The organism is Amycolatopsis sp. NPDC000009 (genome assembly GCF_055563465.1).
Map to the genome: position 1 here is coordinate 123,899 of NZ_JBVHDI010000005.1, position 57,671 is coordinate 181,569.

Below are 57,671 nucleotides of genomic sequence, written 5' to 3' on the forward strand. Positions count from 1 at the left end.
CGATAAGAGGGTCGTTGAGAGGTAAGGAAAGTGGCGTGTTGCGAAAGCCACTTTCGCAACGTTGAAGGTTGCGAAAGTGGCTTTCGCAACGCCTCCAGTGCCGCCACCAGGCAGGCGGGCATCGCGGCGCTTAAGGCAGCGCGCGCCTCAGCAGCTCCGCCAGGTGCAGCGCCCGCCGCCCGTCGAGCTGCTCGATCTGCGTCCGGCAGCTGAAGCCGTCCGCGACCACTTCGGTGCCCTCGGCCGCGGCACGGATCGCGGGCAGCATGCGGTCCTCGGCGCAGGCGACGGAAACGTCGTAGTGCCCGCGTTCGAAGCCGAAGTTGCCCGCCAGTCCACAGCAACCGGAGTCCATTGTGGAATTGTGGACACCCGCGGCGCGCATCGCGGCCTCGTCGGCGTCGAAGCCGAGCACCGCGTGTTGGTGACAGTGCACCTGGCTGAGCGCTTCGACGTCCAGTGACCGGAATTCGAGCGGCGAGTCCTCGACGAGTTCGGCGAAGGTCCTGGTCCGTTCGGCGAGCAGTTCCGCGACCGGGTCGCCGGGCAGGAGCGCCGGGAGGTCGCCGCGGAACAGCGCCGTGCAGCTCGGCTCCAGACCGGCCACCAGGTAGCCGGATCGCAGATACGGTTCGAGCACGGAAAGCGTGCGGCGCAACACGTTCTTCGCCACATCCAGCTGCCCGGTGGACACCCACGTCAGTCCGCAGCAGACGCCGCGATCGGGCAGGACGACGTCGTAACCGGCGGCGGTGAGCACCTCGGCCGCGGCGTCGAGGACGTCCGGCGTGAGGTAGTTGTTGAAGGAGTCGGGCCACAGCACCACGGGCCTGGAGCCGGTCGCCCAGCGCTTGAGATCGGCGCGACGCCGCGTGAACGGCACCGCGGCGAACGTCGGCAGGTCCCGCTCCGGCGCGATCCCGCCGAGCTTCTTCAGCAGTCCGGAGAACCGGCGAGACATCGTGTTCGCCAGCCGGGGCGCCAGCGACGCCGCGCGTAGCCACACCGGCAGCCAGCCCATCGAGTAGTGCGACGCCGGGCGCAGTCGTCCCTTGTGGTGCTGGTGCAGGAATTCCGCCTTGTACGTCGCCATGTCGACGTCGACCGGGCAATCGGACAGGCACCCCTTGCACGACAAGCAGAGGTCCAGCGCCTCGGCGACTTCTTCCGAGCGCCAGCCGTCGGTGATCAGTTCGCCGTTCACCATTTCGGCGAGCAGATGCGCGCGTCCCCGCGTCGAGTGCTTCTCCTCGCGTGTGGCGCGGTAGCTCGGGCACATCACGCCGGCGCCGGTGGTGTTGCGGCACTTCCCGACGCCGACGCAGCGCCGCATCGCCTGCCCGAAGCTCCCCCTGTCCTCCGGGTACGCGAGCGCGGTGACGTCTTCGAGGTCCAGCGGCGCGCGCCGGACGCGGAGATCGGCGTCGACGGGCCTGGGGTTCACCAGAATGCCCGGGTTCATCATGCCCGACGGATCGAAGATCTCCTTGAACCGCGCGAAAAGCGCGAGGATTTCGGGGCTGTACATCCGGGTCAGCAGTTCCGAGCGCGCCTGCCCGTCGCCGTGTTCCCCGGACAGCGAGCCGCCGTGCGCGGCGACCAGGTCCGCCGCCTCTTCGAGGAACGAGCGGAATCCGGCGATCCCTTGCGGTGACAGGAGGTCGAAGTCCAACCGCAGGTGCAGGCAGCCCTCGCCGTAGTGGCCGTAGACGACGCTCTTGCGCCCGTGCGCCCGCATGAGCTGCTTGAACTCCCGCAAGTAGGCACCTAAGCGCTCGGGCGGGACGGCCGCGTCCTCCCAGCCCGGCCAAGCCTCCTCGCCCCCGGCCAGCCGGGTCGCGAGACCGGCGCCCTCCTCCCGGATCCGCCACAGCCGCTTCTGCGCGGCCGTGTCGTCCAGCAGCGCGGATCCGGTCAGCGCGCCGCGGAGCCCGTCGATCAGCCCGCGCGCCTTGTCCGGATCGGCCATCTCGACGAACAACCACGCGCCGCCCGGCGGAAGCCCGTCGGCGCGGCCTGGCTCGAGGAGGGCGACGAGGTCCGCGTCGACGCCCTCGACGGTCAGCGGCGACCACGGCAGGATCTCCGGGACCGCGTCGGCCGCGGCGATGTCGGATTCGAAGCCGAGCACCGCGAGCACCTTGCGTCGTGGCACCTCGGCGAGGGACACCGTCGCCTCCAGCACGGTGACGCAGGTGCCCTCGCTACCGACCAGCGCCTTGGCGACGTCGAAACCGTTCTCCGGCAACAGGTGCTCCAGCCCGTAGCCGGACACCCGCCTGCTGAACGAGGACAGCTCCGTCCGCAGCAGCGCCAGATTGTCGTGGACGAGCGCGCGCAGTTCCGTGAAGACCCGGCCTTCGGTCCCGGGCCTGGCCGCCCGCGCGTCCACTTCGGACGGCGAGGTCGGCCCGACGGTGAGCCGGGTACCGTCGTAGAGCAGCACGTCCAGCTCCCGGACGACGTCGACCGTGCGGCCCCAGGCCACCGAATGCGATCCGCAGGCGTTGTTGCCGATCATCCCGCCGATCGTGCAGCGCGAATGCGTCGACGGGTCGGGGCCGAACCGCAGCCCGTGCGGCGCGGCGAGCCGTTGGAGGTCGTCGAGGACGGTTCCCGGGGCGACCCTCGCCGTGCGCGTCTCCGGATCGAGGCCGAGGACGCCGCCGAAGTGGCGCGACGTGTCGATCACGACGCCCGGCCCGCACGAGTTGCCCGCGACGCTGGTCCCGCCGCCGCGGGCGATCACCGGCAGCCCGGCCTCCCGGCAGGCGGCGACGGCCGCGATCACCTCGTCGACGTCCCGCGGCAGCACCACACCCTTCGGCACGTGCCGGTAGTTGGAGGCGTCGGTCGTGTACAGCGCCAGTGTCGCGGCGTCGGCCAGGATCTCCACGGGGTCCATTCAAGACAACCGCGGGCGAGAACGCATCGGCGAACCTCTCCGGACGGGTGTGTCGGAAACCACGTCCGATATGCGATCGTGAGCGCGTGACGGCGAGACGGCACGCCGCGGAAGACCTCGCCGCCGAGCACAGCGCGGTGCTCGGCGGGCTTCTTCGCGAGCGCGAAGAGCTGCTCGCCACCCTCGACCGGGTCGCGGCGCTCAACGGCACCGCGCGCCTGATCCGCGAGTCCATCGGCACGCATTCCGGCTTCGTCGCCGAGCTGACCGGGCCGGAACAGGCGGTGATCCGCTGGATGTCGGGCACCCGCACGGACGCGCTGCAGGACCTCGCCGTGCCCATCGGCCAGGGCATCGGCGGGCGGGTGCTCGCGCTGGGCAAGCCGGTGAGGGTCAACGACTACGTCAACTCGCCGAGCATCACCCACCAGTTCGACGCGCAGGTGCGCGGCGAGGGCCTCGCCGCGATGATCGCCGTCCCGATCGTCAGCGGGACGGAGACCGTCGCCATCGCGTACGCCGCCATGCGCGAGCGCCGCGACTTCGGCGACGACGCGGTCCAGTCCCTCGAAGACATCGCCACCGAGGCCGGGCGGGCGCTGAAACTGGCGTCGGTCGCCGAGTCCGACCGCGAGACCGCGCTGTCCGCCGAGCGGCTCCGGATGCAGAGCGCGCTGCACGATTCGGTCGGCGCGCTGCTGTTCTCCATCGGCGTCCAGGTCCGGAACCTGCACGAGGACATCAGCGACAACCCCGCGCTCGAATCACGGCTGCGGCGGCTGGAGGGCGACGTGTCGGCCGCGTCGAGGGCGCTGCGCGAGTCGTTGCTGGCGTTGTCGGAGTCGAGCCCGGAGCGCGCGCTGCCGGTGGAGCTGGCCGAGCACTGCCGCTCGTTCCAGGCCCGCTGCGGCGTCCCGGCGCGTTTCGTCCAGCTCGCGCCGGTGCCGCGGCTCGACGCCGAACGCACCGGCGTGCTGGTGGCGGCCGTGCGGGAAGGCCTGCTCAACGTGGAGAAACACGCGGACGCGCTGTCCGTCGTGGTCAGCCTGCTGCCCAGCGACGACGGCGTGCAGGTGGTCGTCGCCGACGACGGGACCGGGCATCGTTCCGGGGACGAAGAACCCGAGCCGGGGACCGGGATGGGGCTGCGCGCGCTGGCCGAACGCGCCGCGCGGCTCGGCGGCCGGGTCAGCCTGGTCCGCGACGAGGACGACGGGTGCACGCTGCGCGCATGGGTGCCGGAACCGTGCCGTCGCCGGTGACGGTGCTCGTCGTGGACGACCATCCGGTGGTCCGCGACGGGGTGAGCCTGCTGCTGCGCTACGACCCGGCGATGACCGTGGTCGGTTCGGCCGAGACCGGCCGGGCCGCGATCCGGCGGGCGGGCGAGCTGAAACCGGCGCTGATCCTGCTGGACCTGCGGCTGCCGGACATGCTCGCGCCCGAGGTCATCGCCGAACTCCGGCGTGCGCACCCGGCCGGGCGGATCGTGGTGTTCACCGCGCACGGCGACCATCAGGGGGTTCGGGCCGCGCTGGACTCCGGGGCGCACGGCTGCCTGCTCAAGGACGTCGCCGGGACCGATCTCGTGGCGGCGCTGCGGCAGGTGCTCAAGGGCGAACGCGTCGTCGATCCGCGCATCTTCCCCGACGACGGCCAGCGGTCCGACGCGCTGGCCCGCAGCGGCCTGACGCGGCGCGAGTACGAGGTTCTACGACTGGCGGCGCAGGGGCAGACGAATCCGGAGATCGCGGAATCGACCGGCCTGGCGCGGAACACGGTGAAGACCTACTTGCAGTCCGCGCTGCACAAACTCGGCGCCCGGAACCGCGTCGAGGCCATCGGCAAGGCCTCCGAAGCCGGCCTCCTCTGACGCGTTTCGTCCTCTGGATGCGGTAGTTCGACGCCGAACTACCGCATCCAGAGGACGAAATGCGCTGTGTCCGTTTTGTAGCCGTGTGGGTCTCCAGGTGGGGGTAACGCGGCGGAGGGTGCCCACGCAGGATGACCGCCACCGATCGTGACTCGTGTCACACGGATGGAGGAGGCGGCTTGCTGAGTGTTCGTGATCTCCAGGTGCGGTACGGCCGATCGGTGGCCGCGCTGCACGGGGTCGACCTCGACGTTTCACCTGATGGAGTACTGGCCGTCCTCGGCAGCAACGGGGCCGGGAAGTCGACCCTGCTGCGTACGGTCTCCGGCACGCTGCGTATGCACCGCGGCTCGGTTTCCGCCGGGGAGGTGCGCTACGACGGCAAACCACTGACCAAACTGGACCCGGCCCGCATCGTCGGTCTCGGCGTGGTCGGCGTCCCCGAGGGCCGCCAGGTCTTCGCGCGGATGACGGTCGAGGAGAACCTGCGCGCCGGCGGGATCGGCGCCCGCTCCCCCGGGCAGCGCGCCGCCGCTCGCAAACGCGTCGACGAACTCTTCCCCGTCCTGGCCGAGCGGGCCAAACAGCGCGCTGGCCTGCTCTCCGGCGGCGAGCAGCAGATGCTCGCGATCGGCCGCGCGCTGATGTCCGGCCCGCGGCTCCTACTGCTCGACGAGCCCTCGCTCGGTCTCGCGCCGAAGATCGTCGAGCGGATCGGCGACATCATCCGCGAGATCCACGAACAGGGCACCGCCGTGGTGCTGGTCGAGCAGAACGCCGTGATGGCGTTGCGCGTCGCCGATCACGCGATCGTCCTGGAGGTGGGCCGGGTCGCGCTCGCCGGGACGACGGCCGAACTCGCGGCGAGCGAAGAGGTCCAGCGGCTCTACCTCGGCGGCCACGCCGAATCGCAAGCCACCGCCGAGGCCGAAGCCGCCGACGCCCGCAAGCAGCTCGCGGGCCGCAGCCTGTCGAGGTGGGCCGGATGACGCCTCCCGAACTGCACGTCGAGAACGTGACCCTGCGCTTCGGCGGGATCAGGGCGCTCGACGACGTCTCCTTCACCGTCGGCTCCGGTTCGCTGCACGCGCTCATCGGGCCGAACGGCGCCGGGAAGTCCAGCTGTTTCAACGTGATCAGCGGGTTGTACCGGGCGAACACCGGGCGCGTCCGGCTCGGCGACGCCGTCCTTTCCGGACTCCCGCCGCACCGGCTGGCGCGCCTCGGCGTCGGCCGGTCGTTCCAGAACGCCGCCCTCTCCCCCGGCTCGACCGTGCTCGACAACGTCATGCTCGGACGGCACGCGCTGACCAAGGGCGGCTTCCTCGCCTGCGGGCTCCGGTTGCCGTGGACGGTTCGCGCCGAACGACGGCATTCCGCGCGGGTGCGGGAGATCTGCGATTTCCTCGGCATCGGCGCGCTGGTGGATCTCCCGGTCGGCGCGCTGCCCTACGGCGCCGTGAAACGGGTCGACCTCGCCCGCGCGCTCGCCGTCGAACCGGTCCTCCTGCTGCTCGACGAACCCGCGGCGGGCATGAACGCGACCGAGACCGCCGAACTGGCCGGGACGATCCGCGACGTCCGCGACGAACTCGGCATCTCGATTCTCCTGGTGGAACACGACATGGGGCTGGTGATGGGCATCGCGGACCGGGTCACCGTGCTGGACTTCGGCAAGCGTATCGCCGACGGAACACCGGCCGACGTCCAGTCGGATCCGGACGTGATCAGGGCATATCTCGGCACGGAGGCCACGGCGTGAACACTTTCCTGCAACTCGTGGTCAACGGACTCGGCAAGGGCGCGGTGTTCGCGTTGCTGGCGCTGGGTTTCGTGATCATCTTCAAGGCCACGGAAGTGGTCAACTTCGCACACGGCTCGCTGGTGCTCTTCGGCGGCTACCTGGTCGTCGTGACCCGCGAATCGCTCGGCTGGGCGGGCGCCTCGCTGGTCGGCATCGTCTCGGCCGGTCTGCTCGCGCTCCTGCTGGAACGGTTCCTGCTGTCCCGCTCTCGCCACGCGGACGCGAACAGCCTGGCGTTGCTGACGATCGGCGTCGACGTGATCATCACCGAAGAGATCGTGCGGCGCCTCGGTGTCACGCTGCCGTTCCTCGGCGACGCCTGGGACGCGCAACCGTTCCAGATCGGCGGGATCACCCTGTTCCGCACGCATCTGGTGGCGCTGGTCGTCGCCGCGGTGCTGATCACCGCGTTCACGGTGGCGTTCAAGTATTCGAATTGGGGCGTCGCGATGCGGGCCCAGGCGGAGAACCGCGAAGCCGCCGCGCTGATGGGAATCCGCAGTTCCCGGGTGACGGCGACCGCGTGGGTGGTCGCCGGCGTGCTCGCCGGGGTCGCGGTGCTCTTCATCGCCACGCAGGACTTCTCCGGCGCGGGACTGTCCCGCGGCACGCACTCCATCGCGCTCGCGGCGTTCCCCGCGGCCATCCTCGGCGGGCTGGACTCGACGGCGGGCGCGGTGGTGGGCGGCCTGGTCGTGGGGCTGGTCGAGGCGCTTTCGGCGCAGTACGTGTCGTTCGACTTCTCCAAGAGCGCGGTCTTCCTGGTGATGCTCGTGGTCCTGGTGGTGCGGCCGTCGGGGTTGTTCGGGACAAGGGAGAGCACACGTGTCTGACACCGCCGTGAAAGCCCCTCCCGCCGCCCCGACGGCACCGCCCCCGAAACGCGATCGGGGACGCCTCCTCAAAGCGCTGGCCTGGGTCGCGCTGCTGGTGGTCCTGCTCGCGATCCCGTTGTACCTCGACGCCGCCTGGCTGAAGGCCGGGCAGTACATGATGATCGGCGGGGTCGGCGCCATCGGCCTGACCATGCTGGTCGGGCAGGCCGGGCAGTTGTCCCTGGCGCACGCGTTCTTCCTCCTGGCCGGCGCGACCGGGTACACCGTCCTTTCCGGACCGGTCGACGACGAGCGCGTGTTCGGGCTCGGCCTCGATCCCGGCCTTTCGCTGGTCGGCGCGGTCGTCATCGCCGCACTGCTGGGGCTGGCGTTCGCGCCGGTTTCCGGACGGCTGCGCGGGATCTACCTCGGTGTCGCGTCGCTTTCGCTGGTGTTCCTCGGGCTCTACTTGGGACAGTCGGCCGAGACCCTGACCGGCGGGACGTCGACCGGCCGCAGCCCCGAACCGTTCTCGCTGTTCGGTTTCCCGTTCACCAACGGCGGCCCCGAAATCGTGCTGATGGGCGTGCCGATCCGGCAGGCGGAGCGGCTCTGGTACCTGTTCCTGCTGCTGACCGTGCTCGCGTTCGTGATCGCCAAGGCGGCCGTGCGCAGCCGGGTCGGCCGGTCGTGGCGAGCGGTGCGGGACAACGAGGCCGCCGCGTCCGTGATGGGCGTCAGCGTCACACGCGCCAAGGCCGGCGCGTTCGCCGTCTCGTCGGCGTACGCGGGGCTCGCGGGCGCGATGACCGTGCTGTGGTTCGACATCCTCAAACCCGACGAGAGCGAATTCGGCACGTACGGCATCAACATCTCCATCGCCTTCCTGGCGATGGTCATCATCGGGGGACTCGGCTCGGTGCCCGGCGCGCTGGTGGGCGCGCTGATCGTCAACGGGCTGCCGCAAGTGCTTTCGCTGTACTCCGCCGATCTCGGCTGGTTCTCCGGAACCGGCGACGGCGCACTGACCCCGATCCTGGTCAGCTCGTTCGTCTACGGCGCCGCGATCATCCTCGTGGTGCTCTTCGAACCGGGCGGGCTCGCCGCGATCGGCCGCCGGATCACGTCAGCAAGGAAACCTCATCTCCCGGAGGAGCAAGACAAATGAAGCGCACATATCCGGCCGTCGCGCTGGCGGCGGTCCTCGCCCTCTCGGCGTGCAGCACGAAGGCGGGCGACTCGGGGTCCTCGGGGGCGGACGGTTCGGGCGTCAAAACCGACAAAGGAGTGACGGCGTCTGAGATCACCCTCGGCGTGATGACCGACAAGACCGGGGTGTTCAAGAACCTCGGGCTCGGCATCACGCAGGGGAACGAGTTGTGGGCCAAGGACTTCAACGCCGCGGGCGGGGCCTGCGGCCGCCAGGTCAAACTTGAGACCGTCGACCACGGCTACAAGGCGGACACGGCGAAGACGCTGTATCCGCAGATCGAGCCGAAGGTCCTCGGCTTCGTGCAGTTGCTCGGCTCGCCCGTGGTGGCCGCGCTGAAGCAGAACATCGCTTCGGACAAGACCGTCGCCGCGCCCGCGTCGTGGTCTTCGGAACTGCTCGACAACCAGTACGTGATGATCGTCGGGACGACGTACGACCTGGAGATCATCGACGGGCTGTCGTACTTCCAGGAACAGGGCCTGGTGAAGGACGGCGACACGATCGGGCACGTCTACATCGACGGCGAGTACGGCAAGAACGGCCTGCGCGGCTCGCAGTTCTACGCGAAGAAGCACAATCTGACGGTCAAGGAGGTCAAGGTGACCTCCACGGACAACGACCTCACCAACATCGTCACCGGGCTCAAGGGCGACGGCGTCAAGGCCATCGTCCTGACCACCACGCCTGCCCAGACCGGTTCCGCGCTGGCGGCGAACAAGGCCCTCGGGCTGAACGTCCCGGTACTCGGCAACAACCCCGTGTTCGATCCGGTGCTGCTGAAGAGCCCGGCGGCGAACGCGCTGGACAAGCTGACGATCGTCGCCAGCAGCGTGCCGTTCTCCGCAGACATCCCCAAGGCCAAGGACGTCGCGACGAAGTACAAGGCGGCGTACAAGGAGACCCCGAACGGCGGGATCCCGTACGGCTACGCGGTCGGCGAGGTCTGGGGCACGGTGCTCAAGAAGGCCTGCGAGAACAAGGACCTCACCCGGGACGGCATCGCCGCGGCGCTGAAGCAGACGACGTCGGCGAGCACGGGTGACCTGGTGGCGGCGCTGGACTTCTCGAAGGCGGGCACCCCGGCGACACGTCAGGTGTACGCGGCGACACCGGACGCGTCGGCCGAGGGTGGGGTCCGCTACGTCAAGCCGCTGTTCGAGGCTCCCGAGGCGAAGGAGTACGTGGCTCCGCACCAGAAGTGAGCCTCGCTTCGGCGAGCGCGTCCGCTTCGGCCAACGGTGTGGTGCCGTTGGCCGAAGCGGCGTCGAGAATCCTTCGCGTGGTCTCCTCCAGGGCTTCGACGCGGGCGATGGCCTGTTCGTGCGTGAGGTTCTGGGCTTCCCTGCCGAGCGTGTAGACCACTCCCCCGGCGCTCGCGACGAAATCGGGGATCCACAGGACTCCCTTCGCGGCGAGATCGGCTGCCACTGTGTCGTCGGTGAGCTGGTTATTGGCAGGGCCGACGACCAGCGGAGCGTTGACCTCGGTTCCCTTGTCGAACACGCCACCGACCGCGGCCGGGATCAGGACATCGGCCTCGACGCCGACCACTTCCTCCGGCCGGACCAGGGGCAGGCCTTGGTCGCGGGCCGCGGCGAGGCGTCGTTCGTCCACATCGGACACCACGACCTCGGCACCCCGCCCGGAGAGGTCCGCGGCGAGGTGGGCGCCGACCGAGCCGTATCCGCTGACGACCACTTTGCGGCCCGCCATCTCGGCGTCACCGAAGACGGCCCGCGCGCCTGCTCGCAGGGCGGCGAGCACGCCGACGGCGGTCGGGCCGCTCGACGAACCGGTGCCGCCGTGCTCCTCGGGCAGGCAGAAGACGTGCCGGGTCCGCTCGCGCAGTACGAGCATGTCGTCCGGACCGGTTCCGACGTCGGGGCCAGCCACATACGCGCCGTCGAGTGACGCGATGAGGTCGGCGTGGTCGAGCAGGATGTCGCGCCGCTGCCCGACGGTCGGCACGGTGTCGAGCGCGACGACGCTCTTGCCGCCGCCGAAATCCAGGCCCGCGGCCGCGCATTTGCGCGTCATGGCCGCGGACAATCGCAGCACGTCGTCGATCGCGTCGTGGAGACGTGGATAGACCTTGAACCGGCAGCCGCCGACGGCCGGGCCGAGCACGCTCGAATGCACGGCCACCATCGTCGTCACCCCGGACCGGCGCCCCCTCCGGACGATCAACTCCTGTACGGACATCTCGCTTCCTCCTGCGCATTTAGTCGGCTGATTGCGCCGAAGTTAGGCTGATGCGCAAGGTCATAGGTGCGCTGCCGAACGATATTCGGCATAGCCGGCGAAGGAGTGGGCGTGGACGAACTTGATTCGGCGATCATCCGGGAACTCCAGGCGGATGCGCGGCAGTCGAACCGCGACATCGCCCGCAAGGTCGGCGTCGCGCCGTCGACCTGCCTGGAACGGACACGGCTGCTGCGGGAGCGCGGCGTCATCCGCGGGTACCACGCCGACATCGACCTGCGCAGCCTCAACCGCGGCGTCCAGGCGATGGTCTCGGCGCAGGTGCGGCCGTTGAGCCGGGAGGTGATCGACTCGTTCCAGCGTTCGGTCGCGGAATTGCCGGAGGTCCTTTCGGTCTTCGTCACCGCCGGCAGCGACGATTTCCTGATCCACGTCGCCGCGCAGGACGTCGATCAGCTCCACGCATTCCTGGTGGATCGATTGGCGAAGCGCAAGGAGATCATCGGCTTCCGCAGTTCGATCATTTTCCGGCATCTGCGCAAGACCGAACTGGAACCGCTTCCGCCACGAATACCGGGTGAGACCCCTTAGTGGACGACTCGCCGCCCTTCAGTCCGCCCGAAATCCCGGATTTCGCATCCAAGGAGACGGAAACTGTCGGGGGTATGGGTTTGACTGTTCAGTGCGGGACGGAAAGGAGGCACGCCATGGACCTTCGGACGGACCTGAACCATCGTGAGCGGGCCACCCTGAGAGCCGTGGCCGAGGGCCACGCCGAGATCAGCTGCAGCCGTGAACCGGACCTCTTCGTCGACGGCCTCGCCTGCTGCGACCAGCACACCGCGCATCGCCTCGCCCATCTCGGCCTGGTGGCGCCCGCCAGGGGCGGCCGGTGGGGCGAGCGCGTTCCCGCCCTGCTCACCGAGGCCGGGGCGGCGGCGCTGAACGACCTCGCGGGCCCCGGGGCGGCCGCGTAATCCGGTTGCCAGGGCGGCTCGCCGGCGCCACGCTTTGCCGATGCGTGTCTTTCTGGAGACCGAGCGGCTCGTGCTGCGACAGTTCACCGGCGCCGACGCCGACCATCTGTTCGCGCTCTACGACGACCCCGAAGTCATGCGTTACCTCAATGGGGGCGAACCCGCCGACCGGGCGGAGATCGAAGAACACGACCTTCCCGCCTTTCTCGGTTACTACGAGCGTTTCCCCGGTTACGGATTCTGGGCGGCGATCGAGAAATCGAGCGGGGATTTCCTGGGTTGGTTCCATTTCCGCCCGTTGCGCGGTCACCACACCGATGATCCCGAACTGGGTTACCGGTTGAACCGGTCGTCCTGGGGCAAGGGGTACGCGACCGAGGGTTCGGTGGCGATCCTGGAGAAGGGGTTCACCGAATTCGGGGCCCGGCGGATCTGGGCGGCGACCATGGCGGTGAACCTGGGGTCCCGGCGCGTGATGGAGAAGATCGGGATGCGGCACGTCCGAACCTTTCACGAGCACTTCGACAACCCGATCCCCGGCACGGAGGAGGGCGAGGTCGAGTACGCGATCACCCTGGAGGAGTGGCGGACCCGCGTTGGGCTCGTGAGTGGCAAGGACGGTTAGAACCGTCCTTACCACTCACGAGGCGGGCAGCCAGGTTTCGCCGATTTCCTCGGCGAGCGCCTCCCCGCCGGTGAGGTCGGCGAGCCAGGCGTGGAACGCGGGGCCCTGGTCGGGCGCGAGCCCGACGTCGAAGTGCGCGACGTCTTCGAAGCGGGCCGCGTGCAGGAGGTACGGCGACGAGCGGATGTCGTTCTCCAGCCGTCCGGCCCGGTCGTAGTCGACGACGACCTCCACCAGCCGCAGCCGCCGGTACTCCCGGACACCGAGGACGTCGACGGCCTCCGAGACGGCCTGCCCGTACGCGCGGATCAGGCCGCCGGCCCCGAGCAGGACCCCGCCGAAGTAGCGGGTCACCACCGCGACCGTGTCGGTCAGCTCCCGGCGGCGGAGCACCTCGAGCATCGGGGTGCCCGCCGTGCCCGCGGGCTCACCGTCGTCGCTGGAACGTTGAGTGCGCCCGTCGGCGCCCAACACGAACGCGTGACAGTGGTGCCGGGCCGCCGGATCGGCCTTCTTCCTGGCGGCGATCACCTCACGGGCGGCCTCTTCCGAGGTGACCGGCGCGAGCGCGCACAGGAAGCGCGACCGCCGGATTTCGATCTCGTGGACCCCGGTGCCCGCCACGGTGAGATAACGATCCGCCATCGGCCAAGCCTCTCAAACCGGACGGGACGCTCTGCCGTTCGGGCGATTCGGCGGTCACCCCCGGTCACCGCAACACCGGGGAAACCCACTCTTTCGCGCGACCCAGGTCACACTTTCAGACTAGGTGAGCGATCGTTTACGCAGGTCAGCGAGCCGATGCCCCACTCAGTGGACGTCGCATTCCAGCCAGTGGGCAGATGATGTTTGAAGTCAACGCCCGCGTGGCATTTCCCACCCCGACCAAGCGACGTATGTCGATAACAGCGATTTCACACTATCGTCATAAGACCGGCGAACCCGGGAGTAACACGTGTACCCGTCAGCCGCCCACCACAGTGGCCAGACGGCACCCACGTGCACAGCAGTACCGATATGCGCATCGGCCGCCCAGTGCAGTGCGGCTTTACGAGGCCTGCCCCCGTTTCCGCGGGCGGGATCGTTCCCTCTCGACTGACCATCGCGGTCCCGGACCACTCCGTTAACTGGTTCACGCACGAACCACCCGAACGGAGTGGTACCGGTCGCGCCGACGCCTTGGGAGGCGGCCAGCCGTGACCCACCATGCCAGCTACAAGGGCAGCAAGGCCCCCGAAGGCCTGTACGACCCGGAGTTCGAGCACGACGCCTGCGGTGTCGCGTTCGTCGCCGATCTCTCCGGTAAACGCGATCACGGCATCGTCGCCAAAGCGCTGATCGCGCTGCGGAACCTGGAACATCGCGGGGCCCGCGGCGCCGACCCGGAGACCGGCGACGGCGCCGGGATCCTCATCCAGGTCCCCGACGAGTTCTATCGCGAGGTCGTCGGCTTCGACCTTCCCGAGCCCGGCGCGTACGCCGTCGGCACGGCTTTCCTTCCGCAGGACGAAAACGCCCGCGGCCGGGCGATGACGACCATCGAGCGCGTCGCCGCCGAAGAGGGCATGCGCGTGCTCGGCTGGCGTGACCTCCCGGTCCACACCGAACACGTCGGCACCGGCGCGGCCGAGACCATGCCCTACTTCAGCCAGTTGTTCCTTGCGGGCAACGACCCGCTGGAGGGGCTCGCGCTGGAGCGCGCCGCCTTCGTCGTGCGCAAACGCGCCGAGCACGAGCTCGTCGAGGACGACGTGTACTTCCCCAGCCTGTCCTCGCGCACCATCGTCTACAAAGGAATGCTCACCGAGCCGCAGGTCGAGAAGTTCTTCGCCGACCTCACCGACGAGCGCGTCACCAGCGCCATCGGCCTGGTGCACTCCCGCTTCTCCACCAACACCTTCCCGTCGTGGCCGCTGGCGCACCCGTACCGGTACGTCGCCCACAACGGCGAGATCAACACCCTGCGCGGCAACCGGAACTGGATGGACGCACGTGAGGCGCTGCTCGAATCCGACCTGATCCCCGGTGACCTCAAGCGGATCTACCCGATCATCACCCGCGGCGCGAGCGACTCGGCCTCCTTCGATGAGGTGCTGGAGCTGCTCCACCTCGGCGGACGGCCGCTGCCGCACGCGGTGCTGATGATGATCCCGGAGGCATGGGAGAACCATCAGGAGATGGACCCCGCGCGCCGCGCGTTCTACGAGTTCCACTCGACGCTGATGGAACCGTGGGACGGCCCCGCGCTGGTCTCCTTCACCGACGGCACCCAGATCGGCGCGGTGCTCGACCGCAACGGCCTGCGCCCTGCCCGGTACTGGGTCACCGAAGACGGCCTCGTCGTCCTCGCCAGCGAGGTCGGCGTGCTGGAGCTGGAGCAGTCCACGATTGTCCGGAAAGGACGGTTGGAGCCGGGCCGCATGTTCCTCGTGGACACGGCCGCCGGCCGGATCGTCGAGGACGAGGAGATCAAGGACCGCCTCGCCACCGAGCATCCGTACGACGAATGGGTCGAGGACGGGCTGCTTCCGCTCGACGGGCTTCCCGAGCGGGAGCGTGAGATCCCGCCGCACGCCGCGCTCGTGCGCCGCCAGCAGGCTTTCGGCTACACCGAAGAGGAACTCGACGTCCTGCTCCAGCCGATGGCCCGCACCGGCGCGGAGCCGATCGGCTCGATGGGCAACGACTCCCCCATCGCGTCGCTGTCCAGTCGCCCGCGGCTGATCTTCGACTACTTCATCCAGCTCTTCGCCCAGGTGACCAACCCGCCGCTGGACGCGATCCGCGAGGAACTGGTCACCTCGCTGGGCACCCAGCTGGGCGCGGAGCCGAACCTCCTGCAGGCCGACGCCAAGTCGTGCCGCCGGATCGTGCTGCCGTTCCCGGTGCTGGACAACGACGAGTTCGCGAAGCTGGTGCACGTCAACGACGACGGCGACCTGCCCGAGTTCCAGGCGGTCACCGTGCACGGCACCTACGACGTCCACGGTGGCGGCGAGGCGCTCGTACGACGGCTCGACGAGATCCGGGCCGAGGTGTCCGCGGCCATCGCCGAGGGCGCGCGGCTGATCGTGCTGTCCGACCGCGGGATCGACGAAGACCACGCGGGCATCCCGTCGCTGTTGCTCACCGGCGCGGTGCACCACCACCTGGTGCGCGAGAAGACCCGCACGCAGGTCGGCCTCATCGTCGAGGCCGGCGACGCGCGCGAGGTCCACCACATCGCGCTGCTGATCGGCTACGGCGTCGCGGCGGTGAACCCGTACCTGGCGATGGCGACCGTCGAGGAGATGGCCGACCAGGGCCTGATCCCCGGCGTCACCGCGAAGCAGGCGACCGCGAACCTGATCAAGGCGCTGGGCAAGGGCGTCCGCAAGACGATGTCGAAGATGGGAGTGTCCACAGTGGCCTCCTACACCGGCGCGCAGATCTTCGAGGCGGTCGGGCTCGGCGACGAGGTCATCCAGAACTGCTTCACCGGCACCACTTCCCGGCTCGGCGGCGTCGGCTTCGACACGCTCGCGCTGGAAGTCGCCGAGCGGCACCGCCGGGCGTTCCCGCACGACGGGTTCCGCGCGAACCACCGCGAGCTGGAGACCGGTTCGGACTACCAGTGGCGCCGCGAGGGCGAACCGCATCTGTTCAACCCGCAGACGGTGTTCAAGCTGCAGCACTCCACCCGTGCCGGGAAGTACGAGGTCTTCAAGGAGTACACGAAGGCCGTCGACGACCAGGCGCAGAAGCTGTACACGCTGCGCGGGCTGTTCGACTTCAAGATCGGGCAGCGGCCTGCCGTGCCGATCGAGGAGGTCGAGCCGGTCTCCGAGATCGTCAAGCGGTTCGCCACCGGCGCGATCTCCTACGGCTCGATTTCGGCGGAGATGCACGAAACCCTGGCCATCGCGATGAACCGGCTCGGCGGCAAGTCGAACACCGGTGAGGGCGGCGAGGATCCGGAGCGGCTCTACGACCCCGAGCGCCGCAGCGCGGTGAAGCAGGTCGCGAGCGGCCGGTTCGGCGTCACGAGCGAGTACCTGGTCAACGCCGACGACATCCAGATCAAGATGGCGCAGGGCGCGAAGCCCGGCGAGGGCGGCCAGCTGCCCGGCGCGAAGGTGTACCCGTGGATCGCGAAGACGCGGCACTCCACGGCGGGTGTCGGGCTGATCTCGCCGCCGCCGCACCACGACATCTACTCGATCGAGGATCTCGCCCAGCTGATCCACGACCTGAAGAACGCCAACCCGGCCGCGCGTATCCACGTGAAGCTCGTGTCCGAGGTCGGCGTCGGCACGGTCGCGGCCGGTGTCTCCAAGGCGCACGCGGACGTCGTCCTCATCTCCGGGCACGACGGCGGCACGGGCGCTTCGCCGCTGTCGTCGATCAAGCACGCGGGCGGCCCCTGGGAACTCGGGCTCGCCGAGACGCAGCAGACGCTGCTGGCCAACCGGCTGCGGGACCGCATCGTCGTGCAGACCGACGGCCAGCTCAAGACCGGCCGCGACGTCGTCATCGCCGCGCTCCTCGGTGCCGAGGAGTTCGGTTTCGCGACCGCGCCGCTGGTGGTGTCCGGCTGCGTCATGATGCGGGTGTGTCACCTCGACACCTGCCCGGTCGGCGTCGCGACGCAGAACCCCAAGCTGCGTGAGAAGTTCAGCGGCAAGGCGGAGTACGTGGTGAACTTTTTCGAGTTCATCGCCCAGGAGGTCCGGGAGTACCTGGCGGAACTGGGTTTCCGGTCCATCGCCGAGGCCGTCGGCCACGCGGAGATGCTCGACAAGCGCAAGGCGATCGACCACTGGAAGGCCGCCGGGCTCGACCTGTCGCCGATCTTCCACGTGCCCGACTCGGCCCCGGCCGGCCTGCGGCACCAGCAGACGGTGCAGGACCACGGGCTGGAGAAGGCGCTCGACAACACGCTGATCCAGCTCGCCGAGGGCGCACTGTCGTCCGGGGACAAGGTGCGGCTGGAGCTGCCGGTCCGCAACGTGAACCGGACCGTCGGCACCATGCTCGGCCACGAACTCACCAAGCGGTGGGGCGGCGAAGGCCTGCCGGACAACACGATCGACGTCACCTTCACCGGGACCGCCGGTCAGTCGTTCGGCGCGTTCGTGCCCAAGGGCATCACGCTGCGGCTCTACGGCGACGGCAACGACTACGTCGGCAAGGGCCTCTCCGGTGGACGGCTCGTCGTGCGGCCGCCGAAGGTGGCGCGGTACAACGCCGAAGAGCACATCATCGCGGGCAACGTGATCGGCTACGGCGCGACCAGCGGCGAGATCTTCATCCGCGGCAAGGTCGGCGAGCGGTTCTGCGTGCGCAACTCGGGCGCGCTGGCCGTCGTCGAAGGCGTCGGCGACCACGGCTGCGAGTACATGACCGGTGGCCGTGTCGTCGTGCTCGGCGGCGTGGGCCGTAACTTCGCGGCCGGTATGTCGGGCGGCGTCGCCTACGTGCTGGACCTGCCAGGGCACCGGATCAACCCGGAGATGGTCGACGTCGACCCGTTGGATTCGTCCGACGTGGACTTCCTGCGTGAGGCGCTCGAAAAGCATTACGACGAAACGGAATCCGCGGTCGCGCGGGTGCTGCTCGCCGACTGGGACGCCGCCGTCGACCGGTTCGGCAAGGTCATGCCGAAGGACTACAAGCGCGTGCTCGCGGCTCAGGCTGAGGCCGAGCGGGACGGGCGTGACGTGAACGAGGCGATCATGGAGGCCGCACATGGCTGACCCCAAGGGCTTTCTGACCACCACTCGCGAGACGCCCAAGAGCCGTCCCGTCGACCTGCGCCTGATGGACTGGCGCGAGGTGTACGAGGACTTCGCGACGTCGAAGCTGCAGAAGCAGGCCGGGCGCTGCATGGACTGCGGTATCCCGTTCTGTCACCAGGGCTGCCCGCTCGGGAACCTCATCCCCGAGTGGAACACGCTGACCTGGCGTGACGATTGGCGCGACGCGGCCGAGCGGCTGCACGCGACCAACAATTTCCCGGAGTTCACCGGGACCCTCTGCCCGGCGCCGTGCGAGACGGCGTGTGTGCTCGGGATCAACGACGATCCCGTCACCATCAAGCGGGTCGAGATCTCGATCATCGACCGGGCCTTCGAAGAAGGCTGGGTCACGCCGGAAACGCCGGTCGTCAAGACCGGCAAGAAGGTGGCGGTGGTCGGATCCGGCCCGTCGGGACTCGCCGCGGCGCAGCAGCTCACGCGCGCGGGCCACAGCGTCGTGGTCTTCGAGCGGGCCGACAAGATCGGCGGGCTGCTGCGCTACGGCATCCCCGAATTCAAGATGGAGAAGCACCGTCTCGACCGCCGTCTGGACCAGATGCGGGCCGAGGGCACGGAATTCCGGACTTCGGTGAACGTCGGCGTCGACCTCACCGTCGAGGAGCTTCAGTCGTCCTACGACGCCGTGGTCCTCGCCGGTGGCGCGACGGCGTGGCGCGACCTGCCGATCCCCGGCCGCGAGCACGACGGTATCCATCAGGCGATGGAGTTCCTGCCGCACGCCAACCGGGTCGCCGCCGGCGAGCTGGACGTCTCGCCGATCAGCGCCGAGGGCCTCGACGTCGTGGTCATCGGCGGTGGCGACACCGGCGCGGACTGCGTCGGGACCTCGCACCGGCAGGGCGCGAAGTCGGTGACGCAGCTGGAGATCATGCCGAAGCCGCCGCTTTCGCGGTCGGACGCGCACCCGTGGCCGACGTACCCGATGATCTACCGCGTCTCGTCCGCGCACGAAGAGGGTGGCGAGCGGCTGTACTCGGTCAACACCCAGGAGTTCGTCGCGGACGCCGATGGGCGTGTGCGCGCGCTGAAACTGGTCGAGGTGCGCAACGAGGGCGGCAAGTTCGTCCCCGTTCCCGGAACGGAACGCGAACTGCCCGCGCAGCTGGTGCTGCTCGCGATGGGCTTCGTCGGCCCGGAGCGGGAGGGCCTGCTGGAGTCGCTCGACGTCGAACTGGACCAGCGCGGCAACGTCGCCCGCGACAAGTCCTTCAAGACCAGCGTCGACAACGTGTTCGTGGCGGGCGACATGGGCCGCGGCCAGTCGCTCATCGTGTGGGCGATCGCCGAAGGCCGCTCGGCCGCGGCCGGGGTGGACGCGTTCCTCACCGGGCGGGACGTGCTGCCCGCCCCGATCGCGCCGACCGACCGGCCCCTCACCTAGGCGTCTTGAGCGCGTGAAGGCCCCCTTCCCTCGGCTGAGCCGAGGGAAGGGGGCCTTCACGCGCGTTTGCCCTCCGCACGTATCGGAAGGCATGTCCCCAATGTGGCATTGGGGACACCGAGCCTCGGGAGCCCTGCCACCACCCCACCCCGCCCTTGCTCGCTCGTCCGCCTCGCCGCTCTCCCTGTCGCATTTAAGTCCTCTGGATGCGGTAGTTGCGCGTGCAACCACCGCAAGCAGAGGACTAAACGCGGGGCGTAACCGGAGCGCTGGTCCTTTCGAGTGAAAGAACCGCCGGAAGAGTGTACTTGCGGGTGATGACGGCGAGCTTTCGGTATCGGTTGTATCAAGGAGTAAGACCTGTGCGGCGGCGGGGGCCGTCGGACAGGGTTCCCAAGGAGGGGGTTCCTTGATATGTCCGTCGATCTGACCATGCCCTTGGAATGGAAGACCGCGACCGGCGACGCCGCGAAGATGCTCGAAGAACTACAGCCGAACATCCTCAAAGCACACGCTCGCGACCATTTTTCCGCACTGTTCCTCCGTTTTTCGGAGGCCCCGGGAGCGATGAAGTTCCTCGCGTCGCTCGTCCCGCTGATGAAGTCCGCGAAGACCCACCTGACCGAGGTCGAGCGCTTCAAAACCGAAGGGGTGAAGGGGACGCCCTACGTCGGCACCGGGCTCACCGCCGCGGGCTACCGGTTCCTGGAAATCGAGGTGCCACAAGACGAATCGTTCCGTCTCGGCATGGGCGCGCAGGAGACCCGCGAGAAGCTGAACGACCCGCCGCGCTCCACGTTCGACAGTGGATACCACGACGAGATCCACGCGGTGGTCATCGTCGGCGACGCCGAGGACGCTCCGATGACCGCACGCCGTAACGAGGTTCTGGCGCTGATTCCGTCGACGGTTTCCGTCGTCGCCGAGGAAACCGGATTCGGCCGGGTGAACGCCAACGGAGACGGGATCGAGCATTTCGGCTATGTCGACGGCCGGAGCCAGCCGCTCTTCCTGGTCGAGGACGTCGACGCGGAAAAGACGGAATCGGACGGCATCAACGTCTGGGATCCGGCCGCTCCGCTGAACCAGGTGCTCGTCCCTGATCACGCCGCCCCCGATCCCGGGGTACATTTCGGCAGCTACTTCGTTTTCCGCAAATTGGAACAGAACGTCCGGCGATTCAAGCAGTCGGAGGAGGCGCTGGCGGATCAATTGGGGCTCGTCGGCGAAGACCGGGAACGGGCGGGCGCGATGATCGTCGGCCGTTTCGAGGACGGCACCCCGCTGACCGCGCAACGGGAAGAGGGCGCGGAAAGTCCGGTACCGAACAACTTCGACTACGGAAATGACGCCGCCGGCGCCAAATGTCCTTTCCAGGCCCACATCCGGAAGACGAACCCGCGCGGCAGCGGAGGCGCGGAACCGCCGCCGCAGGAACGTCTGCATCTGATGGCGCGGCGGGGCGTGCCCTACGGCGAACGAGCCGACGACCCGAACGCCGACCTGCCGCCGTCGGCCCGGCCCAGCGGCGGCGTCGGACTGCTGTTCATGGCGTTCAATTCGGTGCTGGGCAACCAGTTCGAGTTCACCCAGGCGACCTGGTCGAACAACCCCGGGTTCCCGTTCCCGCCCGTGGGGGTCAAGCCGCCGGGCCTCGACCCGATCATCGGCCAGGGTCCGCGGCCGGAATCCGTCTACACCACGGAATGGGCGGGCTCGCGCACGGTGACCGCGGATCCGATCCCGCAGGCGGTGACGCTGAAGGGCGGGGACTACTTCTTCATGCCGTCGCTCGCCTTCCTGCGCGGGCTCGGCGGAAAGGGCTGATCGAACGGCGAATATCCGCTGAACGTCACCGGAACGGGGGTAAATCCGATATCGATCCGGAGTCGGCGGAGATAGCCTGCGAAACGGGCCGGTCCTGGGCGTGCCGGCCACCGGGCGGACGCCGGTCACACTGGGGGTGGCCGGCGCCCGCCCAATTCCCTTTCTCCCCGGCGTCCCGAACCCGCCCCTTTCGCGACGCGTAGTACTTTGTCCGGTGCGATAAGCGACATCGGGCTTCGGGGAGGGAGCTGGGGATGAATCGGCATGAACGACTCACGGCCTTATTGGACATGGTGGGGGAGCGGGAAAAAGTCGACGTCGAGGTTTCGGCAGGCGAACTCGGTGTCTCCCCCGCGACGATCCGCCGGGACCTCGATCATTTAGCGGGCCGCAATCTCGTGGTCCGCACCCGCGGCGGCGCCGTCGCGAGCAACGTCGCCTACGACCTTCCGTTGCGGCACAAGGCGGCGCGCAACGCGCCCGAACAGCAACGGATTTCGGCCGCCGCGGCCAGAATGGTCGACCCCGGCATGGTGGTCGGCCTCAACGGCGGCACCATGAGCACCGAAGTGGGCCGCGCGCTCGCGACCCGGCCGGACATGGGCGAGCCGACCGGCGGGCCGTCGCTCACCGTGGTGACGAACGCGCTCAACATCGCCCACGAACTCGCCGTGCGGCCCAATATCAAGATCGTGGTGACCGGCGGGGTCGCGCGGCAGCAGTCGTTCGACCTGTCCGGGCCGCTGTCACAGCTGTTCCTCGACCAGATCTCGCTGGATCTGGTGTTCCTGGGGGTGGACGCCTTCGACCCGGTGCACGGCGCGCAGGCGCATCACGAGGGCGACGCGAGCACGAACCGGCTGATGGCGGCCCGCGCCCGGCAGGTCGTCGTACTCGCCGACAGCGGGAAACTCGGCGGCCACGCCTTCGCGAAGATCTGCGCGACCACCGACGTCGACGTCCTCGTCACCGATGGCCGCGCGGATCCGGAGCGGGTGCACGCCTTCGAGGAGGAAGGCGTGCGGGTGGTCACCGCGTGAGGCGGTCCAGCGCCAGTAGCGCCGCGCCGAGCCTGCCGGCCTCGTCGCCGAGCTGCGCGATCCGCAGTTCGGGCATCCGCTGGAATTGCAGGTTCGCCGCCAGCCACCCCCGCACGGGTTCGAGGACGTAGTCGCCCGCGGTGAACAGACCGCCGCCGAGGACGACGACTTCGGGTGCCAGCAACGTGACCAGGGTCTTGATGCCGTGGCCGAGCCCTTCGAGCGCGTCGTTGACCACGGAGATCGCGGCCTCGTCACCCTGCCGGGCGGCGTCGACCACCTGCTCGGCGCCGTCCGCGGGCCTGCCGGTGTGCTCGCTGTAGCGGCGGGCGATGGCCGACGCGGAGGAGATCGCCTCGAGGCACCCGGTCGCGCCGCAACCGCACGGCAGCCGGTGGCCGACGTCGATATGCCCGATTTCACCGCCTTGGCCCCCCGCGGCGTACAGCTTCCCGTCGAGCTGGAGCGCGGCCGCGATCCCGGTGCCGACGGGGATGAAGGCGGCGTCGGCGCAGCCCTTGCCCGCGCCGACGCGGAACTCCGCGAGCCCACCCGCGCGGACGTCGTGCCCGAACGCGAACGGCAACCCGAGCCTGCTGTCGAGCATTTCGCCGAACGGCACGTTCCGGAAGTCGAGATTCGCCGAGAACCGGGCCACTCGCCCGACCTCGTCGACGATGCCGGGGATGACCACCCCGACGGCGTCCGGCGTCCCGGTCCCCGCCTGCTTGCCCAGCGTTTCCACGATCCGCGCGACCTGGTCCGCGAGCGCCTCGCCGTCCGCTCCGCGCGCCGTCGGCTCGCGCAGGCTGGCGAGGTCTTTCAGGTCCGCGTCGTACAGGGCCGCCTTGATGGACGTGCCGCCGACATCGAGTGCCGCCACCGCAGGTGTCATACCCACGATTGTCACATTGACCGGACACTTCGTGGCGACCTACGCTCGACCGGCCAGACGACGGCACCCGGAACGCGGTGAGAATCCGCGCGGTCGCGCCACTGTGACCCCGAGCCATCGGGGAAGCCAGACCCGGAGCCGTCGTGACAACCCCTGAAGAGGCCGCGCTAGCCCGAGGAGGTCCACCGCCATGTCCGAAGCGGTAGCCGCAGTACCCGTCCCCGTCCGGATCCCCGTCCGCGAGATCCTGCCCTGGGCGGTGCTCGTCATCCTCCTTTCGCTGATCACGCTGTACTTCGTCAGCGCCGAGCAGGGTGCGGTTTCGGTGTTCGCGAACTCGTACGTCCACGAGTTCGTCCACGACGGCCGGCACCTGCTGGCCTTCCCGTGCCACTAGGCGGCACGCGCCCCATGATGAGGACCTTGCTGGTCCGCGGCATGCTCGCGGGCCTGGTCGCCGGTGTCCTGGCGACCCTTTTCGCGTACTTCTTCGGCGAGCCTTCGGTCGATGCCGCCATCGGTCTCGAAGGCTCCGCCGCTCATTCGCACAGCGCTCCGGGAGCCCACGAACACGCTCCTGAGGAGGAAGAGCTCGTCACACGCGGCGTGCAGAGCACCGTGGGCCTGCTGACCGGCGTCGGCCTGTACGGGGTCGCCGTCGGCGGGCTGTTCTCGCTCGCGTTCGCCTTCGTCTACGGGCGCCTCGGCACCCTGCGGCCGCGGGTGACCGCCGCGCTGCTCGCCGGTGGCGCCTTCGTGGTCGTGTTCCTGGTGCCGTTCCTGAAGTACCCGGGGAATCCGCCCGCGGTCGGCCAAGCGGGCACGATCGGGAGCCGGACTTCGCTGTACTTCGGGTTCGTCGCGCTTTCGATGCTGGTCGGCATCCTCGCGGCGGCGTTCGGCCGGAAGCTGGCCGACAAGCTCGGCGCCTGGCGCGGCGGCCTGATCGCCGCGGCCGGGTACGTCGTGCTGATCGGGGTGGCGGCGGCGCTGCTGCCGACGATCGACGAAGTCCCCGACGGGTTCCCGGGTTCCACGCTGTGGTCCTTCCGGCTCGCCTCGGTCGGCACGCAGGTGGTGCTCTGGACCGCGCTCGGCCTGGCCTTCGGCGCTCTGGCCGAAAAGGCACTGGGGCGTAAAGACACCGTGCGGGTCAGCTAGGCATTTAGTCCTCTGGATGCGGTAGTTGCGTGCGCAAGGACCGCATCCAGAGGACTAAATGCGTCAGGGGACGCCAGGCGGCACGAAAGGCAGAGAGCCGTCGGGACCGTCCTCGATCAGGCGCAGGAGCCGGGCGGTGTCGACGTGCTCCTCGACGGCGTCGGCGAGCCGATCCAGCATGCTCTCCCGCAGCGCGCCGAACCCGGGCGCTCCGGCGGTGGGTGACCAGTCCGCCACCTCGCCCAGCCAGGCACGGCGGAACCCGTCGTTCTCGAACGCCCCGTGCCACATCGTGCCCCATACCGCGCCCCGCCGGTATCCGTCCAAAAAGGACTCGGCGGGGCCGGTGGCGGTCACGGTGCCGTGGTGGATTTCGTATGCCTCCACCGGTTGCCCCCGCCACTCACCCGATGGCCGGGCCAGCACCTTGCCGGGGCCGAACGACACCCGGGTCGGCAGCAGGCCGAGGCCGGGGACCGTTCCCGCGCCGGATTCGACGTCGTCCTCGATCTCGGCGGCCAGCATCTGATAACCGCCGCAGATCCCCAGCACCGGACGCCCCGCCCCGGCCCGCGCGAGTACGGCGTCCGCCAGGCCGCGCTCACGCAGCCAAGCCAGGTCGTCCACGGTCGCGCGGGAACCCGGCAGGATCACCACGTCGGCGGAAAGGACCGTGTCCGGATCGGCGGTCAGCGCGACCGAGACCCCGGGCTCGGCGGCGAGCGCGTCGACGTCGGTCGCGTTGGAGGCACGCGGAAAACGCACGACGGCGACCCGGAGCGACCCGCCGGAAGCGCCCCAGCCCGCGGCGGCGAGCGCGTCCTCCGAGTCGATCCACACCTGGTCGAGCCAGGGCAGCACGCCGAAGACCTCGCGGCCGGTGAGCTTCTCCAACGTCTCCAGCCCCGGCCGCAGCAGACCCACGTCACCGCGGAACTTGTTGACCAGCCAGCCCGAAACCAGCGCCTGGTCTTCGGCGGACAGCAGGGCGAGGGTGCCGAACATCGCGGCCATGACGCCGCCGCGGTCGATGTCGCCGACGACGACCACGGGCAGGCCGAAGCGCCGCGCCAGCCCCATGTTGACGTAGTCGCCTTCGCGCAGGTTGATCTCGGCCGGGCTGCCCGCGCCCTCGCACAGCACGACGTCGAAGCGTCGTCGCAACGACGAGAACGTGTCGAAGGCGATCTCGGCGAGCCCGGCCCTGCCCGTGGCGTACTCCCCCGCTTCCAGCGTGCCGAACGGTTTCCCGAGTGCGACGACGTGACTGCGGCGATCGCTGCCGGGTTTCAGCAGTACCGGGTTCATCGCGGCTTCGGGTTCGGCCCGGGCCGCCCGCGCCTGGAGCCATTGCGCGCGGCCGATCTCGGCGCCGTCCGCACAAACCATCGAGTTGTTCGACATGTTCTGGGACTTGAACGGCGCGACCCGCACGCCCCGGCGCGCGAGCCAGCGGCACAGCGCGGCGGTGACCAGGCTCTTGCCCGCGTCCGACGTCGTCCCCGCGACGAGCAGCCCGCTCACCGCGTGACCGCCACCGCGACGGCGAGCGCGGCGAGCCCGACCGCCCTCGACAGCCGGACCGCGCGGCGCACGTCCACCGGTTCCGGCTCGCGGCCGTCACCGAGGACGCCGCGGCGTTCGGCGCGTCCGCCGTAACTGTTCGTCCCGCCCAGCTTGATCCCGAGCGCGCCGGCGAAAGCGGCCTCGACCTGGCCCGCGTTGGGGCTCGGGTGGTGCTTCCCGTCGCGGCGCCAGATCCGGAACGCGGGTTTGGCGAAGCCGCCGGCCAGTGGTGCCGACGCCACCGTGAGCGCCGCGCCGACCCGGGACGGCACCAGATTCGCCAGGTCGTCGGTCCGCGCCGACGCCCAGCCGAAGTTGGCGTACTTCGGGGACCGGTAGCCCACCATCGCGTCGAGCGTGTTGAGCGCGCGGTAACCGAGCAGGCCGGGGATCCCGGCGACCGCGCCCCACAGCAGCGGCGCGACGACCGCGTCCGAGGTGTTCTCGGCGATGGACTCGGTGGTCGCCCGCGCGAGTTGTTCGGTGTCGAGCCCGGTGGCGTCGCGGGCGCACAGATGCGAGAGCCGCCGCCGCGCGGCGGGCAGATCGCCGTCGTCGAGCAACCGGGCCATGCGGGTGCCCTCGGCCGCGAGCCCCTTGCCGCCCAGAACCACCCAGGTGGAGGCCGCGGTGAGCGCGAACCGCGCGAACGGGCGCTTGCGGCTCCAGAACTGGGCCGCGACCCCCAATCCGGTGACGGTGCCCGCGCAGACCGCGGTGTACGCCGCGCCCCGCACCTTCGAATCGGCGTAAACCCGCTGTTCGAGGGCTTGCGCGGCCCGGCCGAAGCCCGCGACCGGGTGCCTCCGGCGTGGATCTCCGAACACGGCGTCGACGACGTAACCGGTCACGAGTCCGGCTGCGGTGGCGGCTTGTCGGAGTGGCACGTGGCGAACGGTAGCGCGTGCACGAGAATGCGGGGTATGACCAAGCTGACGCATCGCCTCGCGAAGGTCCTGGAGACCCTCGCGCGCGCACTTCGCCGCTACTCGCGCGACGACGGCAAGGTGCTGATACTGGGCGGCGTCCGCTCTGGGAAGTCACACCACGCCGAGCGGCTCGCGTCCCGCCACCCGCACCTGACCTACGTCGCGCCCGGGCTGCCGCCGAGCGCCGAAGACCCCGAATGGGCCGCCCGGGTGGCCGCGCACCGCGCACGGCGGCCGGCCAACTGGAAGACGGTGGAGACCACCGACCTGGCCACGGTGCTGCGCACGGCGACGCATCCGCTGCTCATCGACTGCCTCGGCACGTGGATCAGCCGGGTGCTCGACGAGGTCGGCGCCTGGGAGCAGCGCAAGGGCTGGGAGCGGCGGCTCGACGACCGGCTGGAGGATTTCCTGGCGGCGTGGGCGCAGGCGGACGTGCCGGTGATCGCGGTCAGCAACGAGGTCGGCAGCGGTGTGGTGCCCGCGACGGTGTCCGGACGCGTGTTCCGTGATGTGCTGGGCGCGCTGAACAACCGGGTGTCCGCCGTGTCCGACCGGACCGTGCTGGTCGTCGCCGGACGGATGCTCGACCTGCCCTGAGGAGTCCCCATGCGTATCGCCACCCCGGACGCCGCCGCCGAAGCCGCCGCGCGCGCCAGACTGGACGGACTGGTCAAACCGCTGGGTTCCCTCGGGCGGCTCGAAGATCTGGCCGCGTGGCTCAGCGCCGCGCACGGCGTCGTCCCGCCGCGGCCGCTCGACGACGTCCGTGTGGTCGTCTTCGCCGGGGACCACGGGGTTTCCGGGATGTCGGCGTATCCGCGCGAGGTCACCGCGGCGATGGTGCGGGTGTTCCTGGCCGGGAAGAGCGGTGTCAGCGTGCTGGCCGGGCTGGCCGGGGCGAAGGTGCGGGTGTGCGACATCGCGGTGGACTGGGACGGCGCGGACGTGCCGGCCGAGGTCACCGCGCACAAGGTCCGGCGGGGTTCCGGTGCGATCGACGTCGAGGACGCGCTCGCCGAGGGCGAGGCGCGGACGGCGTTCGAGCACGGGCTGGCGATCGCGGACGAGGAGATCGACGGCGGCGCGGATCTGCTCATCCCCGGCGACATGGGGATCGGCAACACGACGATCTGCGCGGCCGTGGTCGCCTCGGTACTCGGTCTTTTCCCGGAAGACGTCGTCGGTACGGGCACCGGGATCGACGCGGACGGGCGCGCGCGGAAGCTCGCGGTCGTCGAGGCCGCGTTGATCAGGGCCGGTGCGGTGAAAGACCCCTTCACCCTGCTGACCGCGCTCGGCAGTGCTTGTCTCGCCGCGACGGCGGGCTTTCTCGTACAGGCGGCGGTTCGCGGGGTGCCGGTGCTGCTCGACGGCGTCTTCTCCGGGGCCGCGGCGCTCGTCGCACGTGAGATCGCGCCGGGGGCCGAGCGGTGGTGGCTGGCCGGGCATCGGTCGACCGAGCCGTCGCAGGCGTTCGCGTTGAAGGCGCTCGGGCTGGAGCCGATCCTCGACCTCGGGCTGCGGCTCGGCGAGGGCAGCGGCGCCGTGCAGGCGGTGCCGACGCTGCGGGCGGCGCGGGCGATCCTCGCGGACATGGGCCTGCTGGCGGATCTGGCTTGATCGCCGACGCGCTGAAGATGGCCGTCGGCACCTTGACCACCGTCCGGGTGCCGGCGCCGGGGCTGATCGACCGGCGGGTGGCGGGCGGCGCGATGGTGCTCGGCCCGCTGGCCGTCGTGCCTCTCGCGGCCGTCGCCTCGGTGATCGTCTTCCTGGGTGAGTCGATCGGCCTGCCCGCGTTCGCGTCGGCGGCGCTCGCGCTGGGCGCGGTGGCGCTGGGCAGCCGCGGGCTCCATCTGGACGGGCTCGCCGACACGGCCGACGGGCTCGGTGCTTCGTACGACCGCGCGAAGGCGCTGGAGGTCATGCGGCGCGGGGATTCGGGGCCGACCGGAATCGCGACCCTGGTGCTGACGCTGCTGGTGCAGGTCGGCGCGCTGGCCGGGGCGATCGCGGCCGGGCACGGGGTCGCGGCGGCCGCCGTCGCGGTCGTCGCCGGCCGCGGGGTGCTCTCGCTGTGCTGCGCGCGCGGCGTCCCCTCGGCCCGGCCGGAAGGGCTGGGCGCGACCGTCGCCGGTTCGGTGCCGGTGTGGGCGGCGGTGGTCGTGTTCGCCGTGCTCGCGGGCGCGGCGGCGCTGGCACTCCCGTGGTGGCAAGGGCTCGCCGCCGTGGCGCTGGGATATCTGGCCGCGGCGGCGTTGCTGGCGCGGTGTGTTCAGCGGCTGGGCGGGGTCACCGGAGACGTGCTCGGGGGTTGCGTCGAGGTCGCCGTCGCGGGGATCTTGCTGGCCTTGTCGTTCTGAGCCTTGGGTGACTGAAGGGGACTTTCCCCTCGTCTCAGGCGGTGACCGAAGAGGGGTCCGCAGGGCTGATCACGACCCAAACCATCCACAAAGGACACCAGAGCTCAATCGCTGCCCGATTTGGGCGCTTTGAGCGCGGGTCGTGAGTGGCAATGATCGTTCTAACCGTCTTTACCACTCACGACCCCACGCGGAACTGCGCGTAAAGGCGTAAATCGGGCGTCCGATCGACGCGCGCCGGGTCGGACTTACCCGCCCTAATCGCCCTTGTCACTCACGAGCTTCTCGTCGATCTCAGGCAGCCAGAAGCACAGCTCGAACGTCTTCATCGCGGCCCACAGCCCGAGCTTCCGCCCCTGCGACACCAACGTGAGCGACGCGAACAACAGCAGTACCGCGATCACGGCGGCGGCGAACGGGTGCTTGCCGGCGAAGATCTCGACGATCGCGGCGACCGCGCCGAACAGCAACGGCGGCGCGCAGTTGCGCACCATGAGCCCGGACGCGCGCAGCCGCGTGACGTCGGCCGCGACCTCCTTGTCGTGCAGTTGCAACGCGCACAGCAGGAGATGGGTGTTCTCCTTGAGGAACGCGCGGTCCCTGGCCGCGGGCATCCGGCGGACGAACTCCTCGGAGGCGTTCCTGCTCCGCCGTCGCGGCAAGATCCGCTCCATCGCTTCGCCGAGCGGGTAGGCCAAATAGCCCAGCAGGAAGCTCAGCACCACGATCACGACGACCAGCACCACAGTGGGCACGCCGCCGATGCTCGCCGCGGTCAGGATGTGGAGTTTCGCCCCGAGGTAGCCGAAGAACGCGACGTACAGCGCGCCGGGGATGGTGTAGGCGAAGAGATCGAAGACGCCGATCACGAAGTTCACTCGCCCATCCAACCACTTCGGGTGCCCGGATGGCGGCGAGTGGCGATTCCGGCCCGCCGGCAGGGTTCGCCGCCGGACCGAAAGCGCGACTCGCGTGCTTGGAGCCGTAACTCGCGTGCTTGGAAGCCGAACTCACGAGTTACGGCTCTGAGCACGTGAGTGCGGTGTCGTCACGGTCGAACCAGCCAGCGCCGCCAGGAACCCGTCCACCGTCTCCCGGTCCCGCACCGCGATCCGCAGGTACCGCGCGTCCAGCCCCGGGAAGGTGTCGCCACGCCGGACGGCGAACCCGCGCTCCCGCAACCGTTCCCGGACGTGGTCGGCGCCCGGCAGCCGGACGAGCACGAACGGTCCCCGAGGCTCGCCGAGCACCTCGACGCCCAGCGCGGTCAGGCCCGAAACCAGGTACTCCCGGTCCGCTTCCGCCGCCACGGCCAGCTTTTCGGCTTCCTCCAGCGCGGCCGGACGGCAGCACGCCACCACGGCGACGGCGGCGAGGGACGACACCGACCACGGCGGCTGCACCGCGCGCAGACTGTCCACAACGGACTCGTCCGCCAGCACGTACCCCGCGCGCAGGCCGGCGATCCCCCAGGTCTTCGTCAGGCTGCGAAGAACGACGAAACCCGGTTGTCCCGCAACGCTTTCGGTCTCGCCGGGGACGGCGTCGAGGAATGCCTCGTCGACGACGACCAGCCGGCCGGGGCGCCCCAGCGCGAGCAGGTCCGCGGCCGGGTGCAGTACGGAAGTCGGGTTCGTGGGGTTCCCGACGAAGACCAGATCGGCTTCTTCCGGGACGCCGGCCAGACGGAAACCATCGTCGGGCGACAACACCACCCGGTGCACGGGATGACCGGCCGCGCGCAGAGCGGCCTCCGGTTCGGTGAACTGCGGATGCACGACGACGGCGTGAGCTGGCCGCAAAGCCGTGGCCAGCAACGTGAAGGCCTCGGCCGCGCCGGAGGTCACCAAGACTTGGGACTCGGGCAGCGAATGCCGGGCAGCGACCGCGCCCGTGGCGGCGGTGACGTCCGGATAGGCGGCCAGCTCGTCCAGGGCCGCCGCCAGTTCGGCACGCAGCCAGGCGGGTGGCGCCGGGAGGCGGACGTTGACCGCCAGATCGACGAGTCCTTCACCGACCTCGCGATCGCCGTGATGCCAGAGGTCGTAGTCAGCCATGGGCGTGCACCGCGGCGGCGAACCGTTCGGCGAGTTCGGGGTAGCCCGCCCAATGGACGTGCAGATACGACGCGTGCAGGGACGCCGACGCGAAACCGTCGGGGGTGCGATCCCAGCCCCAGGCCGGGGTCGGGCCGCTGCCGGGTTCGATGATCGTGCGGTGGAATTCGTGCCCGGTGACGCGTTGCCCTGCGACGGCGAGCACGCTGTCCGCGGGCGCGAAAGCCTTGCGGTAGCCGAGTTTCCCGCGTTTGGTCATGGTGGCCGACGCTTCGAGGACGCCGGTCATCGGCGTCCCGTCGATGTCCTGGCACAGGTACAGCAGCCCGGCGCATTCCGCCACGACGGGCATACCGTCGCCGACGGCCCGCGCGACCGCGGTCCGCAGCGGGGCGTTCGCCGACAGTTCTTCGGCGTGCACTTCGGGGAAACCGCCGCCGAAGTACAGCCCGGCGCAGCCTTCGGGAAGTTCCTTGTCCTGCAACGGATCCACATCGACGACGTCGACACCGGCGGCGGCGAGCAGTTCGACGGCCTCGGTGTAGCGGAAGGTGAACGCGGGGCCCGCCGCCGCGGCGACCACCGTACGGCGGCCGTCATGGGCGAACGGAGGCCGCCAAGGCTCCCCCGAAAGCCGCGAAGCCGACCGCGCGACCTGCACGATCGCGCCGAGGTCCACGCCCTCGCTGATCCACGCGGCCAGCTCCGGCAGCAGCCGCGCCGACTCGCTCGCCCGTTCCGCCGCCGGGACCAGGCCGAGGTGACGGCTGGGCGCGTGGATCTCTTCGTTGCGGTACAACGTTCCCAGCAGCGGGACGCCGGTCGCTTCCAGCGCGGTGACGATCTCGTCGGCGTGCCGCTGCGAGCCCAGCTTGTTCAGGATGACCCCGGCCAGCCGGACGCGCGTGTCGTACTGCGCGAACCCGAGGACCGTCGCGGCGACACTGCGCGACGCCGCCGACGCGTCCACGACGAGCACCACCGGCGCGTCCAGCAGCCGGGCCACATGCGCCGTCGACGCGTACCCCTCGGTGCCGAGCGCCCCGTCGAACAGGCCCATCACGCCTTCGATGACCGCGATGTCGGCACCGGCGGAACCGTGCCGCAGCAACGGGATCAGCCGATCCTCACCCTGGAGGAACGGGTCGAGGTTGCGCGGCGGCCGTCCGGTGGCCAGCGCGTGGTAGCTCGGGTCGATGAAGTCGGGGCCCACCTTGTGCCCGGAGACCTCGAGACCCCGCGCCCGCAACGCCGCCATCAGGCCCGCGGCGATCGTGGTCTTGCCGTGCCCGGAGCCGGGCGCGGCGATGACCACGCGGTTCACCATTCGATGCCTCGCTGGCCCTTTTGCCCGGCGTCCATCGGATGCTTGACCTTCGTCATCTCGGTGACCAGGTCCGCCGCCTCGATCAGCTCCGGCGGCGCGTACCGGCCGGTGATCACCACGTGCTGGTGGCCGGGGCGCTCCGTCAGCGTCGAGACGACGTCGTCCACTTCGAGCCAGCCCCATTTGAGCAGGTAACTGAACTCGTCGAGGACGTAGAAGTCGTGGGTCTCGGCGGCGAGACGGCGTTTGATCTCGGCCCAGCCCTCACGGGCGTTCTCCGCGTGGTCCTCCTCGGAACCGGACTTCCGCGCCCAGCTCCAGCCTTCGCCCATCTTGTGCCACTCGACCGCGCCGCCCTGGCCGGTGTCGTCGTGCAGCTGGCCCAGCGCGCGGAACGCGGCTTCCTCGCCGACGCGCCACTTCGCCGACTTGACGAACTGGAACACGCCGATCGACCAGCCCTGGTTCCACGCGCGCAGCGCCATCCCGAACGCTGCAGTGGACTTGCCCTTCATCTCGCCGGTGTGCACGGCGAGCAGCGGGCGATTGCGCCGCTGACGCGTGGTGAGCCCGTCGTTCGGCACGGTTTCCGGCTTGCCCTGTGGCATTACGCCGCCCTTCCCGAAATCCGTGTGCGCACGGCACCGGCCAACGTGTCCGCGGCGACCTCGGCGACCGGAACGTGTTCCGCGCCAAGGTGTTCCGCCAGTTCGGCGGCGAGCCCGAGCCGCATTTTCCCGCTCTCGCAGTCCATCACGACCGAGGTCACGTTCCCGGCCAGTAACCCGGCAGCCTGCCGCGCGCGCTGGACGGCGTCGGCGCCGCTGGTCGCGCGGCCGTCGGTGACGACGACGAGCAGCGGACGCCGCAACGGATCACGGACCGCTTCGATGCGCAGAACCCTTGCCGCTTCGAGAAGTCCTTCGGCCAGCGGCGTGCGGCCACCGGTGGCGAGACCGTCCAGACGGGACGCCGCGGCGTCGACACTGATCGTGGGCGGGAGCGCGAGTTCGGCGCCGGAAGCGCGGAAGGTCACCAGGCCCACCTTGTCGCGGCGCTGGTACGCGTCGAGCAGCAGCGACAGCACGGCCGTCTTGACCTCGCGCATCCGCTGCCGCGCGCCCATCGAGCCGGACGCGTCGACGCAGAACAGCACCAGGTTGCCTTCGCGGCCTTCCCGCCGCGCGAACCGCAGATCCTGGGGCCGCACCACGAGTCCGGCGCCGCTGCGGCCGCGGGACCGCTGATGCGGCGCGGCCGCGCGCACGGTCGCGAGCAGATGCGGATGCCCGTCCTTGGTCCCGGCGGGCTGGACGCCGATGGTCCGCCCGTTGTCGGTGATCGCCCGCGACCGCCGCCCGGCGGCACCCTCACCGGTGCCCTTCACCTCGAAACGCCTGGCACGAAAGGCTTCCCCGGCACCGACCGGCTTCTGGTCGCCGCCGCTCCGGCCGCCACCCGACGGCTCCTGGCTTCCGCCCTCCGACGGCGGAGCCTCACCGCCTTCAGGAGGGGCACCGGAACCGGGACCGTCGTCGTCGGGACCGGGGCCTTCGGGCTCGGCGTCCTGGAGCGCCTGTTCCAGCTGCTCCTCGGAGATCCCGGGCGCGTCGAAAGGATTGCGGCGACGGCGGTGCGGCAGCGCGAGCCGGGCCGCGACCCGGACGTCGTCGGTGGTCACCTCGGTGCGCCCGGCCCAGGCGGCGTGCGCGACCGCGGTCCGCGCGGTGACGATGTCCGCGCGCATCCCGTCGACCTCGAAGGACGCGCAGACCTCGGCGATCTGCCGCAGCGCGTCGTCGGGGAGTTTGACCGACGGCAGAAGTCGTTGTGCCGCCTCGATGTCCGCGGCGAGTTCGGCGTCAGCCGCGGCGTACTGGCCGGCGAAACCGTCGGGATCCGCCTCGTAGGCGAGCCGCCGCCGGACGACCTCGACGCGCAGTTCGGGATCCCGACTGGACGCGACCTCCACGGTGAGCCCGAACCGGTCCAGCAGCTGCGGCCGCAGTTCGCCTTCCTCGGGGTTCATCGTGCCGATGAGGACGAACCGGGCCGCGTGCGACACCGAGACACCCTCGCGCTCGACGGTCGCACGGCCCATGGCGGCGGCGTCGAGCAGCGTGTCGACCAGGTGGTCGTGCAGGAGGTTGACCTCGTCCACGTACAGCAGCCCGCGATGCGCGGCCGCGAGCAGACCGGGCTGGAAGTCGGTGACCCCATCGGCGAGCGCGCGCTCCAGGTTCAGCGAACCGATCACGCGGTCTTCGGCCGCGCCGACCGGCAGCTCCACGAGCCGCGCGGGACGGCGGTGCGCGGGCGAGCCTTCGGCGTGCGGACCATCGGGGCAGGCCGGATCGGGCTCGACGGGGTCGCAGGAGAACCGGCACGCGTCCACCACGTCGACGCCGGGCAGCAGACCGGCCAGCGCGCGCACCATCGTCGACTTCGCCGTGCCCTTCTCCCCGCGCACCAGCACTCCGCCGACGGCGGGCGAGATCGAGGAAAGCACCAGCGCCAGGCGCAGATCCGGCATCCCCACAACGGCGGTGAACGGGTACGGCTTCACAGCTCTCCTGTCGTCGACGACCTCTGGCCGATCATCGCATAGGAATTCCGTCATCTAACGTGACCGAGGTGCGCGAAAAATCACCCCTGACGGTCGTCGGGATCGGAGCCGACGGCTGGCCCGGCCTGTCCGAGCGGGCCAAGGAAGCACTGCTCGGCGCCGACGTGGTCGTGGGCTCGCCGCGGCAGCTCGCGTACCTGCCCGCCGGGATGAAATCCGAGCCTTGGCCCAGTCCGCTCCTGCCGGGACTGGACGACTTCCTCGCCGAGCGCGAGGGCCGCGTCTGCGTGCTGGCCAGCGGCGATCCTCTGTTGTCCGGCATCGGCACGACCCTGATCCAGCGCGGCTACGACGTCGAGGTCCTCCCCGCGCTCTCCTCGGTCACGCTCGCCAGCGCGAAGCTCGGCTGGCCGGCGGAGGAGACCGAAGTGGTCACCGTCGTCGGCCGCGCGATCGGCAGGGTGAACCGCGTACTCACCCCCGGCCGGAAGATCCTCGTCCTCGGCGCGAACGCCGAAGACCTGCTCGACCTGCTCAAAGCCCGCGGTTACGGCAAGAGCCGCGTCACCGCGCTGTCCGATCTCGGCGGCCCCGACGAACGGGTCGGCCCGGGCACGTTGACCGTGTTCGCCATCGAGGCCGACGGGCCGGCGCTGCCGCTGACCGGTCTCCCGGACGACGCCTTCGAGCACGACGGCCAGCTCACCAAACGCGACCTTCGCGCGTCCGCGCTGGCCAGGCTCGCGCCGATGCCCGGTGAACTGCTGTGGGACGTCGGCGCGGGCGCGGGCAGCGTCGGGATCGAGTGGTCCCGGGCGCATCCGCTGAACCGGGCGATCGCGATCGAGCGTTCACCGGAGCGAGCCGCCAGGATCACCCGGAACGCGTACGCGCTCGGCGTCCCGGAACTCGACGTGGTGATCGGCGCGGCGCCGGACGCCCTCGAAGGACTGACCAAGCCGCAAGCGATCTTCCTCGGCGGCGGGCTGACCGTGCCCGGTGTGCTCGACGCCTGCCTGGCGACCGGCGCGCGGATCGTCGCGCACGGCGTGACCCTCGAATCCGAACAGGCCCTGGCCCGCGCGTACGGCGAACACGGCGGGGAACTGATCCGCGTCGCCGTCGAACAGGCCGCGCCGCTGGGCGGATTCACCGGCTGGACCCCGGCGCGAGCCGTCACCCAATGGAGCAAGTCGTGACTGTCCACTTCATCGGCGCCGGGCCCGGCGCGGCCGACCTCATCACCGTCCGGGGCCGTGACCTGCTCGGCCGCTGCGAAACCTGCTTGTACCCCGGCAGCATGACGCCGACAGCGCTCTTGGAGTACTGCCCGGACGACGCGGTGCTCGTCGACACCGCGAACCTCGACCTGCCCGCGATCGTCGAGCGCATGGTCGAGGCCCACGAGAAGGGCCACGAGATCGCGCGGCTCTGCTCCGGCGATCCGTCGATCTACAGCGCGGTCGCCGAGCAGATGCGCCGCCTCGACGCGGCCGGCGTTCCCTACGACGTCACGCCGGGTGTGCCCGCGTTCGCCGCCGCGGCCGCGCTGCTCAACCGCGAACTGACCGTGCCCGAGGTCGGCCAGAGCCTGGTCATCACGCGCGCGCAGGCCCGGTCGACCGCCATGCCGCCGGGGGAAACGCTGGCGAACTTCGCACGCACCGGCACCACCCTCGCGCTGCATCTGGCGATCAACCGCATCGAGCAAGTAGTCGACGAATTGCGGCCGTTCTATCGCGACGACTGCCCGGCCGCGGTGGTCGCGCTGGCGAGCCAGCCCGGTGAGCAGGTGCTGCGCGGCACGCTCGGCACCATCGCGGCGCAGTCCCGGGAGGCCGGGATCAGCCGCGCGGCGATGATCTTCGTCGGGGAAGTCCTTGCCGCCGAAGGGTTTCCCGACAGTTTCCTGTATTCGGCCACCCGTGACCGGGCGAACCAACCGGAGTCGCTGTGAAGAACCTTCGCTGGGGCCTGCTGGCCGCCGGGACCATCGCCGCCGAGTTCGCGGCGGGTGTCGAAGAAAGCAAGCACGGTGTCCTCGAAGCCGTCGCCGCGCGCTCCGGTGACCGGGCGGCCGAGTTCGCGAGCCGCTTCGAGATCCCGAAATGCTATGGCGCCTACGAAGACCTGCTCGCCGATCCGGACGTCGACGCGATCTACATCTCGACGCCGCATCCGCTGCACGGTGAGTGGGCGATCCGCGCGGCCGAAGCGGGAAAGCACATCCTGTGCGAGAAGCCGTTGACGATGTCCGTCGCCGAAGCGGAGAAGGTCATCGACGCCGCCCGCGCCAACGACGTCTTCCTCATGGAGGCGTTCATGTACCGGCTGCATCCGCAGATCCGGCGGCTGGCCGAGCTGATCTCCTGCGGTGCCATCGGCGAGGTCCGCGCCGTGGACGTCGCCTTCAGCTACAACTTCGCGGTTCCCCGGCTGACCGATCCCGCGCTGGGCGGTGGCGGGATCTTCGACGTCGGCTGTTACTGCACGTCGCTCGCGCGGCTGGTCTCGCAGGCGGCGACCGGCCAGGACGTCGTCGAGCCCGAAGAGGTGCTCGGGATGGCGAGGCTCGACGCGAACGGCATCGACGAGGTCGCGTTCGGCCTGCTGCGGCTGCCCGGGGGAATCCTCGCGCAGCTGGCCTGCGGCTTCCAGCTGACGCAGGACGACCACATCCGCGTGTACGGCTCGGAAGGGCAGCTGTACGTGCCGAAACCGGCGTGGATCCACGAAATGCGCAAGCCGAAGACGTCGCAGATCATCCTCACGCCGGAAGGCGGCGAGCCCGAGGTGATCGAAGTCGAAGCGACTCAAGGTCTCTTCGCTCGCGAGGCCGACCACGTCGCCGCACACCTCGAAGACCGCCAAGCTCCCGAACTCACCTGGGCGGAGACGCTCGCGAACCTGCGCACGCTGGAGCGGTGGCGGGCCGCTGCGGCGCGATGACGCTGCTGATCCTGGGCGGCACCGGCGAAGCACGAGAGCTCGCGAAGGAACTGGTGGCGCGCGGCGAGCATGTCATGTCGTCGCTCGCGGGACGCGTCGCGCGACCGAAGCTGCCTGAGGGCGAAGTCCGCGTCGGCGGCTTCGGCGGCCCGGCGGGTCTCGCGCGCTGGCTGATCGAGAACGACGTCGACGCGGTGATCGACGCCACGCATCCCTTCGCCGAACGCATCGGCTCGAACGCGGCCATCGCGACGCGGGAAACCGGAACGCCCCTGCTCCGGCTCGCCAGGCCCGGCTGGACCGAACAGCCCGGCGACGCCTGGCACTGGGCCGACGACCTCGACCACGCCGCGCGGCTGCTCCCGGCGCTCGGCGACCGCGTGTTCCTCACCAGCGGACGGCAAGGCCTCGCCGCCTTCGCCGGACTGGATCTCTGGTTCCTGATCCGCTGTGTCGACCCGCCCGAACCCCCGCTCCCCCGCCGTCACGAAATCCTGCTGGACCGCGGGCCGTACACGGTGGAGAAGGAACGCGCGCTCATGGAGCGGCACGGCGTCGAGGTGCTCGTCACCAAGGACAGCGGCGGCGGGATGACCGCGGCGAAGCTCACGGCGGCCCGCGCGCTCGGCCTTCCGGTGGTCGTCGTCCGGCGGCCGAAGCGACCGGAAACGGCCAGCGTGACGACAGTTCAGGACGCCATAACCTGGTTGAGCGGCACGGCGAAGGGCAGCCCTGCGTAAGCCGTTCGGACCAGACCCGTTAGCGTTGCGCCGATGCGTCTGATCGCTGTCACGCTGGGGTTGCTGTCCGCCTTGTGCGCGTTGGCTTTCCCCTTCCTGCCGGTGGTGCAGGACACAGCGGAGGTCGTCTGGCCAACGGGCGGCGACACCCGCTCCGTCAACGCGCCCTTGACCGGGTACTGGGCGCAGGACCTGCGCGTCGACCTGCCGTGCACGACCGTCCGCTCGCTGGACGCGCGTTCGCAGGGGCAGGCGCTGTTGTTCTCCACCGTGCCCGACGGCCGCACCGACCCGCGTGCGGGCAAGGGCGTCGGCCTGCAGCTGCGGATCGACAACGGCGTGCTGCTCGCCTCCAGCCAGGGGCAGCAGATCGTGCAGCAGCCGTTGCCGGAGAAGAACTGCGACGTCAAGCTGTCGGCGGACGCGAACCAGATGACGCTGACCGTCGCCGAGACCGTGGTGTTCCACGCCGAGGGCGACGTCCGGCCGCGGCTGGTCGGGATCTACTCGTCGATCAACGCGGGCAAGGACCCGATCGCCGGCCTGCACGTCTCGGTGGTCCCGGACACCCGCTACCAGACCTCGCCGACCGTGTGGAAGTGGATCATCGGCGTCATCGCGGCGCTGTCGTTCATCGGCTGCCTGATCGCGGTGTGGCGGATGGACTCCGGGTTCGCGCGCCGCGCGCCGCGCTGGGCGCCGGTCGGCTGGTGGCGGCTGACCGCCCGCGACGCGACGGTGATCATCGCGCTCGGCGCGTGGGTCTTCATCGGCCCGGTCACCTCGGACGACGGCTACATCCTCACGATGTCGAGAGTGGCCGAAGAGACCGGCTACCTGACGAACTACCACCGGTGGTTCGGGGTCGCCGAGGCGCCGTTCGGCTGGTTCTACCACGTGTACCAGCTGATGGCGCACGTCAGCACGGTGCCGCCGTGGATCCGGCTCCCGTCGTTCCTGCTCGGCGTGCTGAGCTGGCTGCTGATCAGCCGCGAGGTCATGCCGCGCCTGGGCACGCAGGTCCGCACGAGCCGGGCCGCCGGCTGGGCCGCCGCCGCGGTCTTCCTGGTCTGGTGGATGCCGTTCAACAACGGTGTCCGGCCCGAACCGGTCGCCGCGCTGGGCTCGCTGCTGGCGATCTGCGCCGTCGAGCGCGCGCTGGTGACCCGCCGCCTGCTGCCGCTGTGCCTCGGGCTGACCGCGGCCGGGTTCACCCTGGCCGCGACGCCGACCGGGCTGATCGCGGTCGCGCCGTTCCTGGTCGCCGCGCGCCCGCTGTACAAACTGGTCCGCCAGCGCGCCGAGAACGGCTGGCTGCCGGTGCTCGGGCCGGTGCTGGCCGCCGGGCTGCTGGTGCTGGTCGTGGTGTTCGCCGACCAGACCTTCGCCACCGTGCAGGAGGCGACCCGGATCCGCACCCTGGTCGGCCCGAACCTGTCGTGGTTCCAGGAACTCGCGCGCTACCAGCTGCTGTTCGAAAGCCTCCCGGACGGCTCCGTGCCACGCCGGTTCCCTGTACTGCTGGTGCTGCTGTGCACCGGGACCTGCCTGGTGGTGCTGCTGCGCCGCGGCCGGATCCCCGGCGCCGCGCTCGGTCCCAGCCGACGGCTGATCGGCACGGTCGCCCTGTTCTTCCTGCTGCTGGCGCTGACCCCGACCAAGTGGACGCACCACTTCGGCGCGTTCGCCGCGGTCGGCGCGGCCATGGCGGCCTTGACCGCGCTGGCGACCAGTTCGACGGTGCTGAGGTCCCGGCGCAACCGGGCGGCGTTCCTCGCCGGGCTGCTCGTGGTCGGCGCGCTGGCCGCGACCGGGCCCAACTCGTACTGGTTCGTCTCGAAACTCGGTGTGCAGTGGACCGCCGTGGCACCGTCGATCGGCGGGATCCCGCTGTCGACCATCCTGCTGATCGCGGCCGCGATCTCCGGGGTGTACGCGTTCGTGGAGAACGTCCGCGCGCACCGGCCGGGCCTGCAGGCGGGACCGCAGGAGGGGCGGAGCCGGTCGCTGCGGCTCGGTTCGCTCTCGCTGGTGGTCGTCTGCGGCCTGATGGCCACGGGCGAGTTCGTCAGCATGGCGTGGGCGATCCACAACCAGTCGGGGTCCTACAGCCTCGGCGCCGCGAACTTCGGGCATCTGTTCGGCAAGAGCTGCAACCTCTCCGACCACGTGATGGTGGAACGCGACGCCGCGACCAGCATCCTGCGCGCCCAGTCCGAGCAGCGGACGGTGCCGGTGAAGAAGGAGGAGCCGCCCGCCGGGCAGACCCCGCCGCCGCTGCCCGATCCCGAGCAGGACAACGGCCGCGTGCAGACCGGGTTCCACACCCGCGCGATCGACGACAAGGACCCCCTCGCCGAGCCGCCGCACGGGTTCAAACCCGACGAAGTCCCGATGTGGAGCAGCTTCCTCGACCCCGAAACGCGGGCCGGACGGCTGCGCAGCGACTGGTACGCCCTCGCCGAGAAACCCGCCGACGGCCAGATCGTGGTCGCCACCGCGGGCGCGGCCCGGCGGCCGACGTCGGTCAGCCTCGACTACGGCGTGAACACCGGCGAAGGCGTGAAGGTCGTCCGCAGCCAGTTCGTGCTGCCGCCGGGCGCCGGGACGGGCGGCTGGAACGACACCCGGATCAACCTGCGCGACCTCCCCGCCGAAACGACGTCCGTGCGGATCAACATCGTCGACAACGACCTCACCGAGGACGGCTGGATCGCCGCCTCCGCGCCGCGCGTGCCGACGTTCACCACGCTGACCGAGAAGATCGCGGGCAAGCAGGTGTACATCGACTGGCCCGCGTCGTTCGTCTACCCGTGCGTGCAGCCGGTGACCTCGCACGACGGCATCTCGAAGGTGCCCGACTACCGGATCACCCCCGGCGCCGTCGCCGACGAGGCGAACTGGGCGTCCAGCACCAACGGCGGCCCGATCGGCTGGCTCGAAGAGGTCGCGGCCGAACCCGAGGTGCCCAGCTACCTGATCGGCCAGCCGAGCCAGTCCTGGGGCCAGCTGTTGCAGGTGGAGCCGTTCACCGAGGGCATCGCGCCGACGATCGTCCACGGCGAGAAGGTCGTGCCGGGTTGGTGGTCGCCGGGTCCGGGTCCGCGGCAGCCGAACGGCAAGGACCCGACGCGCTGAGTCGTCACTCGCGTGCTTGAACCCGTAACTCACGTGATTGGAGACGGAACTCGTGAGTTACGCCTCCAATCACGCGAGTGCGGACTCTGATCACGCGAGTTACGAGTTCAGGCCCGCCAGTGCGGGCGGTAGCGCGCCCTCGTGGAGCACGCCGAGCCGCTGCGTAGCGCGCGTGAGCGCGACGTAGAGCTCAGCGGCACCGCGCGGGCCGTCGGCGAGGATCCGTTCCGGGTCCACGACGAGGACGGCGTCGAACTCGAGTCCCTTCGTCTCCGACGCGGGCACCGTGCCCGGCACCCCGGGCGGCCCGATCACGACGCTGGTGCCTTCACGCCCGGCTTCGTCCTTGACGAACTCCTCGATGGCGCCCGCCAGCGAATCCGCGTCGACCTGCCGCGCCCACGGCCGGACCCCGTTGGACCGCACCGACTCCGGCGCCCGGACCTCGGGCGCGAACTCGGCGAGCACCGACGCGGCGACGGCCATGATCTCCGCCGGGGTGCGGTAGTTCACCGTCAGCGACCGGTAGACCCAGCGGCCCGGCACGTACGGCTTCAGCATCGCGTCCCACGATCGCGCCCCGGCCTCGGACCGGCGCTGCGCCAGATCGCCGACGACGGTGAACGACCGGTTGGGACAGCGCCGCATCAGCACCCGCCAGTCCATTTCGGACAGTTCCTGTGCCTCGTCGACCACGACGTGCCGGTACGTCCAGTCCCGGTCGGCGGAAGCCCGCTCGACGAGGCTGCGCGTGTCGTGCTCCACGAACCGGTCGGCGAGCTCGTCGGCGAAGAGCAGGTTCTCCGCCGAGAGCATGACGTCCTCGTCCATCTCCTCCCGGTCGAGTTTCATCGTGTCGAGCACACCTTCGGCGTACTCGGCTTCGGCCTTCTTCTCCCGCGCGAGAGCCTTCTCCGCCGCCGCGTCCGCCGTCTTGTCGCGGCCGAGCAGGTCGACGAGTTCGTCGAGCAGCGGCATGTCCGACACCGTCCAGGCTTCCCCGTCGGCGCGCAGCAACGCCTGGCCGGCGCCCGCCGCGCGAAGCCGCTCCGGCGACGAGAGCAGCGAGCCCAGCAGGCTTTCGGGCGTCAGGATCGGCCAGAGTTCGTCGAGCGCGGTGGTGAACGTCTCACTCTCCGCCAGTTCCTTCAGCAGGTCCTTCCGCAGCCGCTCCCATTCGTCGCGGTCGTCCCGGCTGAGCCAGCCGCGCCCGATCCGCGCGATCGCCCGCTCGGTCAGGACGTAGGTGACGATGTCGGTGAACGTCCCGCGCGCCTCGTTGTGCGGCAGCCCGCTCTTGCGTGCCTCGTCCCTGGCCCATTCCGCGGTGTCGGCGTCGATCCGCACGGTGACGTCGGTGAGGTCGATCAGCACCGGCTCCTCCGGCAGCCGCTGACGATCGGCGACAGCGGCCTTGAGGACGTCCAGCATCTTCAGCGATCCCTTGAGCCGGGTGGCTTCCGGGCCGTCCTCGGCGGTGACCTGCTTGCCGGGGACGAAATCGCCGGTGGTCATGAACACCACGTCGGTCTCGCCCAGCGACGGCAGGACCCGGCCGATGTGGTGCAGGAACGCCGGATTCGGCCCGACCACGAGCACGCCGTGGCGTTCCATCCGCTCGCGCTGGGTGTACAGCAGGTACGCGACGCGGTGCAGCGCCACCACGGTCTTCCCGGTACCCGGACCGCCCTCGATCACCAGCACGCCGGGGTGTTCGTGGCGGATGATCTCGTCCTGTTCGGACTGGATCGTCGCGACGATGTCCCGCATCCCCTCGCCGCGCGGCGCGTTGACGGCCGCCAGCAGCGCCGCGTCACCCTCCGCGTCGCCGCCGGGACGGCCGAACACCTCGTCGGTGAAGCCGAGCAGCTCCCGCCCGTGCGTGTGGAACTGACGACGGCGGCGCATCTTCTCCGGCGTCGCGGCGGTCGCGGTGTAGAACGGGCGCGCCGCCGGCGCCCGCCAGTCGAGCAGCACCGGCTCGTAGTCGTTCTCCTCGTCGAAGAGCCCGATGCGGCCGACGTACGAGCTCTCCCCCGCGAGACCGTCCAGCCTGCCGAAGCACAGGCCGTTGTCGACGACGTCCAGCCGCCGAGACTCCCTGGCCAGCGCCCGCACCTCGACGTCGCGCTCCATGGCCGTCCCGCCGGTTCCGCCCAGCGCCGCCTGGAACTCCCCCTTCACCCGCGCGCGTTCGGCGTCCAGGCGCGTGTAAAGCCCGGCGACGTATTCGCGTTCGGACCGCAGCTCTTCTTCATGACCCTGAGTTGACACAGACTCCCATTTCGCCAGGTTTCGGCTACGGCGAGTGAGTCTGAGGCATCACCGGGGTCTTGTGGCAAGTCCCCCCATGCGCTATATGTTTATTACGGAGGGAGTTACTCCATCCACTTCTCGGCCCTGTCGGGCCATCACTCGTAGGTACGCGGCGTCCAGACCACGCCGTTCTCGGCGCGCGTCTTCGACGAGCCGACGATCAGCAGGCAGCGCATGTCGACACTGGCCGGATCGAGGGTGCCGAGGGTGACCACGCGGACGTCCTCCTCGGGTCCGCCGACGTCGCGGGCGACGACCACCGGGGTCTCCGGCGCGCGGTGCCGGAGCAGGACGTCGCGGGCCTGCGCGAGCTGCGTGGTCCGCGTGCGGGACGCCGGGTTGTACAGCGCGAGCACGAGATCCGCCGCACCCGCCGCGTCCAGCCGCCGTTCGATGATCTCCCACGGCTTGAGCCGGTCGGACAGCGAAAGCACGCAGTAGTCGTGGCCCAGCGGCGCGCCGACCCGGGACGCGGCCGCCTGCGCGGCGGTCACGCCCGGCACGATCCGCACTCGGCTGCCCGCGCCATGCCCGGCGGCGACCTGCTCCAGCACCGCCGACGCCATCGCGAACACGCCGGGATCACCCGAAGAGACGACGGCGACCTTGGCGCCGTTCGCGGCCAGCTCCAGCGCTTCGACGGCGCGTTCGGCCTCGACACGGTTGCCCGACGCGTGCCGCTGCTGGCCCGCGCGCTGCGGCACTCGCGCGACGTACGGGCCGTAGCCGACGACGTGCTCCGCCGCGGCCAGTTCCTCGGTCGCTTCGGGGGTCAGCCAGCCGGGGCCGGCCGGGCCGAGTCCGACGACCACGACTTCCCCGCCCGTGTGCGTTTCCTGCTTCCGGGTGACTTCGGGTTCGTCGGCAAGCCGGGACGCGTAGGCCGGGCTGGGCAGCAGCGCCAGCGAGAAGTACGGCACCGAATCGGGGTCGACGTCGGCGAACGGCTCGACGCGCTGCGCCTGCCAGGTCGCGCGTTCGACGTAGAAGGCGTCGTCCAGCTTCCCGGCTTCGGCCAGCGCCTCGCGGACGTTGCCGAACGTGCGCCCGAGTTTGAGCACCGCCGCGGCCTGCGTGTCGGCGAGGCGTCGCGCGAGTTCCGGCGCGGGCAGCGTGCCGGGCAGGATGGTGAGGACCTCGTCGCGCTGCACCAACGGACGGCCGAGCACCGACGACGCCGCGCTGACCGACGTCACGCCGGGCACCACGGTCGCCTCGTAGCGGTCGGCGAGCCGTTCGTGCATGTACATGTAGGAGCCGTAGAAGAACGGGTCGCCTTCGCAGAGCACCACCACGTCGCGCCCGGCGTCGAGGTGTTCGGCCAGCCGTTTCGCGCTCAGCTCGTAGAAGTCGGCGATGGCGCCTTCGTAGCCGCCGGGATGGTCGGTGGTCTCGGTGGTGACCGGGTAGACCAGCTTCTCCTCGATCTGCCCGTCCCGCAGATACGGCTCGGCGACCGAACGCGCGATGCTCCGGCCGTGCCGCGCGCTGTGGTAGGCGATGACGTCGGCCTCGCCGATGAGGCGGGCCGCCTTGACCGTCATCAGTTCCGGGTCACCGGGTCCGAGCCCGACACCCCAGAGTTTCCCGAGCCCGCTCATTCGACCTCACTCGCCATCGCGTTGATCGCGGCGACGGCCATCGCGCTGCCGCCTCGGCGTCCGTGCACCACCAGGTACGGGGCGGGTGCCCGCTTCGCGAGCTCCACTTTGGACTCGGCGGCGCCGATGAAGCCCACCGGGACCCCGATGATCGCCGCCGGGGCGCCGACCCCCTCTTCGAGCAGTTCCAGCAGGCGGAACAACGCGGTCGGCGCGTTGCCGATCGCCACCACGGATCCAGGCAGCTTGTCGCGCCACAGCTCCAGCGCGGCCGCGGACCGGGTGGTGCCCATCCGCTCGGCCAGCCCCGGCACCTTCGGATCGGACAGCGTGCACAGCACCTCGTTGGCGGCAGGCAAACGTTTGCGGGTCACCCCGGAGGCGATCATGTTGGCGTCGCACAGGATCGGCGCGCCCGCTTCGAGCGCGGCGCGGCCGGATTCCACCACGTCCAGGCTGTAGCGGAGATCGTCGACCAGGTCGACCATCCCGCAGGCGTGGATCATCCGCACGGCCAGCACCGCGACGTCGTCGGGGAGGATCGCGAGATCCGCCTCCGCACGGATGGTGGCGAACGAATGCCGGTAGATCTCGGCCCCGTCCCGGATGTAGTCGATCACTGTGTTCCTTTCTCCGCCAACGTTCTCGCCAGCTCGCCGACCGGGACGTACGCCCCGTCGACCAGATAACCGTCCTCCGTCGCGAGCACGTCGACGTGCTCGCGCGCGGGTTTGCCGCAGCGCCGTTCACAACCGGCGAAATGGGCTCGCGGGGTCCGGCCGACCCGCGCCGCGTCGGCCCGTACGTCGGCGAGCGACTTGGCGCAGCCCGGATGCCCGATGCAGGCGCTGATCCCGAGCGAAGGCGCGTTCGGATCGGTGATCAGCCCTGTGTCCGGCGCCAAGGGGCCGAGGACCAGGATCGACCGCCACGGCGTGACCACGGCGCTCCCGGCCTTCGCGATCTTGCGCGCCTGAGCCGAGGTGAGCCTGCCGAAGACCGGGGCGACCCCGATCGCGTCACCGATCGGCCCGATCGGGAGGCCCGGGTTCACCTCGAACTCCCGCGGCTCCGTCGTTTCGCCTGGGATGCCCCTGACCAGCGGCTCGATGTCGGCGAGTTCGCTGATCCGCCAGGCCGTTCCGCGCAGGCGCAGGAACGCGCGCGCGACCGAGATCAGCGTCCCGACGGCCTGCTCGGCGGTCACCCGCAGGCCGGTGTCCTCACCGGCGAGCAGCACGGCTCCGTCACGCCAGCAGACGTCGGCGCCCTCACCCGCGACGTCGCCTTGGCCGCCATCGAGGGCGAAGAGGAAGCGTCCTGGGAGTTCGGCCAGCTCAGGGACCGCGCACAACGCCTTGTCGAGGGCCGGGGCCAGCTTTTGCGCCGTATCGCTCAGCGGCGACGCGAGGATGTTGCGGACGCGTTCGTGCGACGGCGAGGGCAGGAGACCGGCCGCGGCGAGCCTGCCCGCGAGACCCGGCCGGGTGACACCGCGCAGCTGCACGTTTCCGCGGGAGGTCAGGTGGAGGGCGCCGTCCCCGAGGTCGTCGGCGGCGTCCGCGAGCGCCCTGAATTGGGCCGCCGCGATGGCACCCCCGGGCAACCGGACCCGGGCGAGCGGACCGTCGGCCGCGTCGTGCGTGGCGAAAACACCGGGGCACGCGTCGGCTCGGACACGTGCGCTCGTGGACATGCGCTCACTGTAGATGGCCCATTTCTACGAGAGCATCTCTCAGACCGAATGTAGTAGATGTGCTACATTCGATCGCAGCACTGAGATGGGGGTGACCAATGAGAGATCCACACGACGTGATGATCTCCGTCAAAGATCTCCGGATGCGGTACGGCACGAACGACGTCCTCCACGGCGTCGACTTCACCGCGCACCGCGGCGAGGTGATCTGCCTGCTCGGCCCGAACGGGGCGGGCAAGACCACGACGATCGAGATCCTCGAAGGCTTCCGGATGCGGTCGGAGGGCGAGGTCAGCGTGCTGGGCGTCGATCCGGCGCATGCCGACGAGAACTGGAGGGCGCGGCTGGGGGTCGTCCTCCAGGCCTGGCGTGACCACGCGAAATGGCGGGTGCGCGAGCTGCTGGAGCACCTCGGCGGCTACTACGCGCCGTACTCCACAGACCGCATCAAGCGGCCGTGGGATCCGGACGAACTGGTCGCCGCGGTCGGCCTGACCGAGCACGCGGACAAGAGGGTCCGGATGCTCTCGGGCGGGCAGCGGCGACGGCTCGACGTCGCGATCGGCATCGTCGGCCGCCCGGAGCTGCTGTTCCTCGACGAGCCGACCGCCGGGCTGGACCCGGAGGCGCGGCGCGAGTTCCACGACCTCGTGCACCGGCTGACCGATGACGACGACACGACGATCCTGCTGACCACGCACGACCTCGACGAAGCCGAGAAGCTGGCCGACCGGATCCTGATCCTGAACCACGGCCGCATCGTGGCCGACGGTTCGGCCGACGCGCTGAGCAGGCAGATCGCCGGCGAGGCCGAGGTGCGTTGGACGCTGGACGGCCAGCGGTTCGTGCACTCCACGACCGAATCGACGAAGTACGTGCACGAACTGTTCAAGCAGCACGGGGACGCCATCGGCGATCTGGAGGTCCGGCGGGCATCGCTCGAAGACACGTACATGACCCTGGTCCGCAAGGCCGAGACCCTGGAGGCGGTGGGCGCGCGATGAACACGATTCAGCACAGTGTCCGGCTGGGCGTCCGGCGCGGCTGGCTCGAAGCCCGCCAGATGATGACCAACCGGGAAGACCTCTTCAACACCTTCCTCTACCCGGCGATCTTCGTGGTCGTCATGTTCTTCATGCGCGGCGCGAAACTGCCGGGCACGGAGTTCTCGCTCGGCGCCGCCACCGTGCCGAGCGTGCTGGGCGCGTCGATCGTGTTCAGCGGCATGCTCGGGATGGCGGGAGTCCTCGCCGTCGAACGGGAAGACGGCACGCTGCTGCGCGCCAAGGCCACGCCGAACGGCATGATCGGCTACCTCGTCGGCAAGGTCGTCACGGTGTCGTTGAGCACCGTCATCGGGATGCTGCTGGTCCTGATCCCGAGCCTGATCCTGTTCGACGGCATCGCGCCCGGCGGGCTGACGTCGTGGCTGGGCCTGCTGTGGGTGCTGGTGCTCGGACTGCTCGCCACGATGCCGATCGGCGCGATCTTCGGCTCGCTGACCTCGAACGCGCGCAGCATCGGGCTGATCATGCTGCCGACGCTGGGTATCGGCGCGATCTCCGGGATCTTCTACCCGATCACCGCGCTGCCGGAGTGGCTGCAGTACCTCGGGCAGGTGTTCCCGATGTACTGGCTCGGCCTCGGCATGCGGTCGGCGCTGCTGCCGGACTCGACGGTGATCATCGAGATCGGCCAGTCCTGGCGACCTTGGGAGACCCTCGGCGTGCTGTCGGTGTGGGCCGTGATCGGATTGACGCTGGCCCCGGTCGTCCTGCGACGTATGGCGCGGCGCGAGTCCGGGTCCTCGGTGGCGGCACGACGGGAAAAGGCGATGCAGCGAATTGGCTAGCTCATGAGCGAGGTCGTTTACAACCGGATCGCGATGTTGCGGGCGGAACGGGGCATCTCCCGCCGCGAACTCGCCGACGCGCTGGGCGTGCATTACCAGACCATCGGCTACCTCGAACGCGGCGAGTACAGCCCGAGTCTCTACCTCGCACTGCGGATCGCGAAGTTCTTCGAAGTGGCGGTGGAGGTCATCTTCTCCACCGCCCCCTTCCCGCGGATAGGTGACTCTTCGTCGGAGCGGTCGGCGTGAGCCTGCTGGAGCGGGCACACGCCCACGCCGTTTTGGCTGGGGCACGATCGCATCGGGGGCGAGGAACTTCTGCTCGCGGTGATTGCGGCGATTTCCTCCGCATTTAGTCGACTAAATGCGGGGGGTTGCCCAGGGTGATTCGCCGTCGGCGGCCATTTCACCCTTCAGTGTTGTCGGCGCGTTTCGCTGGTCGCTTAAAATTACGAACACGTGTTCGATGAATCTTGGTATTCTGGAGGCGTGTCCGAGACCTTTCTCCCTGAGTTGCCGCAGGAGTTGTGGCGTGCTGGCAAGGTGGAGCTTGCTCATGGTGTGCAGCAGTCTTTGCGGGTGATTCGGATGGCCACTGCCGGTTTGGGGCAGTTTTTGGCGGAGATCGAGAATCGGGGCCCCAAAGACTTGTACGGGTATGGCCGTACGGATAAGTGGTTCGCGGATATGGCGGGGTTGTCGGTGGGTGAGGCGCGGGCGGTGGTGAACCGGGCGCTCGCGTTGAATCCCACTCGCGCTTTGGACGGTAGCGAGGTTCCGCCCGTCGCTCCGGCGACCGCTGCTGTCGCCGCTGAGGGACTGGTGGGGGATGAGCGGATCGATCAGATCCTGGAGATCTTGAAGCGGCTTCCTGCCGACACCTCCACCGAAGACCGCGCCACCGCGGAGAAGATCCTCGCCGATCTCGCCCCTAACGCCGGTCCTCACCAACTCGTCGAGGCCGAGGCGAACCTGCTGGGCTGGCTCGACCCCGACGGCAAAGAACCCAAGGAACCTGAGCCCAAGGAACCCCGGCGCGAGATCACCTTGGAGCGCCGTAAGGACGGGTTCTGGAAGCTGACCGGCCTTTTGGACGATGAGACCGGTGCCCGCACCGCCGCCGCGTTGGAGGCGCACGCTCAGCCGCGGCCGGTGGACGAGTTCGGGCAAGCCGATCTGCGTATGAAGTGCGAACGCCTGGGAGACGCCTGGGTTGACCTCCTCGACTTGGCGATCGCCTGCCCGGACCAACCGGGAACCAGCGGCTACCGCACCTTGGTGCACGTGACCATCGGGCTCGATGAGTTGAAGTCGGGTCTCGGGACGGCGTATCTGGATTTCGTGGGGACGATGCCTGCGCGGGAAGCCCGGCTCGCCGCCTGCGACTGCCTCATGCTCCCCGTCGTCATGAGCGCCGCCGGAGAACCCCTGGACATGGGACGGCTGCGACGGTTCGTCACCCCAGGCCAAAGACGCGCGTTGAACATCCGCGACGGCGGCTGCGCGTTCCCCGGCTGCCATCGGAAGCCGAAGAATTGTCACGCCCATCATATCGAGCACTGGGTCGACGGCGGCCCGACGGATCTCCGAAATCTCGTGCTGCTGTGCGGTTTCCATCACCGCCTGATCCACCACGGTGACTGGCAAGTACGGATGGCGGCCGACGGGTTACCGGAGTTCATCCCGCCCCAGTACCGAGATCCGCTCCGACAACCCCGCCGCAACACCCTGCACCACCGCTGAACCCCGAGGAGCCCGTCGGCCACACCGGCGACGGGCCCCTCGCCATGCCCGCAGTCGGTGACGAAGCCTCCGGCTCCAGGAGCCCACTACTCAGCGGGCGTGGCGGTTCCCAGACGAGGTCTGCGCCAGACCGATCACCGCTTGCCCGAACCGAGACTCCCGAAATGCGACAGACGCCAGCCTGAAATCCACATGGCCGCGGCCCCAACATGAAGACCTCCTCATCCGTCCTTAACGGACGATTCAGGAGCGCGCCACAAGCTGGTCACCGTGACCGCCTACACCTACACGACCAGCCAGCCACGAAAGCCCGGCAAGACCGAAAAACCCAAGCGCACCAAGACTTGGCTGGTCCCCGCCGCGGCCGTCCCGGCGCTGAGCCTCGCGCTCGTACCAGGCGGGCCGACCTGGCAAGGCGCACTGGTGCTGGCCGTCTTCGCCACGGCCGTGGGCGCCTGGGTACTGACCAGTCTGGACGACACGTGGGTCGCGCTCGCGGCGGTCGCCGTCCTGGCCGTGACCGGGATCCTGGCGCCCGCCGAGCTGTTCGCCACCCTCGGCGCGGATCTGGTGTGGCTGCTGATCGCGGCGTTCGTGCTGGCGGCCGGGCTGACCGGTTCGGGGCTGGTCGACCGGTTCGTGGCCGTGCTGCCGGCGCGGGCGCGGTCGGTGCGGGGGCTGGCCCATCTGTCGACGGTCGCGTTGGTGGTCTCGTCGCTGGTGGTTCCGTCGACGTCGGGGCGGGCGGCGCTGGCCGTGCCGGTGTTCACCGCCTTGGCGAGCGCGCTCCCGCGGGTGGCCAAGGCGCTCTCGGTGCTGTTCCCGACCGTGGTGTTGCTGTCGGCGGTCTCGACGCTCATCGGCGCGGGCGCGCATCTGGTGGCCGACCAGCTCCTGCGTGAAGCGACCGGCGACGGCATCGGCTTTCTGCGCTGGCTGGTGCTGGGTCTGCCGCTGGCGGCCATCTCGTCCCATCTCGCGGCCGAGGTCGTCCTGCGACTGTTCACCACCAAAAAAGACCGCCGTGAACGGTTCGACCTGCGCGCACGGTTCCCGCCGCGAGGGCCGTGGACGCGGACGGAGCGGTTCGCGGCGGTGACCACCGGTGTGGTGCTGGTGCTGTGGTGCACCGAATCGTGGCACGGCCTGCCGCCCGCACTGGTCGGGCTCGTCGGCGCGCTGGCGATGTGCGTGCCGCCGCATCGGGTCACCACGGGTACGGCGCTGAAGACGGTGCCGTGGTCGCTGCTGCTGTTCACCGCCGCGACGGCCGCGCTCGGCAGCGCGCTGGTCGGGTCGGGTGCGGCGGCGTGGGTGGCGGACGTGGCCTTGAGTCCCGTCCGGGGCGCGCCGGCGTGGGTGGTGCTGCTCGCCGTGATCGTGGTGAGCACGGCCGCGCACCTGGCGGTGCAGTCCCGGTCGGCACGGTCTTCGGTGCTGGTGCCGGTGGTGATCCCGCTCGCCGCGGCCACCGGACTGGCCCCGGCCGCGGCGGTGTTCGCGTCCACCGCGGCGGCGGGGTTCTGCCACACCCTCACCTCCTCCGCCAAACCGGTCGCCCTGTTCTCCGGCATCGAAGGCGTGCCGACCTATTCGGCCCGCGACCTGCTCCGGCTTTCGGCCGTGCTCGCGCCGCTGCACGTGGTCGTCGTCGCCGTCTTCGCCTTGCTCGTCTGGCCGTACCTCGGCCTCGTGCCGTGAACCATCAGGAGGAAGTCATGCGGATCGTCGTCGCCCCCAGTGGGTTCAAGGAAAGTCTCGGCGCCGAAGCGGCCGCCGACGCCATCGCCGAGGGGGTGCTCCGGGTCGTCCCGTTCGCGGAGATCGACCGCGTCCCGCTGGTGGACGGCGGGGAGGGTTCGGCCGCCGCGCTCGCCGGGAGCACCGGCGGGAAGGTGGTCGACACCGTCGTCACCGGTCCGGTCGGGCTGCCGGTGCGCTCCCATTTCGCGATCCTCGGCGACGGGTCGACGGCGGTGGTCGAGATGGCGGCGGCCGCGGGCCTGCGGCTGGTGCCCACCGGCCGCCGTGATCCCGGGCGCACCACCAGCCGGGGCGTCGGCGAGCTGATGATCGCCGCGCTCGACTCGGGGTGTTCCTCGGTGCTCGTCGGCTGCGGAGACTCCGGCGTCTCCGACGGCGGGGCCGGGGCACTTCAGGCGCTGGGCGCCCGGGTGCTCGACCGCGCCGGTCAGGAGATCGGCCCCGGCGGGGCGGAGCTGGCGCGAGCCCGGCACATCGACGTCTCGGGGCTGGATCCGAGACTCGCGCACACCGTGCTCCGGCTGGCGGTCAACCCGCACAACGTGCTGTGCGGCCCGCGCGGCGTGGCGAGGGTGTTCGGCCCGCAGAAGGGCGCGACCCCCGAGCAGGTGGAGAGACTGGCCGCCGCGCTGGACAGCTGGGCCGGCGTCCTGCGCCGCGACCTGGGCGCCGACGTCGCGCTCGTCCCCGGATCGGGTGCTTCCGGCGGTCTCGGCGCGGGCCTGTGCGCCGCGCTGGGCGCCCGGCTGCTGCCGCGGTTCGAGGTGCTGCTGGACCATGTCGACCTCGACGCCCGGCTCGCCGCGGCCGATCTCGTGGTCACCGCCGAGGGCACGATCGACGCCCAGACCCCGCACGGGAAGGTGCCCGCCGAGGTGGCCCGCCGGGCCAAGGCGCACGGGAAACCGGTGGTCGCGCTCGCCGGCCGGATCGGCTTGGACGCCGACACCACCTACGCCGTCGGCATCGACGCCTTCCAGGCCATCCAGCCGGGTCCGGTGGACCTGGACGAGGCGATCCTGCGCGGCGCCGAGTTCCTCACCGACGCGGCCGAACGGCTGCTGCGGATCGTGCTGGTCGGCACCCGCCTGTCCGCGTCCGTTATGTGAAGATTCTTTCATCTTGTCCTCATCTTCGCCACATCGACGACCAGGAGGGTGGAGCCATGGCCCGCTCGCGTATCGCCCTGCTCGCCGCCGCCGTGGCGCTTCCGCTCGGTGCGGCGGCGGTCACGTGGGCGTGGCCGGAACCGCCCGCGCCGCGGGCTCCGGTCGAGGTGAAGCTGAGAGAGCACCCGGCCCCTCCCCCGCCGGCGAGCAGTTCCACGCCGGTGGTCGTGCCCCCGCCCCCGGTGGTCCCACCCGGTGACGACCAGGACGACGACGGTGCCGACGACGACTGAACGAAAAACGCGGGCGATCCCCGCGCGGATCCGGATCATGGGCTGGCTGTTGCTGCTCGTCGCCGTGGTCACGGTGGCGACGACGCTGGTCACGTACAACCTGTTGCTGCGCGAGGTCGACAGCGACGTCAACGCCGCGCTCGAACAGGAAGCCGCCGAGCTCGGCCAGGTGCTGGAAGAAGGGGTGGACCGCGCCACCGGGCAGCCGTTCCCGGACGTACGGTCCGCGTTGTCGGCGCATCTGCGGCGCCAGTACGTCGACGACGACGAAGTGGTGCTGGCCTGGACGCCGTCGTCCGGGCCGATCCTGCAGGATCGCGAGGAACCGTTCCGGCTTGGCGAGAGCCCGGCGGTACTGGACCCGATCCTCGCCGACCCGGCGCGCAGCGGCAGTGTCGAGACGCCCGCCGGGGAGATGCGCTGGATCCGCGTCGACGCGTCCGGCACCCGGGAGGGTGACCGGGGCTCCTTCGTCGTCGGCTACTTCGTTGATCGCGACCGCGCCGAGATCGCCACCACCGTGCGGACCCTGCTGTTCGTCGGCTTGCTCGGGCTCGTCCTGGCCGGGGCCGCGGCGTGGCTGGTCGCCGGGCAGATCCTCGCCCCGGTGCGGCTGGTGCGCCGCGCCGCCGCCGAGATCACCGAACACGACCTGACCCGGCGCATCCCGGTGGACGGCCGGGACGACGTCGCCGCGCTCGCCGAACAGTTCAACGCCATGCTCGACCGGCTCGACCTCGCGTTCGCCACCCAGCGGCGGTTCCTCGACGACGCCGGCCACGAACTGCGGACCCCGATCACCATCGTGCTCGGCCATCTCGAACTGCTCGACGACGATCCCGTCGCGCGGGCCGAGGCGATCCGGCTGTGCGTCGACGAACTGGACCGGATGAACCGCATCGTCGGCGACCTGCTTTTGCTGGCCAAGGCCGAGCAGCCCGACTTCGTCACCCTCGCGCCCACCGACGTCACCGAGCTGACCAGCGACCTCTACGCCAAGGTCCGCACGATCGGCGACCGTCGCTGGCGGCTGGAGGCGCTCGGCGAAGGGCAGGTGCCGCTCGACGAGCAGCGGACGACCCAGGCCGTGGTGCAGCTGGCCCAGAACGCCGTCCAGCACACCGAGGACGGCGACGAGATCCTGATCGGCTCGGCCGTGTCCGAGGACACCGTGTCGTTCTGGGTGACCGATCACGGCCCCGGTGTGCCGCGGGAGGACGCCGAAAGGATCTTCCAGCGGTTCAACCGGGGGCCGTCCGGCGGCCACCGGAGCGGGGCCGGGCTCGGGCTGGCGATCGTGCGCGCCATCGCCGAGGCTCAGCACGGGCTGGTGCGCCTGGAGTCGGCACCGGGCCTCGGCGCCCGGTTCACCATCGAAATCCCTGTTCACGCCGTCGAAGGAGGCACGCCGTGGCCCGTATCCTGATCGCCGAGGACGAGGAGCGGATCGCCTCGTTCGTCCGCAAAGGGCTCATCGCCAACGGTTTCACCACCACCGTCGTCGCCGACGGTGAGCAGGCCCTCCAGTACGCCCTCGGCGACGGCTACGACCTGCTGGTCCTCGACCTCGGCCTGCCGTCCCGCGGCGGTCTGTCCGTGCTGCGGACCCTGCGCGAACACCACAACACGACCCCGGTGGTCATCCTCACCGCGCACGATTCGCCCCAGACCACGCTGGCCGGGCTGGAGGGCGGCGCGGACGACTACATGGCGAAACCGTTCCGCTTCGACGAGCTGCTGGCCAGGATCAGGCTCCGGCTGCGCCGCACCGAACTCGTGGCCGAGACCACCGTGCTGCACGCGGGTCCGTTGTCGCTGGACCTGCGCACGCGCCGCGCGGACGTCGAGGGCACCGGCGTGGAGCTGACCTCGCGCGAGTTCGCCCTCCTGGAGCTGTTCATCCGCCATCAGGGCCAGGTGCTCACCCGCGAGCAGATCCTCTCCCACGTGTGGGGTTACGACTTCGACCCCGGCTCCAACATCGTCGACGTCTACGTCCGCACCCTGCGGCGCAAGATCGGCGCCGGTCACATCCGCACCGCCCGCGGCATGGGGTACGCGTTCGACCCCGGCCGCACATCACCTTGACTCCCGCCGGACCGCACCGGAGAGTGAACCGGAGAAACCACGTGTCGGCAGGTGGAGGAACCCGGTGAGAGTCCGGGGCGGTCCCGCCACTGTCACCCCTCCCGGTGAAGAGGGGAAGCCAGGAACTCCGGCCGGCGCGACCGCACGACCCGGGGCGCGGACACCCCGAGTGAGGAATGCTGTGATCCTGCTTCTGTCCACTTCGGACACCGACCTGCTCAGCGCCCGTTCCAGCGAGGCCGACTACCGGCTGGCGAACCCCGCCCGGCTCGATCTGGCCGAGCTGCCCGCCCTGCTCGACGGCGCCCCGATCGTCGTCGTCCGGATCCTCGGCTCCGAACGCAGCTGGCAGGAAGGGCTCGACACCGTCCGCGCGAGCGGCGCCCACGTGGTGGTCCTCGGCGGCGAGCAGACGCCGGACGCGCAGCTCATGAAGCTGTCCACGGTCCCGGCGGGCACCGCGGCGGAGGCGCACGCGTACCTCGCGCAGGGCGGGCCGGAGAACCTCACCCAGCTGCACCGCTTCCTGAGCGACACGCTCCTTCTGACGGGTGACGGCTTCGAGCCGCCCGCCGTGCAGCCGCTCTGGGGTGTCCTGGAGCGCGAGCCGAAGGCCACCGAGGGTCCGGTCATCGCGATCCTCTACTACCGGGCGCACCACCTGTCCGGCAACACCGAGTTCGTCCACGCCCTCTCCGACGCCGTCGAGGACGCCGGGGGCCGCGCGCTCCCGATCCACTGCGCGTCCCTGCGCACCCGCGAGCCGGAGATGATGGCCGAGCTGGCCAAGGCCGACGCGCTCCTGGTCACCGTGCTGGCCGCCGGCGGCACCCGGCCGTCCGAGGTCGGCGCGGGCGGGGACGACGAGGCGTGGGACGTCGCCGAGATGGCCGCGCTCGACATCCCGATCCTGCAGGCACTGTGCCTGACCAGCGACCGCGAGACCTGGTCGGCCAACGACGACGGCCTCTCGCCGCTCGACGCGGGCAACCAGATGGCCGTCCCCGAGTTCGACGGCCGTCTCATCACCGTCCCGTTCTCGTTCAAGGAGATCG

Annotated in this window: 49 protein-coding genes and 1 riboswitch (1 of these 50 cut by a window edge); of the genes, 34 read left to right on the forward strand and 15 right to left on the reverse strand. The window is 70.3% G+C overall.

All coding sequences use genetic code 11. The features are described from left to right. Positions 1-130 precede the first annotated feature (130 nt). Positions 131-2,905, reverse strand: a complete 2,775-nt coding sequence (locus ACZ3HL_RS16595) for an FAD-binding and (Fe-S)-binding domain-containing protein (RefSeq protein WP_465531817.1) — start codon at positions 2,903-2,905, stop codon at positions 131-133. 86 nt (positions 2,906-2,991) lie between these two features. On the opposite strand from ACZ3HL_RS16595, the gene ACZ3HL_RS16600 reads away from it, so the two are divergent. From ACZ3HL_RS16600 to ACZ3HL_RS16630, 7 genes are all read left to right on the forward strand, one after another. Next, on the forward strand, positions 2,992-4,167 hold the full coding sequence (locus ACZ3HL_RS16600; protein ID WP_465422230.1) for a GAF domain-containing sensor histidine kinase: 1,176 nt from the start codon (positions 2,992-2,994) through the stop codon (positions 4,165-4,167). Beyond that, positions 4,137-4,778: a response regulator gene (locus ACZ3HL_RS16605; protein ID WP_465422229.1), complete on the forward strand. Its 642-nt coding sequence runs from the start codon at positions 4,137-4,139 to the stop codon at positions 4,776-4,778. Before ACZ3HL_RS16600 ends, ACZ3HL_RS16605 begins: the two co-directional genes overlap by 31 nt. Positions 4,779-4,957: 179 nt before the next feature. After that, complete coding sequence (locus ACZ3HL_RS16610; protein ID WP_465422228.1) at positions 4,958-5,767, forward strand: ABC transporter ATP-binding protein; 810 nt, start codon at positions 4,958-4,960, stop codon at positions 5,765-5,767. Then, entirely contained in the window at positions 5,764-6,540 is a 777-nt protein-coding gene (locus tag ACZ3HL_RS16615) for an ABC transporter ATP-binding protein (RefSeq protein ID WP_465422227.1), read from the forward strand. Before ACZ3HL_RS16610 ends, ACZ3HL_RS16615 begins: the two co-directional genes overlap by 4 nt. After that, positions 6,537-7,415, forward strand: a complete 879-nt coding sequence (locus tag ACZ3HL_RS16620) for a branched-chain amino acid ABC transporter permease (RefSeq protein ID WP_465422226.1) — start codon at positions 6,537-6,539, stop codon at positions 7,413-7,415. Before ACZ3HL_RS16615 ends, ACZ3HL_RS16620 begins: the two co-directional genes overlap by 4 nt. Continuing rightward, positions 7,408-8,565 carry a branched-chain amino acid ABC transporter permease gene (locus tag ACZ3HL_RS16625; RefSeq protein ID WP_465422225.1) on the forward strand — a complete coding sequence of 386 codons (1,158 nt, stop codon included), beginning with the start codon at positions 7,408-7,410 and terminating at the stop codon, positions 8,563-8,565. The genes ACZ3HL_RS16620 and ACZ3HL_RS16625 overlap by 8 nt, the downstream gene beginning before the upstream one ends. Further along, complete coding sequence (locus ACZ3HL_RS16630) at positions 8,562-9,812, forward strand: ABC transporter substrate-binding protein (protein ID WP_192746071.1); 1,251 nt, start codon at positions 8,562-8,564, stop codon at positions 9,810-9,812. Before ACZ3HL_RS16625 ends, ACZ3HL_RS16630 begins: the two co-directional genes overlap by 4 nt. Here ACZ3HL_RS16630 and ACZ3HL_RS16635 read toward each other — a convergent pair. Beyond that, positions 9,754-10,812, reverse strand: coding sequence for a Glu/Leu/Phe/Val dehydrogenase dimerization domain-containing protein (locus tag ACZ3HL_RS16635; protein WP_465531819.1), 1,059 nt, complete (start codon positions 10,810-10,812; stop codon positions 9,754-9,756). The two genes, ACZ3HL_RS16630 and ACZ3HL_RS16635, sit on opposite strands and share 59 nt — an antisense overlap. A gap of 111 nt (positions 10,813-10,923) precedes the next feature. Here ACZ3HL_RS16635 and ACZ3HL_RS16640 point away from each other — a divergent pair, with 111 nt between their 5' ends. The 3 genes from ACZ3HL_RS16640 to ACZ3HL_RS16650 all read left to right on the forward strand — a co-directional run bounded on the left by ACZ3HL_RS16640 (position 10,924) and on the right by ACZ3HL_RS16650 (position 12,414). After that, positions 10,924-11,403: an Lrp/AsnC family transcriptional regulator gene (locus ACZ3HL_RS16640; protein WP_410650873.1), complete on the forward strand. Its 480-nt coding sequence runs from the start codon at positions 10,924-10,926 to the stop codon at positions 11,401-11,403. Between the two features lie 116 nt (positions 11,404-11,519). Further along, positions 11,520-11,789, forward strand: a complete 270-nt coding sequence (locus ACZ3HL_RS16645; protein ID WP_465531821.1) for a hypothetical protein — start codon at positions 11,520-11,522, stop codon at positions 11,787-11,789. A gap of 40 nt (positions 11,790-11,829) precedes the next feature. Continuing rightward, positions 11,830-12,414 carry a GNAT family N-acetyltransferase gene (locus ACZ3HL_RS16650; RefSeq protein ID WP_465531823.1) on the forward strand — a complete coding sequence of 195 codons (585 nt, stop codon included), beginning with the start codon at positions 11,830-11,832 and terminating at the stop codon, positions 12,412-12,414. Positions 12,415-12,429: 15 nt separating this feature from the next. On the opposite strand, the gene ACZ3HL_RS16655 is transcribed toward ACZ3HL_RS16650, so the two are convergent. Further along, positions 12,430-13,059, reverse strand: coding sequence for a YigZ family protein (locus ACZ3HL_RS16655; RefSeq protein WP_465531825.1), 630 nt, complete (start codon positions 13,057-13,059; stop codon positions 12,430-12,432). 551 nt (positions 13,060-13,610) lie between these two features. On the opposite strand from ACZ3HL_RS16655, the gene gltB reads away from it, so the two are divergent. The 4 genes from gltB to ACZ3HL_RS16675 all read left to right on the forward strand — a co-directional run bounded on the left by gltB (position 13,611) and on the right by ACZ3HL_RS16675 (position 22,460). After that, entirely contained in the window at positions 13,611-18,149 is a 4,539-nt protein-coding gene (gene gltB, locus ACZ3HL_RS16660) for a glutamate synthase large subunit (protein WP_465531826.1), read from the forward strand. Continuing rightward, positions 18,142-19,593 carry a glutamate synthase subunit beta gene (locus ACZ3HL_RS16665; RefSeq protein WP_465421800.1) on the forward strand — a complete coding sequence of 484 codons (1,452 nt, stop codon included), beginning with the start codon at positions 18,142-18,144 and terminating at the stop codon, positions 19,591-19,593. Before gltB ends, ACZ3HL_RS16665 begins: the two co-directional genes overlap by 8 nt. Before the next feature lie 414 nt (positions 19,594-20,007). Continuing rightward, complete coding sequence (locus ACZ3HL_RS16670) at positions 20,008-21,420, forward strand: Dyp-type peroxidase (RefSeq protein ID WP_465531828.1); 1,413 nt, start codon at positions 20,008-20,010, stop codon at positions 21,418-21,420. Positions 21,421-21,674: 254 nt separating this feature from the next. Then, entirely contained in the window at positions 21,675-22,460 is a 786-nt protein-coding gene (locus tag ACZ3HL_RS16675) for a DeoR/GlpR family DNA-binding transcription regulator (protein WP_465421804.1), read from the forward strand. On the opposite strand, the gene ACZ3HL_RS16680 is transcribed toward ACZ3HL_RS16675, so the two are convergent. Further along, positions 22,450-23,343: an ROK family protein gene (locus ACZ3HL_RS16680; RefSeq protein WP_465532233.1), complete on the reverse strand. Its 894-nt coding sequence runs from the start codon at positions 23,341-23,343 to the stop codon at positions 22,450-22,452. The two genes, ACZ3HL_RS16675 and ACZ3HL_RS16680, sit on opposite strands and share 11 nt — an antisense overlap. Before the next feature lie 202 nt (positions 23,344-23,545). Here ACZ3HL_RS16680 and ACZ3HL_RS16685 point away from each other — a divergent pair, with 202 nt between their 5' ends. Together ACZ3HL_RS16685 and ACZ3HL_RS16690 are read left to right on the forward strand one after the other, a co-directional pair. After that, complete coding sequence (locus ACZ3HL_RS16685) at positions 23,546-23,752, forward strand: CbtB domain-containing protein (RefSeq protein WP_034312940.1); 207 nt, start codon at positions 23,546-23,548, stop codon at positions 23,750-23,752. Positions 23,753-23,766: 14 nt separating this feature from the next. Then, complete coding sequence (locus ACZ3HL_RS16690; protein ID WP_465531830.1) at positions 23,767-24,516, forward strand: CbtA family protein; 750 nt, start codon at positions 23,767-23,769, stop codon at positions 24,514-24,516. 63 nt (positions 24,517-24,579) lie between these two features. Here ACZ3HL_RS16690 and ACZ3HL_RS16695 read toward each other — a convergent pair whose 3' ends face one another. Next, positions 24,580-26,040, reverse strand: coding sequence for a cobyric acid synthase (locus ACZ3HL_RS16695; RefSeq protein ID WP_465531832.1), 1,461 nt, complete (start codon positions 26,038-26,040; stop codon positions 24,580-24,582). Then, complete coding sequence (locus ACZ3HL_RS16700) at positions 26,037-26,969, reverse strand: cobalamin biosynthesis protein (protein WP_465531834.1); 933 nt, start codon at positions 26,967-26,969, stop codon at positions 26,037-26,039. Before ACZ3HL_RS16700 ends, ACZ3HL_RS16695 begins: the two co-directional genes overlap by 4 nt. A gap of 36 nt (positions 26,970-27,005) precedes the next feature. Here ACZ3HL_RS16700 and ACZ3HL_RS16705 point away from each other — a divergent pair, with 36 nt between their 5' ends. Genes ACZ3HL_RS16705 through ACZ3HL_RS16715 form a run of 3 tightly spaced genes read left to right on the forward strand, consistent with a single transcriptional unit; the run spans position 27,006 to position 29,377 of the window. Next, the gene (locus tag ACZ3HL_RS16705; protein ID WP_465421813.1) at positions 27,006-27,611 is read left to right on the forward strand and encodes a bifunctional adenosylcobinamide kinase/adenosylcobinamide-phosphate guanylyltransferase; all 606 of its coding nucleotides are present in this window, start codon (positions 27,006-27,008) and stop codon (positions 27,609-27,611) included. 9 nt (positions 27,612-27,620) lie between these two features. After that, positions 27,621-28,634, forward strand: coding sequence for a nicotinate-nucleotide--dimethylbenzimidazole phosphoribosyltransferase (gene cobT, locus ACZ3HL_RS16710; RefSeq protein WP_465421815.1), 1,014 nt, complete (start codon positions 27,621-27,623; stop codon positions 28,632-28,634). Then, a complete protein-coding gene (locus ACZ3HL_RS16715; protein WP_465531836.1) occupies positions 28,631-29,377 on the forward strand; it encodes an adenosylcobinamide-GDP ribazoletransferase in 747 nt (248 codons plus the stop codon). Before cobT ends, ACZ3HL_RS16715 begins: the two co-directional genes overlap by 4 nt. A 257-nt stretch (positions 29,378-29,634) precedes the next feature. Here the strand turns inward: ACZ3HL_RS16715 and ACZ3HL_RS16720 are convergent, their stop codons facing one another. The 5 genes from ACZ3HL_RS16720 to ACZ3HL_RS16740 form a co-directional block, all read right to left on the reverse strand. After that, positions 29,635-30,255 (reverse strand): hypothetical protein, encoded by a 621-nt coding sequence (locus ACZ3HL_RS16720; protein WP_465531838.1) that lies wholly within the window; start codon positions 30,253-30,255, stop codon positions 29,635-29,637. 132 nt (positions 30,256-30,387) lie between these two features. Beyond that, positions 30,388-31,434, reverse strand: a complete 1,047-nt coding sequence (gene cobC, locus ACZ3HL_RS16725) for an Rv2231c family pyridoxal phosphate-dependent protein CobC (RefSeq protein WP_465531840.1) — start codon at positions 31,432-31,434, stop codon at positions 30,388-30,390. Then, on the reverse strand, positions 31,427-32,761 hold the full coding sequence (locus tag ACZ3HL_RS16730; RefSeq protein ID WP_465531842.1) for a cobyrinate a,c-diamide synthase: 1,335 nt from the start codon (positions 32,759-32,761) through the stop codon (positions 31,427-31,429). The genes cobC and ACZ3HL_RS16730 overlap by 8 nt, the downstream gene beginning before the upstream one ends. Then, positions 32,755-33,369, reverse strand: coding sequence for a cob(I)yrinic acid a,c-diamide adenosyltransferase (cobO, locus tag ACZ3HL_RS16735; protein WP_465531844.1), 615 nt, complete (start codon positions 33,367-33,369; stop codon positions 32,755-32,757). The genes ACZ3HL_RS16730 and cobO overlap by 7 nt, the downstream gene beginning before the upstream one ends. Next, positions 33,369-35,327 carry a putative cobaltochelatase gene (locus tag ACZ3HL_RS16740; RefSeq protein ID WP_465531846.1) on the reverse strand — a complete coding sequence of 653 codons (1,959 nt, stop codon included), beginning with the start codon at positions 35,325-35,327 and terminating at the stop codon, positions 33,369-33,371. The genes cobO and ACZ3HL_RS16740 overlap by 1 nt, the downstream gene beginning before the upstream one ends. Before the next feature lie 59 nt (positions 35,328-35,386). Here ACZ3HL_RS16740 and cbiE point away from each other — a divergent pair, with 59 nt between their 5' ends. From cbiE to ACZ3HL_RS16765, 5 genes are read left to right on the forward strand one after another with little or no spacing between them, the layout of a single operon-like run. Continuing rightward, positions 35,387-36,526, forward strand: a complete 1,140-nt coding sequence (gene cbiE / locus ACZ3HL_RS16745) for a precorrin-6y C5,15-methyltransferase (decarboxylating) subunit CbiE (RefSeq protein ID WP_465531848.1) — start codon at positions 35,387-35,389, stop codon at positions 36,524-36,526. Continuing rightward, positions 36,523-37,284, forward strand: a complete 762-nt coding sequence (gene cobM / locus ACZ3HL_RS16750) for a precorrin-4 C(11)-methyltransferase (protein ID WP_465531850.1) — start codon at positions 36,523-36,525, stop codon at positions 37,282-37,284. Before cbiE ends, cobM begins: the two co-directional genes overlap by 4 nt. After that, a complete protein-coding gene (locus ACZ3HL_RS16755; RefSeq protein ID WP_465531852.1) occupies positions 37,281-38,276 on the forward strand; it encodes a Gfo/Idh/MocA family protein in 996 nt (331 codons plus the stop codon). The genes cobM and ACZ3HL_RS16755 overlap by 4 nt, the downstream gene beginning before the upstream one ends. Next, positions 38,273-39,016 (forward strand): cobalt-precorrin-6A reductase, encoded by a 744-nt coding sequence (locus ACZ3HL_RS16760; protein ID WP_465532235.1) that lies wholly within the window; start codon positions 38,273-38,275, stop codon positions 39,014-39,016. Before ACZ3HL_RS16755 ends, ACZ3HL_RS16760 begins: the two co-directional genes overlap by 4 nt. Positions 39,017-39,049: 33 nt before the next feature. After that, positions 39,050-42,154: an arabinosyltransferase domain-containing protein gene (locus tag ACZ3HL_RS16765; RefSeq protein ID WP_465531854.1), complete on the forward strand. Its 3,105-nt coding sequence runs from the start codon at positions 39,050-39,052 to the stop codon at positions 42,152-42,154. Between the two features lie 99 nt (positions 42,155-42,253). On the opposite strand, the gene helR is transcribed toward ACZ3HL_RS16765, so the two are convergent. From helR to ACZ3HL_RS16785, 4 genes are all read right to left on the reverse strand, one after another. Beyond that, positions 42,254-44,428, reverse strand: coding sequence for an RNA polymerase recycling motor ATPase HelR (gene helR, locus ACZ3HL_RS16770; RefSeq protein ID WP_465531856.1), 2,175 nt, complete (start codon positions 44,426-44,428; stop codon positions 42,254-42,256). A gap of 137 nt (positions 44,429-44,565) precedes the next feature. Next, positions 44,566-46,071: a precorrin-2 C(20)-methyltransferase gene (locus ACZ3HL_RS16775; protein ID WP_465421837.1), complete on the reverse strand. Its 1,506-nt coding sequence runs from the start codon at positions 46,069-46,071 to the stop codon at positions 44,566-44,568. Beyond that, a complete protein-coding gene (locus tag ACZ3HL_RS16780; protein WP_465421839.1) occupies positions 46,068-46,691 on the reverse strand; it encodes a precorrin-8X methylmutase in 624 nt (207 codons plus the stop codon). The genes ACZ3HL_RS16775 and ACZ3HL_RS16780 overlap by 4 nt, the downstream gene beginning before the upstream one ends. Next, positions 46,688-47,767 (reverse strand): precorrin-3B synthase, encoded by a 1,080-nt coding sequence (locus ACZ3HL_RS16785; RefSeq protein WP_465531858.1) that lies wholly within the window; start codon positions 47,765-47,767, stop codon positions 46,688-46,690. Before ACZ3HL_RS16785 ends, ACZ3HL_RS16780 begins: the two co-directional genes overlap by 4 nt. Before the next feature lie 98 nt (positions 47,768-47,865). Here ACZ3HL_RS16785 and ACZ3HL_RS16790 point away from each other — a divergent pair, with 98 nt between their 5' ends. The 10 genes from ACZ3HL_RS16790 to cobN form a co-directional block, all read left to right on the forward strand. Beyond that, on the forward strand, positions 47,866-48,771 hold the full coding sequence (locus ACZ3HL_RS16790; RefSeq protein WP_465421843.1) for an ABC transporter ATP-binding protein: 906 nt from the start codon (positions 47,866-47,868) through the stop codon (positions 48,769-48,771). After that, a complete protein-coding gene (locus ACZ3HL_RS16795) occupies positions 48,768-49,619 on the forward strand; it encodes an ABC transporter permease (RefSeq protein WP_465421845.1) in 852 nt (283 codons plus the stop codon). Before ACZ3HL_RS16790 ends, ACZ3HL_RS16795 begins: the two co-directional genes overlap by 4 nt. Before the next feature lie 3 nt (positions 49,620-49,622). Next, a complete protein-coding gene (locus tag ACZ3HL_RS16800) occupies positions 49,623-49,868 on the forward strand; it encodes a helix-turn-helix transcriptional regulator (RefSeq protein WP_465421847.1) in 246 nt (81 codons plus the stop codon). Positions 49,869-50,108: 240 nt separating this feature from the next. Further along, positions 50,109-51,362, forward strand: a complete 1,254-nt coding sequence (locus ACZ3HL_RS16805; RefSeq protein WP_465531860.1) for an HNH endonuclease signature motif containing protein — start codon at positions 50,109-50,111, stop codon at positions 51,360-51,362. 270 nt (positions 51,363-51,632) lie between these two features. Continuing rightward, complete coding sequence (locus ACZ3HL_RS16810; protein ID WP_465531862.1) at positions 51,633-53,063, forward strand: SLC13 family permease; 1,431 nt, start codon at positions 51,633-51,635, stop codon at positions 53,061-53,063. 17 nt (positions 53,064-53,080) lie between these two features. Beyond that, positions 53,081-54,235, forward strand: coding sequence for a glycerate kinase family protein (locus tag ACZ3HL_RS16815; RefSeq protein WP_465531864.1), 1,155 nt, complete (start codon positions 53,081-53,083; stop codon positions 54,233-54,235). Between the two features lie 56 nt (positions 54,236-54,291). Then, the gene (locus ACZ3HL_RS16820; RefSeq protein WP_240594864.1) at positions 54,292-54,528 is read left to right on the forward strand and encodes a hypothetical protein; all 237 of its coding nucleotides are present in this window, start codon (positions 54,292-54,294) and stop codon (positions 54,526-54,528) included. Next, on the forward strand, positions 54,512-55,954 hold the full coding sequence (locus ACZ3HL_RS16825; protein ID WP_465531866.1) for a sensor histidine kinase: 1,443 nt from the start codon (positions 54,512-54,514) through the stop codon (positions 55,952-55,954). The genes ACZ3HL_RS16820 and ACZ3HL_RS16825 overlap by 17 nt, the downstream gene beginning before the upstream one ends. Beyond that, positions 55,939-56,616 carry a response regulator transcription factor gene (locus tag ACZ3HL_RS16830; RefSeq protein ID WP_465531868.1) on the forward strand — a complete coding sequence of 226 codons (678 nt, stop codon included), beginning with the start codon at positions 55,939-55,941 and terminating at the stop codon, positions 56,614-56,616. The genes ACZ3HL_RS16825 and ACZ3HL_RS16830 overlap by 16 nt, the downstream gene beginning before the upstream one ends. Before the next feature lie 32 nt (positions 56,617-56,648). Then, a riboswitch (cobalamin riboswitch) is annotated at positions 56,649-56,762 on the forward strand. A gap of 35 nt (positions 56,763-56,797) precedes the next feature. Next, positions 56,798-57,671 carry the beginning of a cobaltochelatase subunit CobN gene (gene cobN, locus ACZ3HL_RS16835; protein ID WP_465531870.1) on the forward strand. 2,708 nt of this gene lie beyond the right edge of the window, so the window shows 874 of its 3,582 coding nt (coding positions 1-874); its start codon is at positions 56,798-56,800; the stop codon falls past the right edge of the window.

What these genes read in the sequence shown, in the direction of transcription:
- ACZ3HL_RS16595 (WP_465531817.1), bottom strand. Translation starts at nt 2,905, where the DNA reads ATGGACCCCGTGGAGATCCTGGCCGACGCCGCGACACTGGCGCTGTAC.
- ACZ3HL_RS16605 (WP_465422229.1), top strand. Translation starts at nt 4,137, where the DNA reads ATGGGTGCCGGAACCGTGCCGTCGCCGGTGACGGTGCTCGTCGTGGAC.
- ACZ3HL_RS16615 (WP_465422227.1), top strand. Translation starts at nt 5,764, where the DNA reads ATGACGCCTCCCGAACTGCACGTCGAGAACGTGACCCTGCGCTTCGGC.
- ACZ3HL_RS16630 (WP_192746071.1), top strand. Translation starts at nt 8,562, where the DNA reads ATGAAGCGCACATATCCGGCCGTCGCGCTGGCGGCGGTCCTCGCCCTC.
- ACZ3HL_RS16635 (WP_465531819.1), bottom strand. Translation starts at nt 10,812, where the DNA reads ATGTCCGTACAGGAGTTGATCGTCCGGAGGGGGCGCCGGTCCGGGGTG.
- ACZ3HL_RS16645 (WP_465531821.1), top strand. Translation starts at nt 11,520, where the DNA reads ATGGACCTTCGGACGGACCTGAACCATCGTGAGCGGGCCACCCTGAGA.
- ACZ3HL_RS16650 (WP_465531823.1), top strand. Translation starts at nt 11,830, where the DNA reads ATGCGTGTCTTTCTGGAGACCGAGCGGCTCGTGCTGCGACAGTTCACC.
- ACZ3HL_RS16655 (WP_465531825.1), bottom strand. Translation starts at nt 13,059, where the DNA reads ATGGCGGATCGTTATCTCACCGTGGCGGGCACCGGGGTCCACGAGATC.
- ACZ3HL_RS16665 (WP_465421800.1), top strand. Translation starts at nt 18,142, where the DNA reads ATGGCTGACCCCAAGGGCTTTCTGACCACCACTCGCGAGACGCCCAAG.
- ACZ3HL_RS16670 (WP_465531828.1), top strand. Translation starts at nt 20,008, where the DNA reads ATGTCCGTCGATCTGACCATGCCCTTGGAATGGAAGACCGCGACCGGC.
- ACZ3HL_RS16675 (WP_465421804.1), top strand. Translation starts at nt 21,675, where the DNA reads ATGAATCGGCATGAACGACTCACGGCCTTATTGGACATGGTGGGGGAG.
- ACZ3HL_RS16685 (WP_034312940.1), top strand. Translation starts at nt 23,546, where the DNA reads ATGTCCGAAGCGGTAGCCGCAGTACCCGTCCCCGTCCGGATCCCCGTC.
- ACZ3HL_RS16690 (WP_465531830.1), top strand. Translation starts at nt 23,767, where the DNA reads ATGATGAGGACCTTGCTGGTCCGCGGCATGCTCGCGGGCCTGGTCGCC.
- ACZ3HL_RS16705 (WP_465421813.1), top strand. Translation starts at nt 27,006, where the DNA reads ATGACCAAGCTGACGCATCGCCTCGCGAAGGTCCTGGAGACCCTCGCG.
- cobT (WP_465421815.1), top strand. Translation starts at nt 27,621, where the DNA reads ATGCGTATCGCCACCCCGGACGCCGCCGCCGAAGCCGCCGCGCGCGCC.
- cobC (WP_465531840.1), bottom strand. Translation starts at nt 31,434, where the DNA reads ATGGCTGACTACGACCTCTGGCATCACGGCGATCGCGAGGTCGGTGAA.
- ACZ3HL_RS16730 (WP_465531842.1), bottom strand. Translation starts at nt 32,761, where the DNA reads ATGGTGAACCGCGTGGTCATCGCCGCGCCCGGCTCCGGGCACGGCAAG.
- cobO (WP_465531844.1), bottom strand. Translation starts at nt 33,369, where the DNA reads ATGCCACAGGGCAAGCCGGAAACCGTGCCGAACGACGGGCTCACCACG.
- ACZ3HL_RS16760 (WP_465532235.1), top strand. Translation starts at nt 38,273, where the DNA reads ATGACGCTGCTGATCCTGGGCGGCACCGGCGAAGCACGAGAGCTCGCG.
- ACZ3HL_RS16765 (WP_465531854.1), top strand. Translation starts at nt 39,050, where the DNA reads ATGCGTCTGATCGCTGTCACGCTGGGGTTGCTGTCCGCCTTGTGCGCG.
- ACZ3HL_RS16775 (WP_465421837.1), bottom strand. Translation starts at nt 46,071, where the DNA reads ATGAGCGGGCTCGGGAAACTCTGGGGTGTCGGGCTCGGACCCGGTGAC.
- ACZ3HL_RS16785 (WP_465531858.1), bottom strand. Translation starts at nt 47,767, where the DNA reads ATGTCCACGAGCGCACGTGTCCGAGCCGACGCGTGCCCCGGTGTTTTC.
- ACZ3HL_RS16790 (WP_465421843.1), top strand. Translation starts at nt 47,866, where the DNA reads ATGAGAGATCCACACGACGTGATGATCTCCGTCAAAGATCTCCGGATG.
- ACZ3HL_RS16795 (WP_465421845.1), top strand. Translation starts at nt 48,768, where the DNA reads ATGAACACGATTCAGCACAGTGTCCGGCTGGGCGTCCGGCGCGGCTGG.
- ACZ3HL_RS16800 (WP_465421847.1), top strand. Translation starts at nt 49,623, where the DNA reads ATGAGCGAGGTCGTTTACAACCGGATCGCGATGTTGCGGGCGGAACGG.
- ACZ3HL_RS16815 (WP_465531864.1), top strand. Translation starts at nt 53,081, where the DNA reads ATGCGGATCGTCGTCGCCCCCAGTGGGTTCAAGGAAAGTCTCGGCGCC.
- ACZ3HL_RS16820 (WP_240594864.1), top strand. Translation starts at nt 54,292, where the DNA reads ATGGCCCGCTCGCGTATCGCCCTGCTCGCCGCCGCCGTGGCGCTTCCG.